The following is a 43,492-nucleotide window of genomic DNA, read 5'->3' as shown; positions in this document are numbered from 1 at the left end:
CTGGCCCGGTTGCGGGCGGGGGAGCGGCTGCTGGTGCACGCGGGCACCGGTGGTGTGGGTATGGCGGCGATTCAGCTGGCGCAGCGGCTCGGGGTGGAGGTCTTCGCGACCGCGAGTCCGGCGAAGTGGGACGTGCTGCGGTCGATGGGCATCCCGGATGATCACATCGCCTCGTCGCGGAGTGTGGAGTTCGAGGAGCGGTTCCGCGCGGTGTGTGGTGAGCGGGGCGTCGATGTGGTGCTCAACTCGTTGACGGGTGAGTTCATCGACGCCTCGGCGCGTCTGCTGCGTCCGGGTGGCCGGTTCGTGGAGATGGGCAAGCTCGACATTCGTGAGCAGGAGAGTTTCCCGGGGTTGGAGTATCACTGGTTCGATGTGATGGATGCCGGCTCTGAGCGGCTGGAGCGGATTCTCGCCGAGTTGATGGAGTTGTTCGCGGCGGGTGAGTTGCGGCCGTTGCCGGTGACGGCGTGGGATGTGCGCCGGGGCCGGGAGGCGTTCCGGTTCATGAGCCAGGCGAAGCACACCGGCAAGATCGTGCTCACCATGCCTCGGCGCTGGGACGCGCAGGGCACGGTGTTGATCACCGGCGGCACGGGCGGTCTGGGCGCGGAGCTGGCCCGGCACCTGGTGGCCGAGCACGACGTACGGCACCTGCTGCTGGCCAGCCGCCGAGGCGCGGAGGCGGCCGGCGCGCGGGACCTGGAGCGTGAGCTGGCAGCGCGAGGCGCTCAGGTGACCGTGGCCGCCTGTGACGTGGCCGACCGCGATCAGGTGGCGGCGCTGCTGGCGGGGGTTCCGGAGGAGCATCCGCTGACGGCGGTGATCCACACCGCGGGTGTGCTGGACGACGGCACGATCGCCTCGCTCACGTCGGAGCGGCTGGCCGGGGTGCTGCGGCCGAAGGTGGACGCCGCCTGGCACCTGCACGAGCTGACCGAGGGCATGGATCTGGCCGGTTTCGTGGTGTTCTCCTCGCTCGCCGGGCTGATGGGCGGTGCGGGTCAGGGTAACTACGCGGCGGCGAACGCCTGGCTGGACGCGTTGACGGCGCGGCGCCGGGCTCAGGGATCGCCGGGGCTGTCGCTGGCCTGGGGACTGTGGGCGCAGACGACCGGGATCACCGAGGGCATGTCGCAGGCCGACGTGCAGCGGATGACCGCGGCCGGGTTGCCGCCGATCACCACCGAGCAGGGGCTGGCGCTGTTCGACGCGGCGATCGGGTCTGACTCACCACTCGTGATCCCGGTGCGGCTGAACCCGCCGACACTGCCGCAGGAGCAGGTGCCGCCGTTGTTCCGCGGCCTGGTGCGCGGCACCCGCCGTACGGCCGCCGCGCTCTCCGAGACCGGCGGTGACGGCGCGGGCGCGGCACTGTCCCGGCGACTCGCCGACCTGCCCCACCCCAAGCGGATCCGCATGCTGATCGACCTGGTCCGAGCCCAGGCCGCCGCCGTACTCGGACACCCCGACTCCACGGCGGTGGAGGTACGGCGCGAGTTCCGCGAGCTGGGCTTCGACTCGCTGACCGCGATCGAACTGCGCAACCGCCTCAACACCGCCACCGGGCTGCGGCTGCCCTCCACCCTCGTCTTCGACTACCCCACCCCCACCGTGCTCGCCGAACATCTCCTCGCGGAGATCGCTCCCGGAGAGACCGAGGTCGCGAAGCCCTCGTTGCTGGAGGACCTCGACCGGTTCGAGGCAGCCCTTTCCGAGGACACGATGGACGAAATCACTCGGAACGGCATCGCGACCCGGCTTCGGCAGCTGCTGGGCAAGGTGAGCGGCAGCGGCGCAGGAACTAGTGAAATCGCTGTCGCAGACATGCTCGAATCAGCGAGTGCCGAGGACCTTCTCGGCATCATCGAAAGCGAACTGGGTCACTTGAAAGAGCTGTGATCCCGGCTCGCCTCGGAGTACTTCGGAGGTACGCGCCGATGTCGCAGGACCGGAAGCTCGTTGACTACCTGAAGTCGGTCGCCGCCGACCTGCGCGAGACCCGTCGGCGGCTCCAGGAGGTCGAGTCGGGCAGGCACGATCCGATCGCGATTGTCTCGATGGCGTGCCGCTTCCCCGGGGATGTCAACTCCCCTGAGGACCTGTGGCGTCTTGTGTCCGAGGGTGGGGACGGGATCGGGGAGTTCCCGACGTCGCGTGGCTGGGACCTCGGGATGGTGTACAACCCGGACCGGGAGAGCCGGGGTACCAGTTATGTGCGTGAGGGCGGCTTCCTGCACGACGCGGGGGTGTTCGATCCCGGGTTCTTCGGGATCTCGCCGCGTGAGGCGCTGGCGATGGACCCGCAGCAGCGGTTGCTTCTTGAGGTCTCCTGGGAGGCTTTCGAGCGGGCCGGGATCGACCCGGTCTCGCTGCGCGGCAGCCACACGGGCGTGTTCGCCGGTGTGATCTACCACGACTACGGTCCGAGCGTCGAGTTCCCGCTGGACGTGCGGGGCTTCGTCAGCACCGGCACCGCGGGAAGCATCGCCACCGGGCGTATCGCCTACACGCTGGGCCTGGAGGGGCCGGCGGTGACGGTGGACACCGCCTGCTCGTCGTCGCTGGTCGCGCTGCACCTGGCCGCGCAGGCGCTGCGCTCGGGCGAGTGCGACCTGGCCCTGGCCGGAGGCGTGACCGTGATGGCCACGCCCGGAATGTTCATCGACTTCAGTGCGCAGGGCGGCCTGGCCGGTGACGGGCGGTGCAAGGCGTTCTCCGACGCGGCGGACGGCACGAGCTGGGCCGAGGGCATCGGCATGCTGGTGCTGGAACGGCTCTCGGACGCCCAGCGCAACGGCCACGAGGTGCTGGCGGTGGTGCGGGGTTCGGCGATCAACCAGGACGGCGCGTCCAACGGGTTGACCGCGCCGAACGGTCCTTCCCAGCAGCGGGTGATCCGCCAGGCGCTCGCCGGCGCCGGACTCACTCCCGCGAACGTGGACGTGGTGGAGGCGCACGGCACCGGCACCACGCTGGGGGACCCGATCGAGGCGCAGGCATTGCTGGCGACGTACGGCCAGGATCGGCCGGAGGACCGGCCGCTGCTGCTGGGGTCGGTGAAGTCGAACATCGGTCACACGCAGGCGGCGGCCGGTGTGGCGGGTGTGATGAAGATGGTGCTCGCGATGCGGCACGGGGTGCTGCCTCGGACGCTGCACGTGGACGAGCCCTCCTCGCACGTGGACTGGGCCTCGGGAGCGGTGGAACTGCTGACCGAGAGCAGGCCGTGGCCCCAGGTGGATCGGCCGTGGCGGGCGGGTGTGTCGTCGTTCGGTTTCAGCGGCACGAACGCGCACGTCATCATCGAACAGGGGCCGGGAGCTCCTGACGCCGTGCCTGGCGCGGATGAGCGGGCACCGGCGGGCGCGGGTGTGGTGCCGGTGGTGGTGTCGGGTCGTACGGCGGGGGCGTTGCGGGCGCAGGCCGGGCAGCTCGTGTCGTTCCTGGAGGGTGAGCCCGGTCTCGGGTTGGCCGATGTGGCGTTCTCGCTGGCGACGACGCGGTCGGCGTTCGAGCATCGGGCGGTGGTGCTGGCCGATGGTCGTGAGGGTGTGCTGGCCGGGCTGGGTGCGCTGGCCGGGGACCTGCCGGGTGCGGGTGTGGTGCGCGGGCTGGCCGGGGCGCAGCCGGAACTCGCGGTGTTGTTCACCGGTCAGGGCAGTCAGCGGGCCGGGATGGGCCGGGAGTTGTATGCGCGGTTCCCGGTGTTCGCGACCGCGTTGGACGCGGTGATCGCCGAGCTGGATCCGCTGCTTGAGGGGTCGTTGCGTGAGGTGCTGTTCGCCGAGCCGGGATCGACGCAGGCGGAGGCGCTGGACCAGACAGGGTGGGCGCAGCCGGCGCTGTTCGCGGTGGAGACGGCGTTGTTCCGGCTGGTGGAGTCCTGGGGGGTGGCGCCGGATGTGCTGGCCGGGCATTCGGTCGGGGAGATCGCCGCGGCGCATGTGGCCGGTGTGCTGTCGTTGCAGGACGCGTGTGCGTTGGTGGCGGCGCGGGCGCGGTTGATGCAGGCGCTGCCCGCGGGTGGGGCGATGGTGTCGGTGCGGGCCTCCGAAGAGGTGGTCGTCGAGCTGCTGGCCGGGCGGGAGAAGGAGGTGTCGGTCGCGGCGGTGAACGGTCCCGCGTCGGTGGTGATCTCCGGTACCGAGGAGGCCGTGCTGGAGGTGGCCGCCGCCCTGGAGGAGCGGGGGGTGCGGACGAGGCGGTTGCGGGTGTCGCACGCGTTCCATTCGCCGTTGATGGATCCGATGCTGGAGGAGTTCCGGGCGGTGGCGGCGACGCTGTCCTACGACCCGCCGCGGATCCCGGTGGTCTCGACGCTGACCGGGGAGCTCGCCACCGACGAGCAGCTGTGCTCACCGGAGTACTGGGTGGATCAGGTGCGTGGGGCGGTCCGCTTCGCCGACGGCGTGCGCACTCTGCACGGCCAGGGTGTGCGGGCGTATCTGGAGCTGGGCCCCGACGGGGTGCTCACCGCGATGGCCGCCGACACCCTCGCCACCGACGCGGAGGCGCGCGAGCCGGACGCCGTGTTCGTGCCGGTACTGCGTAAGGACCGCGACGAGCACACGGCGGCGATGACGGCGCTCGCCGAGCTGCACGTGCACGGTGTGCCGGTGGAGTGGCGTTCGGTGCTGCCGGGCGGGCACCGGGTCGACCTGCCCACCTACCCGTTCCAGCACGAGTGGTACTGGCCCCGCGAACGGCGGATGGGTGACGCCAGAAACCTGGGACTGGCCGCGGCGGGGCACCCTTTGCTGGGCGCCGCCGTGGCGCTCGCCGCCTCGGACGGCGTACTGCTGACCGGCCAGTTGTCGTTGCGGTCGCAGGCGTGGCTGGCCGATCACGTCGTGGCCGGAAGGGTGCTCTTCCCCGGCACCGCGTTCCTGGAGCTCGCCATCCGAGCCGGTGACCAGGTCGGCTGCGACCTGGTGGAGGAGCTCACCCTGGCGACGCCGCTGGTGCTGGGCGAGACCGACACCGTCGCGGTGCAGGTGTGGGTGGGCGCCGAGGAGTCCGGCCGGCGCGACCTGAGCATCTACACCCGGCCGGCCACGGCCGACGACGACGAGCCGTGGGTACGGCACGCGGTCGGTGTCCTCGCCGCCGGCGGCCAGGTCGCCGAGCGACTCGACACCGACGTCTGGCCGCCCCGGGGCGCGTCCGCGATCGAGCTGGACGGGCTGTACGAGCAGCTCGCCGAGGGCGGACTGAGCTATGGGCCGCTGTTCCAGGGACTGCGGGCGGCCTGGCGGCATGATGACGAGATCTTCGCCGAGGTGAGCCTGCCGAGCCGGCTTGAGTCGGACGCCGGTTCGTTCGGCGTGCATCCGGCCCTGCTGGACGCGGCACTGCACGTGGTGACCTTCGCGGGACTGGACGATGCCGAAGGCACCCGCCTGCCGTTCTCCTGGGGTGAGGTGTGCCTGCACGCCGGTGGGGCGTCGGCACTGCGGGTACGACTGGCCAGGACCGAGGGCGACGCCGTCTCGTTGACGGTGGCCGATGTCACGGGTGAACCGGTGCTGACGGCGCGGTCACTCGTACTGCGCCCGATCGCGGCGACCACCGGCGAAGGCGGCCGCCGGAGCGAACAGGACCCCCTGTTCAGGGTGGAGTGGACGGCGCTGCCGTCGGCGCGGGTGGCACCGGTGGCCGACCCCGCGCCCAGGGTGACGGTGGCCGCCCTTGACGCGCTCGACCTCGCGGATCCGTCGACCTTCGGGGACACGGACCGGGCACCGGGGGTCGTGGTGACCGAAGTGGTCTCCGATCGGGCCGGCGCGGTGGTGGACGCGACGCACCTCCTCACCACGCGTGTTCTCGACCTGCTGCGCCAGTGGCTCGCCGACGAGCGGTATCGCGATTCACAGCTGGTGTTCGTGACCCGGGGTGCGGTCGCCGCCGAAGACGGTGAGGTGGTGTCGGATCTGCCGGCCGCCGCGGTGTGCGGATTGGTGCGCAGTGCCCAGTCGGAGAACCCGGGCAGGTTCCTGCTGGTCGACATCGACGAAGACCAGGAGTCGCTGGCGGCTCTGCCCGGGATGCTGCCCATGGTGTTCGCCTCCGGTGAGCCGCAGGTGGCGGTACGAGCGGGTGGGGTGCGGGTGCCGAGGCTGGTGTCGCTGACCTCGGGTGCGGGTCTGTTGCCTCCGGTCGGTGCGGGTTCGTGGCGGTTGGGCAGCCGGGCCAAGGGCAGCCTGGACGCGCTGGAGTTGCTTCCGTTTCCGGCGGCGGCCGAGCCGCTGCAGAGCGGGCAGGTTCGGGTGGCGGTGCGTGCGGCGGGGGTGAACTTCCGTGACCTGCTGGACGGGCTGAACGCACTCGGCTGGTTCCAGGACAAGGTCGGCCTGATGGGCAGCGAGGCCGCCGGAGTGGTCCTTGAGGTCGGTCCCGGTGTCGAGGACCTGCGCGTGGGTGACCGCGTGGTCGGCCTGGTCGAGGGTGGTTTCGGCCCGGTGGTGGTCGCCGGTGCCGGCGGGTTGGTCAAGATTCCCGACGGGTTCTCGTTCGAGCAGGCCGCGACGATCCCGGTGGCGTTCCTCACCACCTACTACGGGCTGATGGATCTGGCCGGTTTGCGCGAGGGCGAGTCGCTGCTGGTGCACGCGGGCGCCGGTGGGACCGGGATGGCGGCGATCCAGCTGGCCCAGCGGCTCGGGGTCGAGGTCTTCGCGACCGCGAGTCCGGCGAAGTGGGATGCGCTGCGGTCGATGGGCATCCCGGACGATCACATCGCCTCGTCGCGGAGTGTGGAGTTCGAGGAGCGGTTCCGCGCGGTGTGCGGTGAGCGGGGCGTCGATGTGGTGCTCAACTCGTTGACGGGTGAGTTCATCGACGCCTCGGCGCGTCTGCTGCGCCCCGGGGGCCGGTTCGTCGAGTTGGGCAAGCTCGACATCCGCGACCAGGAGAGCTTCCCGGGGCTGGAGTACCACTGGTTCGACGTGATGGACGCCGGGCCCGAGCGGCTGCGGCAGATCCTGGCCGAGTTGATGGAGTTGTTCGCGGCGGGTGAGCTGCGGCCGTTGCCGGTGACGACCTGGGACGTGCGCCGGAGCCGGGAGGCGTTCCGGTTCATGAGCCAGGCCAGGCACACCGGCAAGATCGTGCTCACCATGCCCCGGGTCTGGGACCCGCAGGGCACGGTGCTCATCACCGGCGGCACCGGCGGTCTGGGCGCGTTGTTCGCGCGGCATGCGGTGGCCGAGCACGGGGTACGGCGCCTTTTGCTGGTCAGCCGCCGGGGTCTGGAGGCTCCGGGCGCGGTGGAGTTGCAGGCCGAGCTGATCGCGCACGGAGTCGAGGTCACCGTCGCCGCCTGCGATGTGACCGACCGAGGTCAAGTCGAGGACCTGCTGGCCGGGATCGATGCCGATCATCCGCTGACCGCGGTGATCCACACCGCCGGTGTGCTGGACGACGGGACCATTCTCTCGCTGACACCGGAGCGGCTGGATGCGGTGCTGCGGCCGAAGGTGGACGCCGCCTGGCATCTGCACGAGCTCACCCAGGGCCTGGATCTGGCCGAGTTCGTCATGTTCTCGTCGGTGGCGGGTGTGATCGGAGCTCCCGGGCAGGGCAACTACGCCGCGGCGAACTCGTTCCTCGACGCGCTGGCTCAGCACCGTGGGGCCGCCGGGCTGGCCGGGTTGTCACTGGTCTGGGGTGCGTGGGCTCAGGACAGTGGGATGACGGGCACCCTGAGCGACGGCGACATGGAGCGGCTGGCCCGTGCCGGCACGCCACCGATCGCACCGGAGCAGGGCGTCGCCCTGTTCGAGGCGGCGATCCGTTCCGGCGAACCGGTCGTGGCCCCGGTCCGGCTGGATCTGCCGGTGCTCCGCGCGCAGGGCGAGGTTCCGCCGCTGCTGCGCAAGCTGGTGCGGGGAAGGCGCCGGTCCGCCGCGGGGAGGTCGGAGGCGGCCAGCACGCTGCTCCAGCGACTGGCTCCGCTCACGGTGGCCGAACGCGCCGAGGTCCTGGTGGACCTGGTACGTACCGAGGTGGCCCTGGTGCTGGGGCACGTCTCGCCGGAGACGGTGGAGGTGCGGCGGGAGTTCCGCGAGCTGGGGTTCGACTCGTTGACCTCGGTGGATCTTCGCAACCGGCTGAACGGCACGACCGGGTTGCGGTTGCCGGCCACGCTGGTGTTCGACTACCCGACGCCGGCCGTGCTGGCGGAGTTCCTGCTGGCCGAGTTGCTCGGTGAGCACGCGGACGTGGTGGCTCCCAGCGCGGTCCGGCCGGTGGCCGACGACCCCATCGTGATCGTGGGCATGGCGTGCCGCTATCCGGGCGGGGTCACCTCTCCGGAGGACCTGTGGCGACTGGTCACCGAGGGCACGGACGCGATCTCGCCGTTCCCGACCACGCGTGGCTGGGATCCGGCGGCGTTCTACAGCCCCGATCGGGAGAACCGGGGCACCAGTTACGTGCGTGAGGGCGGTTTCCTGCACGAGGCCGGGGAGTTCGATCCGGGGTTCTTCGGGATCTCGCCGCGTGAGGCGCTCGCGATGGACCCGCAGCAGCGGTTGTTGCTGGAGACGTCGTGGGAGGCGATCGAGCGGACCGGGATCGACCCGGCGTCGCTGCGCGGCAGCCGTACCGGCGTGTTCGCCGGGGTCATGTACCACGACTACGCGACCAGCGTGTCGTTCCCGCCGGAGGTGATGGGGTTCGTCGGCACCGGCACCGCCGGAAGCGTGGCGACCGGTCGCCTTTCCTACACCTTCGGGCTGGAGGGCCCGGCGGTGACGGTGGACACCGCGTGCTCCTCCTCGCTGGTGGCGTTGCATCTGGCATCGCAGGCGCTGCGGAGCGGTGACTGCTCGCTGGCGCTGGCCGGCGGTGTGACCGTGATGGCCAACCCGGGACCGTTCATCGACTTCAGTGCCCAGGGCGGGCTGGCCGATGACGGCCGGTGCAAGTCGTATTCGGATGCGGCCGACGGGGTCAACTGGTCCGAGGGTGTGGGCATGCTGGTGCTGGAGCGGCTGTCGGACGCCCGCCGCAACGGCCACCAGGTGCTGGCGGTGGTGCGGGGTTCTGCGGTGAACCAGGACGGCGCGTCGAACGGGTTGACGGCGCCGAACGGTCCCTCCCAGCAGCGGGTGATCCGTCAGGCGCTGGCCGGGGCGGGGCTCTCGGTGTCCGAGGTGGACGCGGTCGAGGGCCACGGTACGGGGACGACGCTGGGTGACCCGATCGAGGCGCAGGCGTTGCTGGCGACCTACGGTCAGGATCGGGACGAGGATCGGCCGCTGCTGCTGGGGTCGATCAAGTCGAACCTCGGTCACGCCCAGGCGGCGGCGGGTGTGGCCGGTGTGATCAAGATGGTCATGGCGATGCGCCATGGGGTGCTGCCCAGGACGTTGCACGTGGACGAGCCGTCGTCGCATGTGGACTGGGCCTCGGGTGCGGTGGAGCTGCTGACCGAGCAGGTCGAGTGGCCTCAGACGGGTCGTCCGCGTCGGGCGGGTGTGTCGTCGTTCGGGATCAGCGGCACCAACGCGCACGTGATCTTGGAGCAGGGGCCGGAGGTTCCTGAGCGGGAGTCGCGTGACCAGGGCCAGGCGCCGGGTGCGGTGCCGTGGGTGGTGTCTGCGAAGACCGAGGAGGCGTTGCGCGAGCAGGCGAGCCGTCTGGGTGCGCTGGTGGAGACGGCCGACGAGCTTGACCCGGTGGATGTGGGGTCGTCGCTGGTGGGGTCGCGGTCGGTGTTCGAGCACCGTGCGGTGGTGGTCGGCGGGGATCGTGGGGGTTTGCTGGCGGGGTTGGGTGCGGTGGCTTCGGGTGAGCCCACGGCGGGTGTGGTGTCCGGGGTGGCCGATGTGGTGGGCAAGTCGGTGTGGGTGTTCCCGGGTCAGGGGGCGCAGTGGGTGGGGATGGGTGCGGCTCTGTTGGAGGAGTCGGCGGTGTTCGCGGCGCGGATGGCGGAGTGTGCGGCGGCGTTGGAGCCGTTCGTGGACTGGTCGCTGCTGGAGGTGATCCGGCAGGTGGAGGGTGCGCCGGGGCTGGATCGCGTGGATGTGGTCCAGCCGGTCTCGTTCGCGGTGATGGTGTCGTTGGCGGCGGCGTGGGAGTCGCTGGGAGTGCGGCCGGACGCGGTGGTGGGGCATTCGCAGGGGGAGATCGCGGCGGCGGTGGTGGCCGGTGGCCTGTCGTTGCAGGACGGCGCCCGGGTGGTGGCGCTGCGCAGTCAGGTGATCGGGCGTGGGCTGGCGGGGTTGGGGGCGATGGCGTCGGTCGCGCTCCCGGTCGAGCGAGTCGCCGAGCGGGTGGCTGCCTGGGACGGGCGGATCTCGGTGGCGGCGGTGAACGGCCCGAACTCGGTGGTGGTGGCCGGTGAGATCGCAGCCGTCGAGGAACTGGTGGAGCAACTGGGCACTGAAGAGGTGCGGGTGCGGCGGATCGCGGTGGATTACGCCTCGCATTCGGCGCAGGTGGATCTGATCGCCGAAGAGCTGGCCGAGGTCCTGGCGGGGGTGGCGCCGCAGCCGGTGCGGGTGCCGATGCTGTCGACGGTGACCGGCCAGTGGCTGGAGGGCCAGGAGCTCGATGGCGGGTACTGGTGTGACAATCTGCGGCGCACGGTGGGCTTCGCTCCGGCGGTCGGGCAGTTGCTGGAGCAGCGGTATCGGGTGTTCGTCGAGGTGAGCTCGCATCCGGTGCTGACGGTCGGGGTCGGTGAGTGCGTGGACGCGGCCGAGGTGGAGGCCGTGATCGCCGGGACGCTGCGCCGCGATGAGGGCGGCCTGGAGCGGGTGCTGACGTCGGCGGCCGAGCTGTTCGTGCGCGGCGTGGCAGTGGACTGGCAGCAGGTGCTGCCCGGTGGCCGGCGGGTGGATCTGCCCACCTACGCCTTCCAGCATGAGCGGTTCTGGCCGGTGGGAGCGGGTTCCCAGGTGGGCAACGTGGCCGCGGCTGGGCTGGCGGTGGCGGGGCATCCGCTGCTGGGCGCCGCCGTGGGCCTGGCCGACTCCAACGGTGTGCTGCTGACCGGGCGGTTGTCGCTCTCGTCGCATCCGTGGCTCGCCGATCACGCGGTGGCCGGAACGGTGATCTTCCCGGGGACCGGTTTCCTTGAGCTGGCGGTGCGTGCCGGTGACCAGGTCGGTTGTGACCTGGTGGAGGAGCTCACCCTGACGGCGCCGCTGGTGCTGGGTGAGACCGACGCCGTCGCGGTGCAGGTGTGGGTGGGGGCCGCGCAGGAGACGGGTCACCGGAGCGTGAACGTCTACGCCCGGTCGGCACAAGCCGCCGACGATGTGCCGTGGGTGCGGCACGCCACCGGCACGCTGGCCGTCGGCGCCCCGGCCACCGGTGCTCCCGATGCCGGGCCGTTCGACGCGACGGTCTGGCCTCCGGCCGGCGCGACCGCGATCGGGCTGGACGGGGCGTACGAAGGGCTGGCCGCGGGCGGGTTCGAGTACGGCCCGGTGTTCCAGGGGCTGCGGGCGGCCTGGCGTGGTGCCGATGGTGAGGTGTTCGCCGAGGTCGCGCTGCCCGAGCAGACGGCGTCGAGCGCGGGTTCGTTCGGGGTGCATCCGGCGCTGCTGGACGCGGCGCTGCACGCGGTGCCGTTCGTGGGGCTGGAGCCGGTCGAGGGCGGCCGGTTGCCGTTCTCCTGGGGGCAGGTGAACCTGCAGGCCACCGGAGCGGCGATGCTGCGCGTGCGACTGCTCCGGACGGGTGATGACGCCGTGTCGCTGACGGCGGTGGACGCCGCGGGCGAGCCGGTGCTGTCGGCGCGGTCGCTGGTGCTGCGCCCGTTCACGCCTGATCAGCTCGCCGTCGGCGGCGGTCAGGTGGCGGAGCGGGATGGGCTGTTCCGGCTGGACTGGACCCCGCTTTCCGAGATTTCGGTGGCTGACCCTGCGCCGGTGGCGGTGGTCGGTTTCTCCGGGTTCGAGCCGGACGCCCTGGGCCTCGTGGCGATGTGGGAGTCGGCCGGGCACTCGGTGCCGGTTCACCGTGATCTGTCGGCGTTGGGCGAGGCGGGGGCGGTGCCGGGGACGGTGCTGGCCGGGGTGGTGGCCGATTCCGCCGGGGACGCGGTGGCCTCGGCGCGTGCGGCGACGGCCGGGGTGCTGGCTCTGTTGCAGGGGTGGCTGGCCGACGAGCGGTTCGGCGATTCGCGTCTGGTGTTCGTCACCCGGGGCGCGGTCGCGGCCGGTGACGATGAGACGGTCTCCGATCTGGCGGCAGCTGCCGTGTGGGGGCTGGTGCGTAGTGCGCAGTCGGAGAACCCGGGCCGGTTCGCGCTGGTCGATCTGCGCCATGGTGAGTACGGAGACGAGTATCCGGACCCGGCTGCGGATGAGACCTCGCCCGATGCGCCGAGGGTTGCGCTTCCCGTGCTTCCCGCACTGCTGAGCGGGGTGCTGGCTTCCGGTGAGCCGCAGGTGGCGGTGCGTGAGGGTGGGGTGCGGGTGCCGAGGTTGGCGTCGCTGACCTCGGGTGCGGGTCTGTTGCCTCCGGCCGGTGAGAAGGCGTGGCGGTTGGGCAGCCGGGCCAAGGGCAGCCTGGACGCGTTGGAGTTGCTGCCGTTCCCGCAGGCGAGCGAGCCGCTGGAGGCCGGTCAGGTTCGGGTGGCGGTGCGGGCGGCGGGGGTGAACTTCCGTGACCTGCTGGACGGGTTGAACGCGCTGGGGTGGTTCCAGGACAAGGTCGGCCTGATGGGTGGCGAGGCCGCCGGTGTGGTGCTTGAGGTCGGCCCCGGGGTGGAGGACCTGCGCGTGGGTGACCGCGTGGTCGGTCTGACCGAGGGCGGTTTCGGCCCGGTGGTGGTCACCGGTGCCGGCGGGGTGACCAGGATCCCCGACGGAGTCTCCTTCGAGGAGGCCGCGACGATCCCGGTCTCGTTCCTCACCACCTACTACGGATTGATGGATCTGGCCGGCCTGCGCGAGGGCGAGTCGCTGCTGGTGCACGCGGGCACCGGTGGGACCGGGATGGCGGCGATCCAGCTGGCGCAGCGGCTGGGGGTGGAAGTCTTCGCGACCGCGAGTCCGGCGAAGTGGGACGTGCTGCGGTCGATGGGCATCCCCGACGATCACATCGCCTCCTCGCGCACCCTGGAGTTCGAGGAGCGGTTCCGCGCGGTGTGCGGTGAGCGGGGCGTCGACGTGGTGCTCAACTCGTTGACGGGTGAGTTCATCGACGCCTCGGCGCGACTGCTGCGCCCCGGGGGCCGGTTCGTGGAGATGGGCAAGCTCGACATCCGCGACCAGGAGCAGTTCCCCGGCCTGGAGTACCACTGGTTCGACGTGCTGGACGCCGGGCCCGAGCGGCTGCGGCAGATCCTGGCCGAGTTGATGGAGTTGTTCGCGGCGGGTGAGTTGCGGCCGTTGCCGGTGACGGCGTGGGACGTGCGCCGTGGCCGGGAGGCGTTCCGGTTCATGAGCCAGGCCAGGCACACCGGCAAGATCGTGCTGACGATGCCCCGGGTCTGGGACCCGGAGGGCACGGTGTTGATCACCGGTGGGACGGGTGGTCTGGGTGCGGAGGTGGCCCGGCATCTGGTGGCTGAGCACGGGATGCGGCATCTGCTGCTGGTCAGCCGCCGGGGTCTGGAGGCTCCGGGTGCGGTGGAGCTGCAGGCCGAGCTGATCGCGCACGGGGTCGAGGTCACGGTCGCGGCGTGCGACATGGCCGACCGGGACGCGGTCGCGGCGCTGCTGGCCGGGGTGGACGCCGATCATCCGCTGACCGCGGTGATCCACGCGGCCGGTGTGCTGGACGACGGCACGATCGCCTCGCTGACGCCGGAGCGGCTGGATGCGGTGCTGCGGCCGAAGGTGGACGCGGCGTGGCATCTGCACGAGCTGACCGAGGGCATGGATCTGGCCGGGTTCGTGGTGTTCTCCTCGCTCGCCGGGCTGATGGGCGGTGCGGGTCAGGGTAACTACGCGGCGGCGAACGCCTGGCTGGACGCGTTGACGGCGCGGCGCCGGGCGCAGGGACTGCCGGGGCTGTCGCTGGCCTGGGGACTGTGGGCGCAGGCCACCGGGATGACCGGGGCCATGTCGCAGGCCGACGTGCAGCGGATGACCGCGGCCGGGTTGCCGCCGATCACCACCGAGCAGGGGCTGGAGCTGTTCGACGCCGCCATCGACTCGGATGCGCCGCTGGTGGTCCCGGTGCGGCTGAACGTACCGGCGATGCCCGCTCAGCTGGTGCCGCCGCTGCTGCGCGGCCTGGTGCGCGGCACCCGCCGTACGGCGGCATCGGCGCCCGCCCTGGGCGAGGGCACCCTGTTGCGGCAGTTGGCCGGGTTGACGCAGGCCGAGCGGACCCGGTTCGTGACCGACCTGGTCCGCACCCAGGCCGCGGCCGTCCTCGGGTACCCCTCGCTGGAGGCGGTGGACGTCAGGCGGGAGTTCCGCGAGCTGGGCTTCGACTCGCTGACCGCGATCGAACTGCGCAACCGCCTCAACACCGCCACCGGGCTGCGGCTGCCCTCCACCCTCGTCTTCGACTACCCCACCCCCACCGCGCTGGGAGAGTATCTGCTGAGCGAGGTGCTCGGCGCGCACGGCGACGCCATCCTGCCGGTGGCCACGGTCTCGGTCGGGGACGACCCGATCGCGATCGTCTCGATGGCCTGCCGCTACCCCGGCGGGGTGAACTCCCCGGACGACCTGTGGCGGCTGGTCATCGAGGGACAGGACGCCATCACCCCGCTGCCGACCGACAGAGGCTGGCAGACCCACGGTGACATCGACCTGAAGGGCGGATTCGTCTTCGACGCGCCCGAGTTCGACGCGGAGTTCTTCCGGATCTCGCCACGTGAGGCGCTCGCGATGGACCCGCAGCAGCGACTGCTGCTGGAGGCGGCCTGGGAGGTCCTGGAGAACGCGGGCATCGACCCCGACTCGTTGCGCGGCAGCGACACCGGCGTGTTCATCGGCTCCGTCGGCTCGGGCTACATGCCGGGGGAGGAGTCTCGCGGTCACATCATGACCGGGCAGCTGGCCAGTGTGGCCTCCGGCCGGATCTCCTACACCCTGGGCCTGGAAGGTCCGGCGGTGACGGTGGACACCGCGTGCTCGTCGTCGCTGGTGACCATCCACATGGCGGCACAGGCCCTGCGCAACGGGGAGTGCTCGCTCGCGGTGGCCGGTGGCGTCACCGTCATATCGACGCTCGCGGCGTTCGGAGAACTCGGTGAGCAGGGCGGCCTCGCACCGGACGCCCGCTGCAAGGCGTTCTCCGACTCGGCGAACGGCATCGGATGGTCCGAGGGTGTCGGCCTGGTGATGCTGGAGCGGCTGTCGGACGCCCAGCGCAACGGCCACCAGGTGCTCGCGATCGTTCGCGGGTCGGCGATCAACCAGGACGGCGCGTCCAACGGCCTGACCGCGCCGAACGGCCCCTCGCAGCGGCGGGTGATCCGCAAGGCCCTGGCCGTCGCCGGGCTGTCCGCCGACGAGGTGGACGCGGTCGAGGCGCACGGCACCGGCACCGCCCTGGGCGACCCGATCGAGGCGCAGGCGCTGCTGGCGACGTACGGCCAGGACCGGCCGGAGGACCGGCCGCTGCTGCTGGGTTCGGTGAAGTCGAACATCGGTCACACCCAGGCCGCCGCGGGCGTCGCAGGTGTGATCAAGATGGTGATGGCCCTGCGGCACGGCATGCTGCCCCGGACGCTGCACGTGGACGAGCCGTCCTCGCACGTGGACTGGGCCTCGGGTGCGGTGGAGCTGCTGACCGAGCCGGTCGAGTGGCCGCGGAACGGTCACCCCCGCCGGGCGGCGGTGTCGTCGTTCGGCATCAGCGGCACCAACGCCCACATGATCCTTGAGCAGGGCCCCGAGGCGGCGGAGCCGGCGGCCGAGGAGCCCGCCGGACCGGCGGGCGGCGTACTGCCCTGGGTGATCTCGGCTCGTACGGCCGACGCGGTACGGGCGCAGGCCGGGCGGTTGGCGGCGCATGTTCGGGCCAGGGGCGAGCTCGACCCGGTGGACGTGGGCTCGTCGCTGGTGTCGTCGCGGTCGATGTTCGACCACCGCGCGGTGGTGGTCGGGGGCGACCGGGAGGAGCTGTTGGCAGGGCTGGCGGCGGTCGTCTCCGGAGACTCCACGGCGGGCGTGGTGCGCGGCTCGGCGGACGTGAACGGCCTGACGGTGTGGGTGTTCCCCGGTCAGGGGGCGCAGTGGGCGGGCATGGGCGCCGCCCTGCTGGAGGAGTCGGCGGTGTTCGCGGCTCGGATGGCCGAGTGCGCGGCGGCGCTGGAGCCGTTCGTGGACTGGTCGCTGCTGGACGTGATCCGGCAGGTGGAGGGTGCTCCGTCACTGGAGCGGGCGGACGTGGTCCAGCCGGTCTCGTTCGCGGTGATGGTGTCGCTGGCGGCGGTGTGGGAGTCGCTGGGGGTTCACCCGGACGCGGTGGTGGGTCATTCGCAGGGCGAGATCGCGGCGGCGGTGGTGGCCGGTGGCCTGTCGTTGCAGGACGGCGCCCGGGTGGTGGCGCTGCGCAGCCGCCTGATCGCCGAGCGGCTGTCCGGGCACGGGGTGATGCTGTCGGTGATGGCGCCGGTGGAGCAGGTGCGTGCGGCGCTCGCCGAGGACGGCCTGCTGGACCGGATCTCGATCGCCGCGGTCAACGGGCCCAGGGTGGTCACCGTCGCCGGCGACGGGGAGGCCATGCGGGTGCTGGAGCGGCGCCTGTCGGCCGGAGGCGTCATGCGCTGGCAGCTGGCCGGCGCGGACTTCGCCGCGCACTCGCCCCAGGTCGAGCGGTTCCGTGACGACCTGCTGGCGGACCTGGCGGAGGTGGCGCCGCGTGCGGCGCGGGTGGCGATGTTGTCGACGGCGACCGGGCGGTGGCTGGACGGCACGGAACTGGACGCCGGCTACTGGTACGAGAACGTGCGGCGGACGGTGGAGTTCGCCCCGGCGGTCGAGCGGCTGCTGGAGGAGCGGTACCGGGTGTTCGTCGAGGTCGGCCCGCACCCGCTGCTGACGCTGGGAATCGAGCAGGCCGTGGACGCGGCCGGGGTGGCCGCGGTGGTCGCCGGGACGCTGCGCCGCGACGAGGGCGGCCTGGACCGGGTGCTGGTCTCGGCGGCCGAGCTGTTCGTCCGGGGCGTGACGGTGGACTGGCAGCAGGTGCTGACCGGCGGCCGGCGGGTCGACCTGCCGACCTACGCCTTCCAGCATCGGCGTTACTGGCCGAGCGGGGTGCGGATCGCCGACGCCCGAGGGCTCGGCCTCGTCGCGGCCGGGCATCCGCTGCTGGGCGCCGCGGTCGGGCTCGCCGACTCCGACGGCGCGCTGCTCACCGGCCTGATGTCGGTGCGCGCGCACCCCTGGCTCGCCGACCACGCGGTGGCCGACACGGCGCTGTTCGCCGGCACCGGCTTCCTCGAGCTGGCGATCAGGGCGGCGGACCAGGTCGGCTGCGACCGGGTGGAGGAGCTCACCCTGGCCGCCCCGCTGGTGCTCACCCGGGACGGCGCCGTCGCCGTCCAGGTGGTGGTGAGCGCGTCCGACGAGACGGGCCGCAGGAACATCGCGATCTACGCGCGGCTCGCCGACGCGCCGGACCAGCCCTGGGTACGGCACGCGGCCGGTGTGCTGGGGGTCGGAGCGCGTACGGCGCGGTTCGACACGGCCGTCTGGCCGCCCGAGGGCGCGGCGCCCATCGCGCTGGACGGGCTGTACGACGATCTGGCCGAGGGCGGCGTGGTCTACGGACCCACCTTCAAGGGACTGCGGGCGGCCTGGCAGCGCGACGGGGAGATCTTCGCCGAGGTCGAGGTGCCGGAGGAGGTCGGCGACGTCGGTCTGTTCGGCCTGCATCCCGCGCTGCTGGACGCGGCGCTGCAGCCCGCCTCGTTCATGGATCTGACGGAGCCGGGCCAGGGGCGGCTGCTGTTCTCCTGGAGCGGCGTCTGCCTGCACGCCAACGGCGCTTCGGCGTTGCGGGTGCGGCTGGTCAAGACCGGAGGCGGTTCGGTGTCGCTGGCGGCGGTGGACGCCGAGGGCGCGCCGGTGCTGACGGCGGAGTCGCTGGTGTTCCGGCCGGTGTCCGCGGACCAGATGCTCGCCTCCGGCGGCCAGGGACCGGAGCGGGACGCGCTGTTCACCCTGGAGTGGGTGGTCGCGCCCACGGTCGTCTCTCCGACGGACGCGGTGGCCGGCCTGGACTGTGTCGAGCTGGACTGGTCGGAACCGGGCCGTCCGGAGCTGAGCGAGCTGCGCTGGGCCGAGCCGGGTCAGGCCGAGCCCGGGGCACTGGACCGGGTGCCGGACGTCGTGACCGTCGAGATCGGCTCGCCCGCCGAGGCGGCCGAGGCGGCCGGGGCGGCCGGGGCGTCGGCGGCACGGGAGCTGACCGGCCGGGTGCTGGAACTGCTGAGGCAGTGGCTGGCCGACGACCGGTTCAGCGAGTCGAGGTTGGTGCTGGTCACCCGAGGTGCGGTCGACGGCGGGGAAGACGAGATCGTCACCGATCCGGCGGCGGCCGCGGTCTGGGGCCTCGTACGCGTCGCGCAGGCCGAGAACCCTGGACGCTTCGTACTGGTCGACGTGGACGAGCGGGAGACCGGGCTGTCGGCACTGCCCGAGGCGCTGGCCTGCGGCGAGCCCCAGATGGCGATCCGCGAACACGTGGTCCGCGTTCCCCGGCTGGTCCGCCTGACCCCGGGTGAGGACGGCGCGCGGCGGCCGGACCTCGAAGGCACCGTTCTGATCACGGGTGGTACGGGCGGTCTGGGAAGCAACCTGGCCCGGCATCTGGTGGCCGAGCACGGGGTCCGGCACCTGCTGCTGACCAGCAGAAGAGGGCTGGACGCTCCGGGCGCGGTGGAGTTGCAGGCGGAGCTGATCGCGCACGGGGTCGAGGTCACCGTCGTCGCCTGCGACCTGGCCGACCGTGACCAGGTGGCGGAACTGCTCGCCGGCGTGCCGGCGGAGCACCCGCTCACCGCGGTCGTCCACACCGCGGGCGTCCGTGACGACGGCATGATCCCGTCGCTGGACGCCCGGCGGCTGGCCAACGTGTTCGGGCCCAAGGTCGACGGCGCCTGGCACCTGCACGAGCTCACCCGGGACCTCGACCTGACCGCCTTCGTCATGTACTCCTCGATGGCCGGGCTGGTCGGCGGCGCGGGACTGGGCGGTTACGCGGCGGCCAACGCCTACCTGGACGCCCTCGCCCAGCACCGCCGGGCCCAGGGCATGGCGGGCCTGTCCCTGGTGTGGGGACCGTGGGCGGCGGACGCAGGCATGGCCGGAGAGCTCTCCGAGACGGACCTCCGCCGGCTGACGGCCGCGGGATTCCAGCTCTTCTCCTTCGCCGAGGGGCTGGCGCTGTTCGACGCGGTCCTGGGCTGCGACACGCCGGTGGTCGCGCCGGTCCGGCTCAACCTGCCGGCGCTGCGGGCGTTCGGTGAGGTACCGCCGCTGCTGCGCTCGCTGGTGCGGGGCACCCGCCGTACGGCGGCGGCCCCGGTGTCGGGCGCGGACGGGGCGCTGCTGCGGCAGCTGGCCGGGCTGCCCCCCGCCGACCGCGGCCGGCTGGTGACCGAGCTGGTCCGAGCCCAGGCCGCCACGGCGCTGGGACACGACTCTCCGCAGATGGTGGAGGTGCGGCGGGAGTTCCGCGAGCTGGGCTTCGACTCCCTCACCGCCGTCGAACTGCGCAACCGGCTCAACGCCGCCACCGGACTGCGGCTGCCCGCCACCCTGGTGTTCGACTACCCGACCCCCGTGGTGCTGGCGGAGTTCCTGCTGGCCGAACTGCTGGGTGAGCACGGTGACGTCGTCGTTCCGACGGCGATCGCGTCGGTGGCCGACGACCCGATCGTGATCGTGTCGATGGCCTGCCGCTATCCGGGTGAGGTGCGCTCTCCCGAGGATCTGTGGCGGCTCGTCACCGAGGGGCGCGACGCCATCTCCCCGCTGCCGGTCGACCGGGGCTGGCAGGTGAACGGCGAGCTGGACTTCCACGGCGGCTTCATGTCCGACGCCGCGGACTTCGACGCCGGGTTCTTCGGGATCTCGCCGCGTGAGGCCCTGGGGATGGACCCGCAGCAGCGCGTCCTGCTGGAAACCACCTGGGAGGCGTTCGAACGCGCCGGAATCGACCCGCTGTCGCTGCGGGGCAGCGACACCGGTGTCTACGTCGGCGCGAGCGGTTCCGGCTACATCCCGTCGGACGAGGCCCGCGGTTTCATGGTGACGGGCCAGGCGGGAAGCGTGACCTCGGGCCGGCTGTCCTACACGCTGGGGCTGGAGGGCCCGGCGGTGACGGTGGACACCGCGTGTTCGTCGTCGCTGGTGGCGATGCACATGGCGGCGCAGGCGCTGCGCTCGGGCGACTGCTCGCTGGCACTGGCCGGCGGTGTGACCGTGGTGGCCACGCCGATGGGGATCGTGGAGTTCAGCGCTCAGGGCGGGCTCGCCGCCGACGGACGCTGCAAGTCCTACTCCGACGCCGCCGACGGCACCAGCTGGGCCGAGGGCGTCGGCATGGTGGTCCTGGAGCGGTTGTCCGACGCGCGACGCAACGGCCACCAGGTCCTGGCCGTCCTGCGGGGTTCCGCGGTGAACCAGGACGGCGCCTCCAACGGTCTGACCGCGCCGAACGGCCCCTCGCAGCAGCGGGTGATCCGCCAGGCCCTGGCCGGTGCCGGCCTGACCCCCGCCGAGGTGGACGCGGTCGAGGGCCACGGCACGGGCACCGCGCTGGGCGACCCGATCGAGGCCCAGGCGCTGCTCGCCACCTACGGCCAGGACCGGCCGGAGGACCGTCCGCTGCTGCTCGGATCACTGAAGTCGAACATCGGTCACACCCAGGCGGCCTCCGGCGTGGCCGGTGTGATCAAGATGGTCATGGCGATGCGGCACGGCGTGCTGCCCAGGACGTTGCACGTGGACGAGCCGTCCTCGCACGTGGACTGGACCTCGGGCGCGATAGAGCTGCTGACCGAGCCGGCCGAGTGGCCCTCGGCCGACCACCCCCGCCGGGCGGCGGTGTCGTCGTTCGGCATCAGCGGCACCAACGCGCACGTGATCATCGAACGGCCGGAAGAGCGGGACGAGAAGTCCGAGGGCACGGAGTCCGAGAACCGCCCGCCCGTGTCGGACGGCGCCGTCCCGGTCCTGGTCTCCGGCCGGTCGGCGGAGGCGCTGCGGGCACAGGCGGAGCGGCTCACGGCGTACGTGGACGACGAGCCCGGTCTGCGTCTCGCCGACGTGGCGTACTCGACGGCCACCACGCGCTCGGCGTTCGAGTACCGGGCGGCCGTGCTGGCCACCGACCTCGAAGGTCTGGGCGCCGGCCTGCGGGCACTGGCGGAAGGCCGGTCCGGTGCGGGCGTGCTGCGGGGGTCGGCCACGGCCGAATCGAAGCCTGCGGTGCTGTTCACCGGTCAGGGCAGCCAGCGCGCCGGGATGGGCAGGGAGCTGTACGACCGGTTCCCGGTGTTCGCCGAGGCGCTGGACGCGGTGATCGCCGAGCTGGACCCGCTGCTTGAGGGGTCGCTGCGGCAGGTGCTGTTCGCCGAGCCGGGGTCGGCGCAGGCGGAGGCGCTGGATCGGACCGGGTGGGCGCAGCCCGCGCTGTTCGCGGTGGAGACGGCGCTGTTCCGGCTCGTCGAGTCGTGGGGAGTCCGCCCCGAGATCATGGCGGGACACTCGATCGGCGAGATCACCGCGGCGCACGTGGCCGGGGTGTTGTCCCTGCCGGACGCCTGCGCGCTGGTGGCGGCGCGCGGCCGGTTGATGCAGGCGCTGCCCGCCGGTGGGGCGATGGTGTCGGTGCGGGCCTCGGAAGAGGAGATCGCCGAGCTGCTGGCCGGGCGTGAGACCGAGGTGTCGATCGCGGCCGTGAACGGCCCGGCGTCCGTGGTGATCTCCGGGGATGAGCGGGCCGTTCTCGAGGTCGTGGCCGCACTGGAGAAGCGGGCGGTCAAGACCCGGAGGCTGCGGGTGTCGCACGCCTTCCACTCGCCGCTGATGGACCCGATGCTGGAGGACTTCCGCGCGCTGGCCCGGACGCTGACCTTCAGCGCGCCACGGATTCCGATCGTCTCCACGGTGACCGGTGAGATGGCCACGGCCGAGCGGCTGTGCTCGCCGGACTACTGGGTGGAGCAGGTGCGGAGCGCGGTGCGCTTCGCCGACGGGGTGCGCACGCTGCACCGGCAGGGTGTCACGGCCTACGTGGAACTCGGGCCGGACGGGGTGCTCACCGCGATGGCCGCCGACACCCTGGCCGAGCTCACCGCCCAGGACTCGCCCGCCCAGCTCTCCGGCGCCGACGCGGTACTCGCGCCGGTGCTCCGCGGCGACCGCGACGAGCAGTCGTCGATCATGACGGCCCTGGCCGAGCTGCACGTGCGCGGAGTGCCGGTGGACTGGCGGGCGGTGCTCCGGGGTGGGCATCGGATCGACCTGCCGACGTACGCGTTCCAGCGTCAGCGGTTCTGGCCCGACGTGGTCGGCTCCCAGCCGGGGAACGTGGCGGCGGCTGGCCTGGCCTCCGCTGGGCACCCGCTGCTGGGCGCCGCGGTCGGTCTGGCCGACTCGGCCGGAGTCCTGCTCACCGGCAGGCTGTCGCTGCGGACGCATCCGTGGCTGGCCGACCACGCGGTGGCCGGAACGGTGATCTTCCCGGGTACCGGGTTCCTCGAGCTGGCGATCCGTGCCGGTGACCAGGTCGGCTGCGACCTGGTCGAGGAGCTCACCCTCACCGCGCCGCTGATGCTGGGCGAGCGGGACGCCGTCGCGGTGCAGGTGTGGGTGGGCGCGGCGGCGGAGTCCGGCCGCCGCAACCTGAGCGTCTACGCCCGCCCGGCCGAGGCCGCCGACGACGAGCCGTGGGTGCGGCACGCCACCGGCGTACTGGCCGTGGCCGACGGCCGCTCTCGCTCGCTCGCCGACATCGCGGCCGGCTTCGACGCGGCGGTGTGGCCGCCGCGTGACGCGACGGCCATCCGGCTGGACGACCTCTACGACCGGTTCGCCGCGGGCGGGTTCCACTACGGGCCGGTGTTCCAGGGACTGGGCGCGGCCTGGCGGGGCACGGACGGCGCGGTGTACGCCGAGGTCGTCCTGCCCGAGCAGGCGCAGTCGAGTGCGGGTTCGTTCGGGATGCATCCCGCGCTGCTGGACGCGGCGCTGCACTCGGTGAGTTTCGTCGGCCTGGACGACTCCGAGAGCGGCCGGATGCCGTTCTCCTGGGGTGAGGTGTGCCTGCACGCCGGTGGCGCGTCGGTGCTGCGGGTGCGGGTGGCCAGGACCGGTGGTGACGCGGTCTCGGTGATCGCGGTGGACGGCGCGGGGGAGCCGGTGCTGTCGGCGCGTTCCCTGGTGCTGCGACCGGTCGCGGCCGACCAACTGACCGTCGGCGGCGGCGACCTGTACCGGGACTCGCTGTTCCAGCTGACCTGGACGGCGTCGTCCGAGACGACGACGGAGGACGGCACCGGGCTCGACCCGGTCGAGCCCGTCCTGGATCTGGCGTCGGATCCGGCGGCGGCGCTGGCGGCGCTGGAGACCGTCCCGGAGACGGTGACCGTCGCGGCCGGTTCCACTGAGCGGGGCGACGTGGTCGCCGGGGTTCACGAGCTGACCGCCGCGGCGCTGGGCCTGCTGCAGGCATGGTCGGCCGACGACCGCTGCCGCCGTTCCCGGCTGGTCTTCGTGACCAGGGGTGCCGTCACGACGAGCGAGGGCGAGACCGTCGCGGACCTGGCGGCCGCCGCGGTGTGGGGGCTGGTGCGGTCGGCTCAGTGGGAGGACCCGGGCCGCTTCGTCCTGGTCGACGTCGACGACGAGCCGTCCTCGTCCGTACTGGCCGCAGTGCTGGCCTCCGGCGAGCCGCAGGCGGCGGTCCGTGAGGGCGGGGTGCGGGTCCCGCGCCTGGCGCGGGTGGCACCGGCCGATGAGGCCGGACAGCCCTGGGACCCGGCCGGCACGGTGCTGATCACCGGTGGTACCGGTGGTCTGGGAGCGCAGTTCGCGCGGCACGTGGTGGCCGAACGCGGGGTGCGGCACCTGCTGCTGACCAGCCGCCGGGGCCTGGACGCGCCCGGTGCGGTGGAGTTGCAGGCGGAGCTGGTCGCGCACGGCGTCGAGGTCACGATCGCGGCGTGCGACATGGCCGACCGTGACGCGGTGGCGGCGCTGCTGGCAGAGGTGCCGGCCGAGCACCCGTTGACCGCGGTGATCCACACCGCCGGTGTGCTGGACGACGGCATGATCACCTCGCTCACGCCGGAGCGGCTGGCAGGAGTGCTGCGGCCGAAGGTGGACGCGGCCTGGCACCTGCACGAGCTGACCCGGGACCTGGACCTGGCGGCGTTCGTGCTGTTCTCCTCGCTGGCCGGGGTGATGGGCAACGCGGGACAGGGCAACTACGCCGCAGCCAACGTCTTCCTGGACGCGCTGGCCCAGCACCGGCGGGCCGAGGGACTGCCCGCGCTCTCGCTGGCCTGGGGCGCCTGGACCCAGGACGTCGGAATGACCAGCACGCTGGACGACACCGACATGCGCAGGATGGCGCGGGCGGGGATGCCGTCGCTGTCGCTGGAGCAGGGCCTGGCCTTGTTCGAGGCCGCCGTCGCGCTTGAACAGGCGGTGCTGGTTCCCGTCCGGCTGCACCTGCCGTCGCTGCGGACGCAGAGTGACGTGCCGGCGCTGCTGCGCGGTTTGGTACGGGGTGGGCGCCGGTCGGCGGCGTCGGGCTCGGTGGTGGCCGCGACGCTGCTGCAGCGGCTCGCCCCGCTGGGCCTGGCGGAGCGCACCGAGGTCCTGCTGGATCTGGTGCGTACCGAGGTGGCGGTCGTGCTCGGGCACGCGTCGCCGGAGACCGTGGAGGTGCGCAGGGAGTTCCGCGAGCTGGGCTTCGACTCCCTCACCGCCGTCGAACTGCGCAACCGGCTGAACACGGTGAGCGGGCTGCGCCTGCCGGCCACCCTGGTGTTCGACTACCCGACGCCGGCCACGCTGGCGGAGTTCCTGCTGTCCGAACTGCTCGGTGAGGACGCCGACGTGGTCATCCCCGCGTCGGTGGTACCGGTCGCGGACGACCCGATCGTGATCGTGGGCATGGCCTGCCGCTACCCGGGCGGGGTCACCTCTCCGGAGGACCTGTGGCGACTGGTCAGCGAGGGCGGGGACGCGATCACCCCCTTCCCGACGACGCGCGGCTGGAGCCGCGGCTCTCTGGAGGGGAGCACCGAGAGCCGGGCCGTGAACTACGTGGAGGCGGGCGGCTTCCTGCACGAGGCGGGAGAGTTCGATCCCGGCTTCTTCGGGATCTCGCCGCGTGAGGCGCTCGCGATGGACCCCCAGCAGCGGCTGCTGCTGGAGACCACCTGGGAGGCGATCGAGCGCACCGGGATCGACCCGACCTCGCTGCGCGGCAGCCGCACCGGCGTGTTCGCCGGGGTCATGTACCACGACTACGCGACCAGCATGCCGTTCCCGGCGGACGTGGTCGGCTTCATGGGCACCGGCACCGCGGGCAGCGTCGCGACCGGCCGCATCTCCTACACGCTGGGCCTGGAAGGGCCTGCGGTGACGGTGGACACGGCGTGTTCGTCGTCGCTGGTCGCGCTGCACCTGGCCGCGCAGGCGCTGCGCGGCGGTGACTGCTCGCTGGCGCTGGCCGGCGGTGTGACCGTGATGGCCACCCCCAGCCCGTTCATCGACTTCACCGGTCAGGGCGGCCTCGCCGGCGACGGGCGGTGCAAGTCGTACTCGGACGCCGCCGACGGCGCGGGCTGGTCCGAGGGTGTGGGCATGCTGGTGCTGGAGCGGCTGTCGGACGCCCGCCGCAACGGTCACGAGGTGCTCGCGGTGGTGCGGGGTTCTGCGGTGAACCAGGACGGTGCGTCGAATGGTCTGACGGCGCCGAACGGTCCCTCGCAGCGGCGCGTCATCCGTCAGGCGCTCGCCGGGGCGAGGTTGTCGCCGAACGAGGTGGACGCGGTCGAGGGCCACGGGACCGGTACCGTTCTGGGTGACCCGATCGAGGCTCAGGCACTGCTCGCCACCTACGGCAAGGACCGGGACGAGGACCGTCCGCTGCTGCTGGGGTCGATCAAGTCGAACCTCGGTCACACCCAGGCGGCGGCGGGTGCGGCCGGTGTGATCAAGATGATCATGGCGATGCGGCACGGGGTGCTGCCCAGGACGCTGCATGTGGATGAGCCGTCGTCGCATGTGGACTGGGCCTCTGGCTCGGTGGAGTTGCTGACCGAGGCGACGGAGTGGCCGCAGACGGGTCGTCCGCGTCGGGCGGGTGTGTCGTCGTTCGGGATCAGCGGCACCAACGCGCACGTGATCATCGAGCAGCTTGAGGCCGCGACGGTGGCCCGTCCGCAGGACGGTGACGTGCCGCCCGGTGCGGAGACTGAGCCGCCGGCGGTTCCGCTGGTGGTGTCGGGTCGTACGGGTGAGGCGCTGCGGGCGCAGGCCGAGCGGCTGGTCTCGCATGTGGAGGGCCATCGTGAGGTGGCGCTGGTGGATACGGCGTTCTCGCTGGTGGGGTCGCGGTCGGTGTTCGAGCACCGTGCGGTGGTGGTCGGTGCGGGTCGTGAGGGTTTGCTGGCGGGGTTGGGTGCGGTGGCTTCGGGTGAGTCGGTGCCCGGTGGTGTGGTGTCCGGTGTGGCGGATGTGGATGGGAAGTCGGTGTGGGTGTTCCCGGGTCAGGGGGCGCAGTGGGTGGGGATGGGTGCGGTTCTGTTGGAGGAGTCGGCGGTGTTCGCGGCGCGGATGGCGGAGTGTGCGGCGGCGTTGGAGCCGTTCGTGGACTGGTCGCTGCTGGATGTGGTCCGGGGTGTGGAGGGTGCTCCGTCGCTGGATCGGGTGGATGTGGTCCAGCCGACCTCGTTCGCGGTGATGGTGTCGTTGGCGGCGGTGTGGGAGTCGCTGGGTGTTCGTGCGGACGCGGTGGTGGGTCATTCGCAGGGTGAGATCGCGGCGGCGGTGGTGGCCGGTGGCCTGTCGTTGTCCGATGGCGCCCGCGTGGTGGCGTTGCGCAGTCGGTTGATCGGTGAGCGGTTGGCGGGGTTGGGGGCGATGGCGTCGGTGGCGCTGCCGGTCGAGCGGGTTGAGGCCGCCTTGATCGAGGGGGTGTCGGTGGCGGCGGTCAACGGCCCCAGTTCGGTGGTGGTGGCCGGTGAGGTTCAAGCCGTCGAGGAGCTGGTCGAAAGCCTTTCCGCTGAGAATGTTCGGGTGCGGCGGATCGCGGTGGATTACGCCTCGCATTCGGCGCAGGTGGATCTGATCGGCGAAGAACTGGCGCAGGTGCTGGCGGGGGTGGTGCCGCAGTCGGTGCGGGTGCCGATGCTGTCGACGGTGACCGGTCAGTGGCTGGAAGGGCCGGAGCTGGAGGCCGGGTATTGGTGTGAGAACCTGCGGCGCACGGTGGGCTTCGCTCCGGCGGTCGGAGAGTTGCTGGAGCAGCGGTATCGGGTGTTTGTCGAGGTGAGTCCGCATCCGGTGCTGACGGTCGGGGTCGGTGAGTGTGTGGACGCGGCCGAGGTGGAGGCTGTGATCGCCGGGACGCTGCGCCGTGACGAGGGCGGCCTGGAGCGGGTGCTGACGTCGGCGGCGGAGCTGTTCGTGCGTGGTGTGACGGTGGACTGGCTGCAGGTGCTGACCGGTGGCCGCAGGGTGGATCTGCCCACCTACGCCTTCCAGCACCAGTGGTTCTGGCCCGAGAGCACCGGTTCCGGTGCGGGGAATGTGGCCGCGGCCGGGCTGGCAGCGACGGATCATCCGCTGCTGGGCGCGGCGATGGGTCTGGCCGATTCCAACGGGGTGGTGTTGACGGGCCGGTTGTCGCTCTCGTCGCATCCGTGGCTCGCCGATCACACGGTGGCCGGGATGGTGATCTTCCCGGGTACCGGGTTCCTTGAGCTGGCGGTGCGGGCCGGTGACCAGGTCGACTGTGACGTGGTGGAGGAGCTGACGCTGGCGGCGCCGCTGGTGCTGGGCGAGGACGACGCGGTCGTGGTGCAGATCGCGGTGGGTGCGCCGGAGGAGAGTGGCCGGCGTGCGGTGAACGTCTATTCCCGGTCGGCGTCGGCCGCCGACGATGTGCCGTGGGTGCGGCACGCCACCGGCACGCTCGCCACGGGCGGGCGGGCCGCCGTGCCGTTCGACGCGTCCGTGTGGCCCCCGCAGGGTGCGACGGCGATCGAGCTGGACGGGCTGTACGACGAACTGGCCACTCGGGGGCTGGGCTACGGTCCGGTGTTCCAGGGGCTGCGGTCCGCGTGGCGGCGCGATGGGGAGATCTTCGCCGAGGTCGCCCTGCCGGAGCAGGCGACCTCGAGTGCGGGTTCGTTCGGGGTGCATCCGGCGCTGCTGGACGCGGCGTTGCACGCGGTGAGCTTCGCAGGTCTCGACGTGGTCGAGGGAGGTTGGCTGCCGTTCTCCTGGGGTGAGGTGAGCCTGCACGCGGGCGGGGCGGCGCTGCTGCGGGTCCGGCTGACCAGGACGGGTGCCGACTCGGTCTCGCTGACGGCGGTGGACCTGGCGGGAGAGCCGGTGCTGTCGGCGCGGTCGTTGATCGTGCGTCCCTTCACCCCCGACCAGCTGGTCGGCGCCGGTGGGGGGCGTGGTGTGGAGCGGGACTCGCTGTTCGGGGTGGACTGGGTCTCGTTGCCGGAGGCGGGGGATGCGGAGCCCAGGGCGGACGTGGTCGAGCTGAGTGGAGAACTCGCCTCGCTGGATTCGGCGCCGGATGTGGTCATGGTCTCGGTGGGGTCGGCCGATGCCGAGGACGTGGTGGGGTCGACGCACGCGGTGGTCGCGCAGGTCCTGGGGTTGTTGCAGGAGTGGTTGGCCGATGGGCGGTTCGTCGGTTCGCGGTTGGTGTTCGTGACTCGGGGTGCGGTCGAGGCGCGGGATGGTGATGTGGTCGTTGATCTGGCGGCTGCGGCGGTGTGGGGGTTGGTGCGGTCGGCGCAGTGGGAGAATCCGGGCCGGTTCGTGCTGGTCGATGTCGACGTTGATGGTGATGGTGGGTTGTCGTCGTCGGTGCCGGCGGGGGTGCTGGTTTCGGGTGAGCCGCAGGTGGCGGTGCGTGAGGGTGGGGTGTTGGTGCCGCGTCTGGTGCGGGTGGCGCCTGCTGAGGAGGTGGGGCGGTCGTGGGATCCGGAGGGGACGGTGTTGATCACTGGTGGTACCGGTGGTCTGGGGGGGAGTCTGGCTCGGCATGTGGTGGCCGAGCGTGGGGTGCGGCATCTGGTGCTGACCAGCCGTCGGGGCTTGGAGGCTCCGGGTGCGGTGGAGTTGCAGGCGGAGTTGATCGCGCATGGGGTCGAGGTCACGATCGCGGCCTGTGACATGGCCGACCGCGACCAGGTGGCGGCTCTGCTGGCCGGGATCGATGCCGACCATCCGCTGACCGCGGTCATTCACACCGCCGGTGTGCTGGAAGACGCGACGATCCCGTCACTGACCCCGGAGCGGCTGGGCAGGGTCCTGCGGCCCAAGGTCGACGCCGCCTGGCACCTGCACGAACTCACCCGGGAACTGGATCTGGCGGCGTTCATCACCTACTCGTCCCTGTCGGGTGTCATGGGAGCACCCGGCCAGGGCAACTACGCGGCCGCGAACACGTTCCTCAACGCCTTGGCGCAGGCACGCAGGGCCGAAGGGCTGCCCGCGCTCTCACTGGCCTGGGGAGCCTGGACCCAGGACACCGGAATGACCGGCACGCTGAGTGACGCCGACATGCGGCGGATCACCCGTACGGGCATGCCGCCGCTCTCGGTGGAGCAAGGACTGGCACTGTTCGACGCCGCCGGACGGGTGGCCCGGTCGGTGGTGATCCCGCTCCGGTTGGAGCTCGCGGTGCTGCGCGCCCACGGCGAGGTGCCGGCGTTGTTGCGTGGTCTGGTGCGGGGTGGTCGGCGGTCGGCGGCGTCGGGTTCGGTGGTGGCCGCGACGTTGTTGCAGCGGTTGGCTCCGTTGGGGGCGGCCGAGCGGGCCGAGGTGCTGGTGGACCTGGTGCGTGTCGAGGCGGCGATGGTGCTGGGTCATGCCTCGTCCGACATGGTGGAGGTGCGTCGGGAGTTTCGTGAGCTGGGCTTCGACTCCCTGACCGCGGTCGAGTTGCGTAACCGGCTGAACGCGGCGACGGGGCTGCGGTTGCCGTCCACGCTGGTGTTCGACTACCCGACACCGACCGCGCTGGCGGACTTCCTGCTGGCCGAACTGCTCGGCGAGCACGCTGACGCGATCATTCCGGCACCCGTCATGCCGCTGAACGACGATCCGATCGTGATCGTGGGCATGGCCTGCCACTTCCCGGGCGAGGTCGACTCACCGGAGGATCTGTGGCGGCTGGTCTCCGAGGACGGAGATGCGATCTCCGAGTTCCCGACCACGCGAGGCTGGGATCTGGGGGCGCTGTACAACCCGGACCGGGAGAGCCGGGGCACCAGCTATGTGCGCGAGGGTGGCTTCCTGGAGAGCGCCACGCAGTTCGACCCCGGGTTCTTCGGGATCTCGCCGCGTGAGGCGCTGGCGATGGACCCGCAGCAGCGCCTGCTGCTGGAGACGTCGTGGGAGGCGATCGAGCGGACGGGTGTGGACCCGATCTCGTTGCGCGGCAGCCGCACCGGCGTGTTCGCCGGTATCTTCTACCACGACTACGGGATGAGCGCGGAGTTCCCGCCGGAGGCGATGGGCTTCCTCGGTACCGGTACGGCGGGCAGCGTCGCGACCGGCCGGATTTCGTACGCGCTGGGCCTGGAGGGTCCTGCGGTGACGGTGGACACGGCGTGTTCGTCGTCACTGGTGGCCCTGCACATGGCGGCGCAGGCACTGCGCTCGGGTGACTGCGACCTGGCACTGGCCGGTGGCGCGACCGTGATGGCCACCCCGGCGGTGTTCATCGACTTCAGCACCCAGGGAGGGCTGGCAGGCGACGGCCGGTGCAAGTCCTTCGCCGACACCGCGGACGGCACCAGCTACTCCGAGGGTGTGGGCATGCTGGTGCTGGAGCGGTTGTCGGACGCCCGCCGCAACGGCCACCAGGTGCTGGCGGTGGTGCGGGGTTCGGCGGTGAACCAGGACGGTGCGTCCAACGGGTTGACGGCGCCGAACGGTCCTTCTCAGCAGCGGGTGATCCGTCAGGCGCTCGCCGGCGCGGGCTTGTCCTTCACCGAGGTGGACGCGGTCGAGGGCCACGGCACCGGCACCACGCTGGGCGACCCGATCGAGGCGCAGGCGCTGCTGGCGACCTATGGGCAGGATCGGGACGAGGACCGTCCGCTGCTGCTGGGGTCGATCAAGTCGAACTTCGGTCACACTCAGGCGGCGGCCGGTGTGGCGGGTGTGATCAAGATGGTGATGGCTCTCCAGCACGGTGTGCTGCCTCGGACGTTGCACGTGGATGAGCCGTCGTCGCATGTGGACTGGGCCTCTGGCTCGGTGGAGTTGCTGACCGAGGCGACGGAGTGGCCGAAGACAGGTCGTCCGCGTCGGGCGGGTGTGTCGTCGTTCGGGATCAGCGGCACCAACGCGCACGTGATCATCGAGCAGGGGCCCGAGGCTCCGGCGGTGGCTCCTTCGCAGGACCTGGTACCGGCTGCGGACGTGGTTCCGATGGTGGTGTCGGGTCGTACGGGTGAGGCGCTGCGGGCCCAGGCCGGGCGGCTCGTGTCGTACCTGGAGGGCGAGCCCGCTCTTGGGCTGACCGATGTGGCGTTCTCGCTGGTGTCGTCGCGGTCGGCGTTCGAGCACCGGGCCGTGGTGGTCGGCGGGGATCTCCTGACAGGGCTGGGGGCGGTTGCCTCGGGTGAGTCGGTGCCCGGTGTGGTGTCCGGTGTGGCGGATGTGGATGGGAAGTCGGTGTGGGTGTTCCCGGGTCAGGGGGCGCAGTGGGTGGGGATGGGTGCGGCTCTGTTGGAGGAGTCGGCGGTGTTCGCGGCGCGGATGGCGGAGTGTGCGGCGGCGTTGGAGCCGTTCGTGGACTGGTCGTTGCTGGATGTGGTGCGGGGTGTGGAGGGTGCTCCGTCGCTGGATCGGGTGGATGTGGTGCAGCCGACCTCGTTCGCGGTGATGGTGTCGTTGGCGGCGGTGTGGGAGTCGCTGGGTGTTCGTGCGGACGCGGTGGTGGGTCATTCGCAGGGGGAGATCGCGGCGGCGGTGGTGGCCGGTGGGTTGTCGTTGCAGGACGGCGCCCGGGTGGTGGCGTTGCGCAGCCGGTTGATCGGCGAGGAACTGTCCGGGCGTGGGGCGATGGCGTCGGTGGCGCTGCCGGTCGAGCAGGTCACCGAGCGGGTGGCGGCGTGGGACGGGCGGATCTCGGTGGCGGCGGTCAACGGCCCCAGTTCGGTGGTGGTGGCCGGTGAGGTCGCGGCGGTCGAGGAGCTGGTCGAAAGCCTTTCCGCTGAGAATGTTCGGGTGCGGCGGATCGCGGTGGATTACGCCTCGCATTCGGCGCAGGTGGATCTGATCGCCGAAGAGCTGGCCGGGGTTCTGGCGGGGGTGGCGCCGCAGCCGGTGCGGGTGCCGATGCTGTCGACCGTGACGGGTCAGTGGGTGGAGGGTCCGGAGTTGGGGGCCGGGTATTGGTGTGAGAACCTGCGGCGCACGGTGGGCTTCGCTCCGGCGGTCGGGCAGTTGCTGGAGCAGCGGTATCGGGTGTTTGTCGAGGTGAGTCCGCATCCGGTGCTGACGGTCGGTATCGGTGAGTGTGTGGACGAGACCGATGCCACCACCGTGATCGCCGGGACGTTGCGCCGTGACGAGGGCGGTTTGGAGCGGGTGCTGGTCTCGGCGGCGGAGCTGTTCGTGCGTGGTGTGACGGTGGACTGGTTGCAGGTGCTGACCGGTGGCCGCAGGGTGGATCTGCCCACCTACGCCTTCCAGCACCAGCGGTTCTGGCCGAACGCGCGGCAGAGCGGTGATGCCCGTGTTCTGGGCCTGGCCGCGACGGGTCATCCGCTGCTGGGCGCGGCGGTGGGCCTGGCCGATTCCGACGGTGTGTTGCTGACGGGCCGCTTGTCACTCTCGTCGCAGCAGTGGCTGGCCGACTACGTGGTGGCGGGCTCGGTGCTGGTGCCCGGTTCGGCGTTCGTGGAGCTGGCGGTGCGTGCCGGTGACCAGGTCGGCTGCGAGGTGGTCGAGGAGTTGATCCTGGACGCTCCGCTGGTGCTGGGCGAGGACGACGCGGTCGTGGTCCAGATCGCGGTGGGTGCGCCGGAGGAGACCGGTCGGCGGAGCGTGAGTGTCTACGCCCGTTCGGCGGATGCGGCCGAGGAGGTGCCGTGGGTGCGGCACGCGACCGGCACGTTGGCGACCGGTGCTTCCGAGGTCGTGCCGCTCGACGCGGCGACGTGGCCGCCGGTCGGCGCTACCGAGATCGAGCTGGACGGCTTGTACGAGGAGCTGGCCGAGGACGGTTTCGCCTACGGTCCGGCGTTCCAGGGGTTGCGGGCGGCGTGGCGTCGCGACGGTGAGATCTTCGCCGAGGTGAGGCTGCCCGAGCAGATCGGTGGAGCCGCTTCGTTCGGGGTGCATCCGGCGCTGCTGGACGCGGCGCTGCACGCGGTGACCTTCGCCGGGCTGGAGCCGGTGGAGGGGGGCCGGTTGCCCTCCTCGTGGGAGCGGGTGTGCCTGCACGCGGGCGGGGCGTCGGTGCTGCGGGTGCGGCTGGCCAGGACAGACACGGATGCGGTGTCGCTGCTGGCGGCGGATGTGACGGGTGCGCCGGTGCTGTCGGCGCGGTCGGTGGTGTTGCGGCCGGTCCCGGCCGAGCAGCTGGGGGTCTCCGACGGTCGCGGAGTCAGCCAGGATGCGTTGTTCCGGGTGGAGTGGGGGCTCGCGGGCACTTTGCCGGAGGCCGGTGAGGTGTCGGTGGGGATCCTCGGCCCGGACACTTTGGGTGTCGCCTCCACGCTGCGGGCGGACGGGGAGCCGGGTGGCCTTCCGGTGCACGCGGATCTGTCGTCGCTGGCCGAGGCGGGCCCGGTGCCGGCGGTGGTGCTGGCCGAGGCGGTCTCCGACCCGGCGGTCGGGGTGGTGGAGTCGGCGCATGCGCTCACCGCTCACGTTCTGGATGTGGTGCAGCGGTGGCTGGCCGAGGAGCGGTTCGCCGAGTCGCGGCTGGTGTTCGTCACCCGGGGCGCGGTCGCGGCGGGCGACGGCGAGACGATCACCGATCTGCCGGCTGCGGCGGCGCGAGGGCTGATCCGTAGCGCTCAGTCGGAGAACCCTGGCCGGTTCGGCTTGGTCGACGTGGACGGACAGGAGTCCTTGCCCGGTGTGCTGCCGGGAGTGTTGGTCTCGGGTGAGCCGCAGGTGGCGGTACGCGAGGGTGGGGTGTTGGTGCCGCGTTTGGCGCGGGTGGTGTCCGGTGAGGTTCCGGCAGAGGTTTCCGGTGAGGATGTCGGTCGGGTCTGGGATCCGGAGGGAACCGTTCTGATCACCGGTGGTACCGGTGGTCTGGGTGCGCTGTTCGCGCGGCACGTGGTGGCCGAGCGTGGGGTGCGTCATCTGGTGCTGACCAGCAGAAGAGGGCTGGACGCTCCGGGTGCGGTGGAGTTGCGGGCGGAGTTGATCGCGCACGGGGTCGAGGTCACGATCGCGGCCTGTGACATGGCGGATCGGGACGCGGTGGCGGCTCTGCTGGCGCAGGTGGACGACGAGCACCCGCTGACCGCGGTGATTCACACCGCGGGTGTGCTGGATGACGGCACGATTCCGTCGCTGACGGCCGAGCGGCTGGACGCGGTGCTGCGTCCCAAGGTCGACGCGGCCTGGTATCTGCACGAGCTCACCCGTGACGCGGATCTCGCGGCGTTCGTGGTGTTCTCGTCGATGGCGGGGGTGATGGGCAACGCGGGTCAGGGTAACTACGCGGCGGCGAACGCGTTCCTCGACGCTCTGGCCCGGCAGCGCCGGGCCGAGGGGCTGGCGGGGCTGTCGCTGGCCTGGGGCCTGTGGGCGCAGGAGACCGGGATGACCGGCACGCTGGGCGCGGTCGATCTGCGGCGGATGGCGCGGGCGGGGATGCCGGCGCTCTCGGCCGAGCAGGGGCTCGCGGCGTTCGAGCGGGCGGCGGTGTCGGATCACGCGGCTGTGGTGGCGGCGCGACTGGAGCTGTCGGTCCTGCGCACACTCGCCGAACTGCCGCATCTGATGCGTGGCCTGGTGCGTGCGGGCCGTCGGTCGGCGGTTTCCGTCCTCGCGGGTGGGGATTCGGAGTTGTTGCGGCGGTTGGCGGGGTTGGGTGAGGCCGAGCAGGTTCGGCTGGTGGTGGAGTTGGTGCGGGCGCAGGCGGCGGTGGTGCTGGGGCACGCTTCGGGGGAGGCGGTTCAGCCTGGGCGGGAGTTCCGTGAGCTGGGCTTTGACTCGCTGACGGCGGTGGATCTGCGTAACCGGCTGAATGTCGCCACGGGGTTGCGGTTGCCGGCGACGTTGGTGTTCGACTATCCGACGCCGACCGTGCTGGCGCGGTTCTTGGTGTCGGAGTTGCTGGGCCGCCAGGAGGTGGCGGTCGGGTCGGGTGTGGTGGCCGGGCCGAGGGTGTCGGTGGCCGATGATCCGATCGTGATCGTGGGGATGAGCTGTCGCTTCCCCGGTGGGGTGAACTCGCCGGAGGGGTTGTGGCGGTTGCTGGTCGAGGGTGAGGACGCGATCTCGCCGGTCCCGGCCGATCGAGGCTGGAATCTGGGGATGTTGTCGGGGACGGGGGTGGATGTCCAGGGTGGGTTCCTGGCGGATGTGGCGGGGTTTGATGCCGGGTTCTTCGGGATCTCGCCGCGTGAGGCGCTGGCGATGGATCCGCAGCAGCGTCTGTTGCTGGAGGGGGTGTGGGAGGCGGTCGAGCGGGCCGGGATCGACCCGCTCTCACTGAAGGGCAGTTCCACCGGGGTGTTCGTGGGCACCAACGGTCAGGACTACATGAGCCTGATGATGAACACCCCGGCAGATGTGGAAGGCCACGCCATCACCGGTATGTCGGCCAGCGTGCTGTCGGGCCGCCTGTCGTACACGCTGGGCCTGGAAGGTCCTGCGGTGACCGTGGACACGGCGTGTTCGTCGTCGCTGGTGGCGATGCACATGGCGGCACAGGCGCTGAGGTCGGGTGAGTGCAGCCTGGCGCTGGCCGGCGGTGCCACGGTGATGACCACCCCGATCGGGTTCATCGGCTTCAGCGCGCAGGGGGGATTGGCCCCCGATGGACGGTGCAAGGCGTTCTCCGACACCGCGGACGGCACCACCTGGTCCGAGGGCCTGGGCATGCTGGTGCTGGAGCGGCTGTCGGACGCCCGCCGCAACGGGCACGAGGTGCTCGCGATCGTTCGCGGATCGGCGATCAACCAGGACGGTGCGTCGAACGGCCTGACGGCGCCGAACGGTCCGTCTCAGCAGCGGGTGATCCGCCAGGCGCTTGCAGGCGCCGGGCTCTCGGCGTCCGAGGTGGACGCGGTGGAGGCGCACGGTACGGGTACCAAGCTGGGTGACCCGATCGAGGCCCAGGCCCTGCTGGCGACCTACGGCAAGGACCGGGACGAGGACAGGCCGCTGCTGCTGGGTGCGATCAAGTCGAACTTCGGTCACACCCAGGCGGCTGCCGGTGTGGCCGGTGTGATCAAGATGGTGCTGGCTCTCCAGCACGGTGTGCTGCCCAGGACGTTGCACGTGGACGAGCCGTCGTCGCATGTGGACTGGGCCTCGGGTGCGGTGGAGTTGCTGACCGAGGCGACGGAGTGGCCGCAGACGGGTCGTCCGCGTCGGGCGGGTGTGTCGTCGTTCGGGATCAGCGGCACCAACGCGCACGTGATCCTTGAGCAGGGGCCGGCAACCCTGCGTATCGAAGCCGAAACGGTGGCGCGGGACGATGCGCCGGCCGCGGGTGCGGATGTGCTGCCGGTGCTGGTGTCGGCTCGTACGGCAGGGGCGTTGCGGACGCAGGCGGATCGGCTGGCCTCGCATGTGGAGGGCCGTCGTGAGGTGGCGCTCACCGATACGGCGTTCTCACTGGTCACGACCCGTCCGGCGTTCGAGCATCGGGCGGTGGTGCTGGCCGATGGTCGTGAGGGGGTGCTGGCCGGGCTGGGGGCGTTGGCCGAGGGTCTGCCGGGTGCGGGTGTGGTGCGCGGGGTGGCCGCGGGTGAGCCGCAGCTGGCGTTCCTGTTCACCGGTCAGGGGTCGCAGCGGGCCGGGATGGGCCGGGAGCTGTATGGGCGGTTCCCGGTGTTCGCGGCGGCGTTGGACGCGGTGATCGCCGAGCTGGATCCGCTGCTTGAGGGGTCGTTGCGTGAGGTGCTGTTCGCCGAGCCGGGGTCTGCGGAGGCGGAGGCGCTGGATCGGACCGGGTGGGCGCAGCCGGCGTTGTTCGCGGTGGAGACGGCGTTGTTCCGGCTGGTGTCCTCGTGGGGGATCCGGCCGGATGTGCTGGCCGGTCACTCGGTTGGGGAGATCGTCGCTGCGCATGTGGCGGGGGTGTTGTCGCTGGCCGATGCGTGTGCGTTGGTGGCGGGTCGGGCGCGGTTGATGCAGGCGCTGCCCGAGGGTGGGGCGATGGTGGCGGTGCAGGCCTCCGAGGAGCAGGTCGCAGGGCTGCTCGCCGGACGCGAAGACCAGGTGTCCATCGCGGCGGTGAACGGCCCCACCTCGGTGGTGATCTCCGGGGCTGAGCAGCCGGTCCTCGACATCGCCGCAGCCCTGGAGGAACGAGGGGTGCGCACGAAGCGGTTGCGGGTGTCGCACGCGTTCCACTCGCCGCTGATGGACCCGATGCTGGAGGACTTCCGCACGTTGGCGAGCAGGCTCACCTACGGGGCGCCGAGGACCCCGATCGTGTCGACCCTGACCGGACAGGCGGCGACAGCCGAGCAGTTGTGCTCGCCCGACTACTGGGTCGACCAGGTCCGCGGCGCGGTGCGGTTCGCCGATGGCGTGAGCACTCTGCGTGCGCAGGGTGTGCGGGCGTATCTGGAGCTCGGCCCCGACGGGGTGCTCACCGCGATGGCCCAGGACACGCTGACGACCGACCCGGACCCGACTGCCGCGACGTCCGGTTCTGACGTGGAGCCGGACCCGGACGTGGTGCTGGTGCCGGTACTGCGCAGGGACAGAGACGAGCACGAGTCCGTTACCGAGGCGCTGGCCCGTCTGCACGTACACGGGGTGCCGGTGAACTGGCAGACGGTGCTCCCGCGCGGGCGCCGGGTCGATCTGCCGACCTATCCCTTCGAGCACCAGCGGTACTGGCCCGAGGGGGCAGGCTCCTCGGTGGGCAACGTGGCCGCGGCCGGGCTGGCTACAGCCGGACACCCGCTGCTGGGCGCGGCGGTGGGCCTGGCCGATTCCGACGGGGTGCTGCTGACCGGACGCTTGTCGCTCTCGTCGCATCCGTGGCTGGCCGACCACGCGGTGGCCGGAACGGTGATCTTCCCGGGCACAGGTTTCCTGGAGCTGGCGATCCGTGCCGGTGACCAGGTCGGTTGCGACGTGGTCGAGGAGCTCACGCTGGTCGCGCCGCTGGTGCTGGGCGAGAGCGACGCCGTCGCGGTGCAGGTGTGGGTGGGGGCCGCGCAGGAGACGGGCCACCGGAGTGTGAGCGTCTACGCGCGGCCGGCGCAGGCCGCCGACGACGTGCCGTGGGTGCGGCACGCGACCGGCACGCTCGCGACCGGGGCTTCCGAGGTCGCGCCGTTCGACGCGTCCGTGTGGCCCCCGCAGGGGGCGACCGCCATCGAGGTGGGCGGGCTGTACGAAGGGCTCGCCGCGAGCGGGTTCGAGTACGGCCCGGTGTTCCAGGGGCTGCGGGCGGCCTGGCAGGGCGCCGACGGTGAGGTGTTCGCCGAGATCGTCCTGCCCGAGCAGGCGCAGTCGAGTGCGGGTTCGTTCGGGGTGCATCCGGCGCTGCTGGACGCGGCGCTGCACGCGGTGGCCTTCGCCGGGCTGGACGATTCCGAGGGCGGTCGGCTGCCGTTCTCCTGGAGCGAGGTGAGCCTGCACGCCGGTGGCGCGGCGATGCTGCGCATTCGGATGAGCCGGACCGCTGCCGACTCGGCCACGCTGACGGCGGTGGACGCCGCAGGGGAGCCGGTGCTGTCGGCGCGTTCGCTGGTGCTGCGCCCGTTCTCCCCCGGTCAGCTCGCCGCCGCGAGCGGTGACCACGCGACGGAGCGCGACGGGCTGTTCCGGCTGGAGTGGACCGCGCTCTCCGAAGTCACCGCTGCAGACCCGGCGCCGATGGCGATGGTCGGCTTCGCGGCGTTCGAACCGGGTCTCGCGGGTACGTGGGAGTCGGTCCCGGTTCATCGTGACCTGTCGGCGCTGGCCGAGGCGGGCGCGGTGCCGGGTGTGGTGCTGGCCGAGGTCGAGACCTCGTCGACCGCGGACGCGGTGGCATCGGCGCATCAGGTGACGGCCGGGGTGCTGGGGCTGTTGCAGGAGTGGCTGGCCGATGACCGGTTCGCCGAGTCGCGACTGGTGCTCGTCACGCGGGGCGCGGTCGCGGCGGGTGAGGGCGAGGCGGTCACCGATCTGGCGGCCGCGGCGGTGTGGGGTCTGGTGCGCAGCGCGCAGTCGGAGAACCCGGGCCGGTTCGTGCTGGTGGACGTGGACGAGGAGTCGGTGCGACTCGGTGCGCTGAGCGGATTGCTGGCCGGAGTACTGACCTCCGGCGAGCCGCAGGCGGCGGTGCGCGGAGGCGGGGTCTGGGCGCCGAGGTTGGCGTCGCTGACCTCGGGTGCGGGTCTGTTGCCTCCGGTCGGTACGGCGTGGCGGTTGGGCAGCCGGGCCAAGGGCAGCCTGGACGCGCTGGAGCTCATCTCGTACGCGGAGACGGCCGAGCCGCTGCAGGCCGGTCAGGTGCGGGTCGCGGTGCACGCGGCGGGGGTGAACTTCCGCGACCTGCTGGACGGGCTGAACGCACTCGGCTGGTTCCAGGACAAGGTCGGTCAGATGGGTGGCGAGGCCGCGGGCGTGGTGCTTGAGGTCGGCCCCGGCGTCGAGGACCTGCGCCCGGGGGACCGGGTGGTCTGTCTGACCGAAGGCGCGTTCGGCCCGGTGGTCACCAGCGCCCACGTCCTGTCCAAGATCCCCGACGGCATCTCGTTCGAGCAGGCCGCGACGATCCTGGTGACGTTCCTGACGGCCTACTACGGCCTGATGGACCTGGCCAGGCTGCGGGCGGGCGAGCGGCTGCTCGTGCACGCCGGCACCGGTGGCGTGGGTATGGCGGCGATCCAGCTGGCGCAGCGCCTTGGCGTGGAGGTGTTCGCCACCGCGAGTCCGGCCAAGTGGGAGGTACTGCGTTCCCTGGGCATCCAGGACGACCACATCGCCTCCTCCAGGACTTCGGAGTTCGAGGAGCGCTTCCGCGAGGTCTGCGGTGAGCGGGGCATCGACGTGGTGCTCAACTCGCTGACCGGGGATCTCATCGACGCCTCGGCGCGACTGCTGCGTCCCGGGGGCCGGTTCGTGGAGATGGGCAAGCTGGACATCCGCGACCAGGCGCAGTTCCCCGGCCTGGAGTACCACTGGTTCGACATGCTGGACGCCGGCGCCGAGCGGCTGCGGCAGATCCTGGTCGAGCTGATGGAGCTGTTCGCGACCGGTGAGCTGCGGCCGTTGCCGGTCACGGCGTGGGACGTGCGCCGGAGCCGTGACGCCTTCCGGTTCATGAGCCAGGCCAGGCACACCGGCAAGATCGTGCTGACCATGCCCCGGCGCTGGGACCCGCAGGGCACGGTGTTGATCACCGGCGGTACGGGTGGTCTGGGTGCGGAGCTGGCCCGGCATCTGGTGGCCGAGCACAAGGTGCGGCACCTGCTGCTGACCAGCCGCCGAGGTCTGGAGGCTCCGGGGGCGGTGGAGCTGCAGGCCGAGCTGATCGCGCACGGCGTCGAGGTCACCGTCGCCGCCTGCGACATGGCCGACCGGGACGCGGTGGCCGACCTGCTGGCCGGGATCGATGCCGATCACCCGCTGACCGCGGTGATCCACGCGGCCGGAATCGTGGACGACGGAGCGATCACCTCGTTGACGCCGGAGCGGGTGGACAACGTGCTGCGGCCGAAGGTCGACGCCGCCTGGCATCTGCACGAGCTCACCCGGGACATGGACCTGGCCGGATTCGTGGTGTTCTCCTCGCTCGCCGGACTGATGGGCAACGCGGGGCAGGGCAACTACGCGGCGGCGAACGCCTGGCTGGACGCGCTGATGGTCCAGCGGCAGACGCAGGGGCTTCCGGGGCTGTCGCTCACCTGGGGACTCTGGGCGCAGGCCACCGGGATGACCGGAGGACTGTCGCAGGCCAGCGTGGAGCGGATGGCCGCCGCCGGGATGCCGGCGATGACCACCGAACAGGGGCTCGCCCTGTTCGACGCGGCCCTGGGCTCGGACTCACCGCTGGTGGTCCCGGTGCGGTTGAACCTGCCGGCGATGCCCGCTCAGCTGGTGCCGCCGCTGCTGCGCGGCCTGGTGCGCGGCACCCGCCGTACGGCCGCCGCGCTGTCGGCGGCCGGCGGCGGTGGCGCGGGCGAGGCACTGTCGCGGCAGCTGGCCGGCCTGGACCACCCCAAGCAGCTCCAGGTGCTGATCGACCTGGTCCGGGCTCAGGCCGCCGCCGTACTCGGGCACCCGTCGCTGGAGGCGGTGGACGTCCGGCGGGAGTTCCGCGAGCTGGGCTTCGACTCGCTGACCGCGCTTGAGCTGCGCAACCGGCTCAACGGCGCCACCGGGTTGCGGCTGCCCTCCACCCTCGTCTTCGACTACCCCACTCCCACCGTGCTCGGCGAGTACCTGCTCAGCGAAGTGCTCGGCGTGCACGGCGACGCGATTCTCCCGGTGGTCGCCACCTCGGTGACCGACGACCCGATCGTCATCGTCTCGATGGCCTGCCGCTACCCCGGAGGGGTGAGCTCTCCGGAGGATCTGTGGCGACTGGTCGCCGAGGGGCAGGACGCCATCTCCCCGCTGCCACGGGACCGAGGCTGGCAGGCACGCGGCGAGCTGGACTTCGACGGTGGATTCCTCGTCGACGCGACCGACTTCGATCCCGGGTTCTTCGGGATCTCGCCGCGTGAGGCGCTGGCGATGGACCCGCAGCAGCGGCTGCTGCTGGAGGCGTCCTGGGAGGCGATCGAGCGAGCGGGGATCGACCCGACCTCGCTGCGCGGCAGCCGTACCGGCGTGTTCGCCGGGGTGATCTACCACGACTACGGGTCGAGCGCCGAGTTCCCGCCGGATGTGATGACCTTCGTCAGCACCGGTAACTCCGGAAGCATCGTCACCGGTCGTGTCGCCTACGCACTGGGTCTGGAGGGCCCGGCGGTGACGGTGGACACGGCGTGTTCGTCGTCGCTGGTGGCGATGCACATGGCGGCGCAGGCGCTGCGCTCGGGTGAGTGCTCGCTGGCACTGGCCGGTGGTGTGACGGTGATGGCCACGCCGGGGGTGTTCATCGACTTCAGCGCCCAGGGCGGACTGGCCGCCGATGGGCGGTGCAAGGCGTTCTCCGACACCGCGGACGGTACGAGTTGGTCCGAGGGCGTGGGTGTCCTGGTGCTGGAGCGGCTGTCGGACGCCCGCCGCAACGGCCACGAGGTGCTCGCGGTGATGCGCGGGTCGGCGATCAACCAGGACGGTGCGTCCAACGGCCTGACCGCACCGAACGGTCCCTCGCAGCAGCGGGTGATTCGTCAGGCACTTGCCGGCGCCGGGCTGACCGCCGCCGAGGTGGACGTCGTGGAGGCGCACGGTACGGGGACGACGCTGGGCGACCCGATCGAGGCGCAGGCGCTGCTGGCCACCTATGGTCAGGACCGGCCGGAGGACCGGCCGGTTCTGCTGGGGTCGATCAAGTCGAACATCGGTCACACCCAGGCCGCGGCCGGTGTGGCGGGTGTGATCAAGATGATCATGGCGATGCGGCACGGGGTGCTGCCCCAGACGCTGCATGTGGACGCGCCGTCTTCGCACGTGGACTGGGCCTCGGGCGCGGTGGAACTGCTGACCGAGGCCAGGGAGTGGCCGGAGGCCGGGCGCCCGTGGCGGGCGGGTGTGTCGTCGTTCGGGATCAGCGGCACCAACGCGCACCTGATCCTTGAGCAGGGACCGGAGGCTCCTGAGGCGGAGTCGCGTGACGAGGATGAGGCCCCGGCCGCGGGTGTGGTGCCGTGGGTGGTGTCGGGCAAGAGCGAGGAGGCACTGCGGGCGCAGGCAGGTCGCCTGGCGGCGTTCGTGGACGCGCGCGACGAGCTGGGCCTGGTGGATACGGCGTTCTCGCTGGTGGGGTCGCGGTCGGTGTTCGAGCACCGTGCGGTGGTGGTCGGTGCCGGTCGTGAGGGGTTGCTGGCGGGGTTGGGTGCGGTGGCTTCGGGTGAGTCGGTGCCCGGTGTGGTGTCCGGTGTGGCGGATGTGGATGGGAAGTCGGTGTGGGTGTTCCCGGGTCAGGGGGCGCAGTGGGTGGGGATGGGTGCGGCTCTGTTGGAGGAGTCGGGGGTGTTCGCGGCGCGGATGGCGGAGTGTGCGGCGGCGTTGGA

The 43,492-nt window shown here is 71.9% G+C and carries 2 protein-coding genes; both read left to right on the top strand.

The features are described from left to right. A partial coding sequence (locus ABT352_RS39430; protein WP_350950174.1) for a type I polyketide synthase occupies positions 1 to 1,902 on the top strand: 1,902 nt, incomplete at its 5' end. 38 nt (positions 1,903 to 1,940) lie between these two features. After that, positions 1,941 to 43,492, top strand: a 41,552-nt coding sequence (locus ABT352_RS39425) for an SDR family NAD(P)-dependent oxidoreductase (RefSeq protein WP_350950173.1), incomplete at its 3' end; no start/stop codon positions are given.

The sequence above is a fragment of the Streptosporangium sp. NPDC000563 genome (assembly GCF_040299985.1).
GTDB lineage: Bacteria > Actinomycetota > Actinomycetes > Streptosporangiales > Streptosporangiaceae > Streptosporangium.
This window is presented reverse-complemented; position numbering and strand designations above follow the sequence as displayed.